This window comes from Bradyrhizobium sp. NAS96.2 (assembly GCF_001908235.1).
In the GTDB taxonomy this organism is placed as follows: Bacteria; Pseudomonadota; Alphaproteobacteria; order Rhizobiales; family Xanthobacteraceae; genus Bradyrhizobium.
Genome location: NZ_LGHK01000038.1, coordinates 1 through 46,278 on the forward strand (window position 1 = coordinate 1; position 46,278 = coordinate 46,278).

At 63.7% G+C, this 46,278-nt stretch carries 51 protein-coding genes and 2 pseudogenes; 29 read left to right on the top strand and 24 right to left on the bottom strand.

From position 1 onward, the window contains the following. Window positions 1-77 precede the first annotated feature (77 nt). The 6 genes from AC628_RS10310 (at window position 78) to AC628_RS10335 (ending at window position 8,439) form a co-directional block, all read left to right on the top strand. Complete coding sequence (locus AC628_RS10310) at window positions 78-1,307, top strand: ABC transporter substrate-binding protein (protein WP_074126745.1); 1,230 nt, start codon at window positions 78-80, stop codon at window positions 1,305-1,307. A gap of 118 nt (window positions 1,308-1,425) precedes the next feature. Continuing rightward, window positions 1,426-2,652, top strand: coding sequence for an ABC transporter substrate-binding protein (locus AC628_RS10315; protein WP_074126746.1), 1,227 nt, complete (start codon window positions 1,426-1,428; stop codon window positions 2,650-2,652). Between the two features lie 241 nt (window positions 2,653-2,893). Continuing rightward, complete coding sequence (locus AC628_RS10320; RefSeq protein ID WP_074126747.1) at window positions 2,894-4,120, top strand: ABC transporter substrate-binding protein; 1,227 nt, start codon at window positions 2,894-2,896, stop codon at window positions 4,118-4,120. Window positions 4,121-4,280: 160 nt separating this feature from the next. Then, on the top strand, window positions 4,281-5,507 hold the full coding sequence (locus AC628_RS10325) for an ABC transporter substrate-binding protein (protein WP_074126748.1): 1,227 nt from the start codon (window positions 4,281-4,283) through the stop codon (window positions 5,505-5,507). Window positions 5,508-5,709: 202 nt separating this feature from the next. Continuing rightward, window positions 5,710-6,942: an ABC transporter substrate-binding protein gene (locus tag AC628_RS10330; protein ID WP_074126749.1), complete on the top strand. Its 1,233-nt coding sequence runs from the start codon at window positions 5,710-5,712 to the stop codon at window positions 6,940-6,942. A 213-nt stretch (window positions 6,943-7,155) separates the two neighbouring features. Further along, window positions 7,156-8,439 (top strand): glycerate kinase type-2 family protein, encoded by a 1,284-nt coding sequence (locus tag AC628_RS10335; protein ID WP_074126750.1) that lies wholly within the window; start codon window positions 7,156-7,158, stop codon window positions 8,437-8,439. On the opposite strand, the gene AC628_RS10340 is transcribed toward AC628_RS10335, so the two are convergent. After that, window positions 8,436-9,626 (bottom strand): GNAT family N-acetyltransferase, encoded by a 1,191-nt coding sequence (locus AC628_RS10340; protein WP_074126784.1) that lies wholly within the window; start codon window positions 9,624-9,626, stop codon window positions 8,436-8,438. The genes AC628_RS10335 and AC628_RS10340 overlap by 4 nt on opposite strands. Window positions 9,627-9,915: 289 nt before the next feature. On the opposite strand from AC628_RS10340, the gene AC628_RS10345 reads away from it, so the two are divergent. Then, window positions 9,916-10,641: a phosphorylase family protein gene (locus AC628_RS10345; RefSeq protein ID WP_074126751.1), complete on the top strand. Its 726-nt coding sequence runs from the start codon at window positions 9,916-9,918 to the stop codon at window positions 10,639-10,641. 45 nt (window positions 10,642-10,686) lie between these two features. On the opposite strand, the pseudogene AC628_RS10350 reads toward AC628_RS10345, so the two are convergent. Continuing rightward, a pseudogene (locus AC628_RS10350) lies at window positions 10,687-11,857 on the bottom strand (saccharopine dehydrogenase family protein). Window positions 11,858-12,206: 349 nt separating this feature from the next. On the opposite strand from AC628_RS10350, the gene AC628_RS10355 reads away from it, so the two are divergent. After that, window positions 12,207-12,692, top strand: a complete 486-nt coding sequence (locus tag AC628_RS10355; RefSeq protein ID WP_074126752.1) for an adenosine-specific kinase — start codon at window positions 12,207-12,209, stop codon at window positions 12,690-12,692. Between the two features lie 108 nt (window positions 12,693-12,800). Here the strand turns inward: AC628_RS10355 and AC628_RS10360 are convergent, their stop codons facing one another. Next, a complete protein-coding gene (locus tag AC628_RS10360) occupies window positions 12,801-13,319 on the bottom strand; it encodes a MarR family winged helix-turn-helix transcriptional regulator (RefSeq protein WP_050425473.1) in 519 nt (172 codons plus the stop codon). 179 nt (window positions 13,320-13,498) lie between these two features. Here AC628_RS10360 and AC628_RS10365 point away from each other — a divergent pair, with 179 nt between their 5' ends. The 4 genes from AC628_RS10365 (at window position 13,499) to AC628_RS10380 (ending at window position 17,705) form a co-directional block, all read left to right on the top strand. After that, window positions 13,499-14,539, top strand: coding sequence for a branched-chain amino acid ABC transporter permease (locus tag AC628_RS10365; protein ID WP_050425474.1), 1,041 nt, complete (start codon window positions 13,499-13,501; stop codon window positions 14,537-14,539). Window positions 14,540-14,544: 5 nt separating this feature from the next. Continuing rightward, window positions 14,545-16,314, top strand: coding sequence for a branched-chain amino acid ABC transporter ATP-binding protein/permease (locus tag AC628_RS10370; RefSeq protein ID WP_074126753.1), 1,770 nt, complete (start codon window positions 14,545-14,547; stop codon window positions 16,312-16,314). After that, window positions 16,311-17,042 (top strand): ABC transporter ATP-binding protein, encoded by a 732-nt coding sequence (locus AC628_RS10375; protein WP_074126754.1) that lies wholly within the window; start codon window positions 16,311-16,313, stop codon window positions 17,040-17,042. The genes AC628_RS10370 and AC628_RS10375 overlap by 4 nt, the downstream gene beginning before the upstream one ends. 267 nt (window positions 17,043-17,309) lie before the next feature. After that, window positions 17,310-17,705, top strand: coding sequence for an endonuclease domain-containing protein (locus tag AC628_RS10380; RefSeq protein WP_074126755.1), 396 nt, complete (start codon window positions 17,310-17,312; stop codon window positions 17,703-17,705). Between the two features lie 127 nt (window positions 17,706-17,832). Here AC628_RS10380 and AC628_RS10385 read toward each other — a convergent pair whose 3' ends face one another. The 9 genes and pseudogenes from AC628_RS10385 to AC628_RS10425 form a co-directional block, all read right to left on the bottom strand. After that, window positions 17,833-18,984: an ABC transporter substrate-binding protein gene (locus AC628_RS10385; RefSeq protein ID WP_074126756.1), complete on the bottom strand. Its 1,152-nt coding sequence runs from the start codon at window positions 18,982-18,984 to the stop codon at window positions 17,833-17,835. 192 nt (window positions 18,985-19,176) lie between these two features. Further along, entirely contained in the window at window positions 19,177-19,596 is a 420-nt protein-coding gene (locus AC628_RS10390; RefSeq protein ID WP_074126757.1) for an acyl-CoA thioesterase, read from the bottom strand. A gap of 63 nt (window positions 19,597-19,659) precedes the next feature. Next, window positions 19,660-20,421: an SDR family NAD(P)-dependent oxidoreductase gene (locus AC628_RS10395; RefSeq protein WP_074126758.1), complete on the bottom strand. Its 762-nt coding sequence runs from the start codon at window positions 20,419-20,421 to the stop codon at window positions 19,660-19,662. 20 nt (window positions 20,422-20,441) lie between these two features. After that, window positions 20,442-22,313 carry a feruloyl-CoA synthase gene (locus AC628_RS10400; RefSeq protein WP_074126759.1) on the bottom strand — a complete coding sequence of 624 codons (1,872 nt, stop codon included), beginning with the start codon at window positions 22,311-22,313 and terminating at the stop codon, window positions 20,442-20,444. Further along, window positions 22,310-23,105, bottom strand: a pseudogene (locus AC628_RS10405) (crotonase/enoyl-CoA hydratase family protein). The gene AC628_RS10400 and the pseudogene AC628_RS10405 overlap by 4 nt, the downstream one beginning before the upstream one ends. 255 nt (window positions 23,106-23,360) lie before the next feature. Continuing rightward, entirely contained in the window at window positions 23,361-23,822 is a 462-nt protein-coding gene (locus tag AC628_RS10410) for a DUF3237 domain-containing protein (protein ID WP_074126760.1), read from the bottom strand. 3 nt (window positions 23,823-23,825) lie between these two features. Beyond that, complete coding sequence (locus AC628_RS10415) at window positions 23,826-25,130, bottom strand: TRAP transporter large permease (protein WP_074126786.1); 1,305 nt, start codon at window positions 25,128-25,130, stop codon at window positions 23,826-23,828. 18 nt (window positions 25,131-25,148) lie between these two features. Next, window positions 25,149-25,658: a TRAP transporter small permease gene (locus tag AC628_RS10420; protein ID WP_050425513.1), complete on the bottom strand. Its 510-nt coding sequence runs from the start codon at window positions 25,656-25,658 to the stop codon at window positions 25,149-25,151. Between the two features lie 221 nt (window positions 25,659-25,879). Further along, window positions 25,880-26,914 (bottom strand): TRAP transporter substrate-binding protein, encoded by a 1,035-nt coding sequence (locus AC628_RS10425; RefSeq protein WP_074126761.1) that lies wholly within the window; start codon window positions 26,912-26,914, stop codon window positions 25,880-25,882. Between the two features lie 270 nt (window positions 26,915-27,184). Between AC628_RS10425 and pobA the strand changes: the two genes are divergently transcribed. From pobA to AC628_RS10435, 3 genes are all read left to right on the top strand, one after another. Then, the gene (gene pobA / locus AC628_RS10430) at window positions 27,185-28,354 is read left to right on the top strand and encodes a 4-hydroxybenzoate 3-monooxygenase (protein WP_074126762.1); all 1,170 of its coding nucleotides are present in this window, start codon (window positions 27,185-27,187) and stop codon (window positions 28,352-28,354) included. Window positions 28,355-28,516: 162 nt separating this feature from the next. After that, complete coding sequence (locus AC628_RS46100) at window positions 28,517-28,621, top strand: thioredoxin domain-containing protein (RefSeq protein ID WP_502689640.1); 105 nt, start codon at window positions 28,517-28,519, stop codon at window positions 28,619-28,621. Window positions 28,622-28,742: 121 nt separating this feature from the next. Continuing rightward, window positions 28,743-29,198, top strand: coding sequence for a PaaI family thioesterase (locus tag AC628_RS10435; protein ID WP_074126787.1), 456 nt, complete (start codon window positions 28,743-28,745; stop codon window positions 29,196-29,198). Between the two features lie 16 nt (window positions 29,199-29,214). On the opposite strand, the gene AC628_RS10440 is transcribed toward AC628_RS10435, so the two are convergent. After that, the gene (locus AC628_RS10440) at window positions 29,215-30,108 is read right to left on the bottom strand and encodes a LysR family transcriptional regulator (protein ID WP_074126763.1); all 894 of its coding nucleotides are present in this window, start codon (window positions 30,106-30,108) and stop codon (window positions 29,215-29,217) included. Window positions 30,109-30,214: 106 nt separating this feature from the next. Between AC628_RS10440 and AC628_RS10445 the strand changes: the two genes are divergently transcribed. Continuing rightward, window positions 30,215-30,838 carry a pyridoxamine 5'-phosphate oxidase family protein gene (locus tag AC628_RS10445; RefSeq protein WP_074126764.1) on the top strand — a complete coding sequence of 208 codons (624 nt, stop codon included), beginning with the start codon at window positions 30,215-30,217 and terminating at the stop codon, window positions 30,836-30,838. Window positions 30,839-30,935: 97 nt separating this feature from the next. Here AC628_RS10445 and AC628_RS10450 read toward each other — a convergent pair whose 3' ends face one another. Both AC628_RS10450 and AC628_RS10455 read right to left on the bottom strand, forming a co-directional pair. Continuing rightward, the gene (locus AC628_RS10450) at window positions 30,936-31,667 is read right to left on the bottom strand and encodes a glutathione S-transferase family protein (RefSeq protein WP_074126765.1); all 732 of its coding nucleotides are present in this window, start codon (window positions 31,665-31,667) and stop codon (window positions 30,936-30,938) included. Between the two features lie 64 nt (window positions 31,668-31,731). Beyond that, window positions 31,732-31,965 carry a hypothetical protein gene (locus AC628_RS10455; RefSeq protein ID WP_074126766.1) on the bottom strand — a complete coding sequence of 78 codons (234 nt, stop codon included), beginning with the start codon at window positions 31,963-31,965 and terminating at the stop codon, window positions 31,732-31,734. A gap of 170 nt (window positions 31,966-32,135) precedes the next feature. Here AC628_RS10455 and AC628_RS10460 point away from each other — a divergent pair, with 170 nt between their 5' ends. Together AC628_RS10460 and AC628_RS10465 are read left to right on the top strand one after the other, a co-directional pair. Next, window positions 32,136-32,834: a helix-turn-helix transcriptional regulator gene (locus tag AC628_RS10460; RefSeq protein ID WP_028336549.1), complete on the top strand. Its 699-nt coding sequence runs from the start codon at window positions 32,136-32,138 to the stop codon at window positions 32,832-32,834. Beyond that, a complete protein-coding gene (locus AC628_RS10465; protein ID WP_074126767.1) occupies window positions 32,834-33,169 on the top strand; it encodes a YkgJ family cysteine cluster protein in 336 nt (111 codons plus the stop codon). The genes AC628_RS10460 and AC628_RS10465 overlap by 1 nt, the downstream gene beginning before the upstream one ends. A gap of 7 nt (window positions 33,170-33,176) precedes the next feature. Here the strand turns inward: AC628_RS10465 and AC628_RS10470 are convergent, their stop codons facing one another. Both AC628_RS10470 and AC628_RS10475 read right to left on the bottom strand, forming a co-directional pair. Then, entirely contained in the window at window positions 33,177-33,584 is a 408-nt protein-coding gene (locus AC628_RS10470) for a hypothetical protein (RefSeq protein ID WP_074126768.1), read from the bottom strand. A 168-nt stretch (window positions 33,585-33,752) separates the two neighbouring features. Beyond that, complete coding sequence (locus AC628_RS10475; protein WP_083632762.1) at window positions 33,753-34,106, bottom strand: DUF3307 domain-containing protein; 354 nt, start codon at window positions 34,104-34,106, stop codon at window positions 33,753-33,755. A 37-nt stretch (window positions 34,107-34,143) separates the two neighbouring features. On the opposite strand from AC628_RS10475, the gene AC628_RS42750 reads away from it, so the two are divergent. From AC628_RS42750 to AC628_RS10490, 4 genes are all read left to right on the top strand, one after another. After that, entirely contained in the window at window positions 34,144-34,443 is a 300-nt protein-coding gene (locus tag AC628_RS42750) for a hypothetical protein (RefSeq protein ID WP_143201533.1), read from the top strand. An 81-nt stretch (window positions 34,444-34,524) separates the two neighbouring features. Further along, window positions 34,525-35,925 carry a TAXI family TRAP transporter solute-binding subunit gene (locus AC628_RS10480; protein WP_245321125.1) on the top strand — a complete coding sequence of 467 codons (1,401 nt, stop codon included), beginning with the start codon at window positions 34,525-34,527 and terminating at the stop codon, window positions 35,923-35,925. A gap of 528 nt (window positions 35,926-36,453) precedes the next feature. Next, window positions 36,454-37,140, top strand: a complete 687-nt coding sequence (locus tag AC628_RS10485; RefSeq protein ID WP_074126771.1) for a Crp/Fnr family transcriptional regulator — start codon at window positions 36,454-36,456, stop codon at window positions 37,138-37,140. 141 nt (window positions 37,141-37,281) lie between these two features. Further along, on the top strand, window positions 37,282-37,482 hold the full coding sequence (locus AC628_RS10490) for a hypothetical protein (RefSeq protein ID WP_074126772.1): 201 nt from the start codon (window positions 37,282-37,284) through the stop codon (window positions 37,480-37,482). A 54-nt stretch (window positions 37,483-37,536) separates the two neighbouring features. Here AC628_RS10490 and AC628_RS42050 read toward each other — a convergent pair whose 3' ends face one another. Further along, the gene (locus AC628_RS42050; protein ID WP_083632760.1) at window positions 37,537-37,953 is read right to left on the bottom strand and encodes a hypothetical protein; all 417 of its coding nucleotides are present in this window, start codon (window positions 37,951-37,953) and stop codon (window positions 37,537-37,539) included. A 253-nt stretch (window positions 37,954-38,206) separates the two neighbouring features. Here AC628_RS42050 and AC628_RS10500 point away from each other — a divergent pair, with 253 nt between their 5' ends. Together AC628_RS10500 and AC628_RS10505 are read left to right on the top strand one after the other, a co-directional pair. Then, window positions 38,207-38,395, top strand: coding sequence for a hypothetical protein (locus AC628_RS10500; protein WP_074126774.1), 189 nt, complete (start codon window positions 38,207-38,209; stop codon window positions 38,393-38,395). 71 nt (window positions 38,396-38,466) lie between these two features. Further along, window positions 38,467-38,655: a hypothetical protein gene (locus tag AC628_RS10505; RefSeq protein WP_074126775.1), complete on the top strand. Its 189-nt coding sequence runs from the start codon at window positions 38,467-38,469 to the stop codon at window positions 38,653-38,655. A 305-nt stretch (window positions 38,656-38,960) separates the two neighbouring features. Here AC628_RS10505 and AC628_RS45950 read toward each other — a convergent pair whose 3' ends face one another. The 4 genes from AC628_RS45950 to AC628_RS10525 form a co-directional block, all read right to left on the bottom strand. After that, window positions 38,961-39,332, bottom strand: a complete 372-nt coding sequence (locus AC628_RS45950) for a DUF6894 family protein (RefSeq protein ID WP_349510109.1) — start codon at window positions 39,330-39,332, stop codon at window positions 38,961-38,963. 33 nt (window positions 39,333-39,365) lie between these two features. Beyond that, window positions 39,366-40,127, bottom strand: coding sequence for a Crp/Fnr family transcriptional regulator (locus tag AC628_RS10515; RefSeq protein ID WP_074126789.1), 762 nt, complete (start codon window positions 40,125-40,127; stop codon window positions 39,366-39,368). A 203-nt stretch (window positions 40,128-40,330) separates the two neighbouring features. After that, window positions 40,331-40,693, bottom strand: a complete 363-nt coding sequence (locus tag AC628_RS10520; protein ID WP_143201534.1) for a PRC-barrel domain-containing protein — start codon at window positions 40,691-40,693, stop codon at window positions 40,331-40,333. A 92-nt stretch (window positions 40,694-40,785) separates the two neighbouring features. Further along, entirely contained in the window at window positions 40,786-40,992 is a 207-nt protein-coding gene (locus AC628_RS10525; protein ID WP_074126777.1) for a hypothetical protein, read from the bottom strand. 272 nt (window positions 40,993-41,264) lie between these two features. Between AC628_RS10525 and AC628_RS10530 the strand changes: the two genes are divergently transcribed. The 3 genes from AC628_RS10530 (at window position 41,265) to AC628_RS10540 (ending at window position 41,994) form a co-directional block, all read left to right on the top strand. Next, entirely contained in the window at window positions 41,265-41,456 is a 192-nt protein-coding gene (locus tag AC628_RS10530; RefSeq protein ID WP_074126778.1) for a hypothetical protein, read from the top strand. 38 nt (window positions 41,457-41,494) lie between these two features. After that, window positions 41,495-41,710, top strand: a complete 216-nt coding sequence (locus AC628_RS10535; protein WP_074126779.1) for a hypothetical protein — start codon at window positions 41,495-41,497, stop codon at window positions 41,708-41,710. Between the two features lie 65 nt (window positions 41,711-41,775). Next, window positions 41,776-41,994: a hypothetical protein gene (locus tag AC628_RS10540; protein WP_074126780.1), complete on the top strand. Its 219-nt coding sequence runs from the start codon at window positions 41,776-41,778 to the stop codon at window positions 41,992-41,994. A 247-nt stretch (window positions 41,995-42,241) separates the two neighbouring features. On the opposite strand, the gene AC628_RS10545 is transcribed toward AC628_RS10540, so the two are convergent. Both AC628_RS10545 and AC628_RS10550 read right to left on the bottom strand, forming a co-directional pair. Beyond that, on the bottom strand, window positions 42,242-43,117 hold the full coding sequence (locus AC628_RS10545) for a DUF6537 domain-containing protein (RefSeq protein ID WP_074126781.1): 876 nt from the start codon (window positions 43,115-43,117) through the stop codon (window positions 42,242-42,244). 29 nt (window positions 43,118-43,146) lie between these two features. Next, window positions 43,147-43,815 carry a Crp/Fnr family transcriptional regulator gene (locus tag AC628_RS10550; RefSeq protein ID WP_074126782.1) on the bottom strand — a complete coding sequence of 223 codons (669 nt, stop codon included), beginning with the start codon at window positions 43,813-43,815 and terminating at the stop codon, window positions 43,147-43,149. A 326-nt stretch (window positions 43,816-44,141) separates the two neighbouring features. Here AC628_RS10550 and AC628_RS10555 point away from each other — a divergent pair, with 326 nt between their 5' ends. Together AC628_RS10555 and AC628_RS10560 are read left to right on the top strand one after the other, a co-directional pair. After that, window positions 44,142-45,254: a cyclic nucleotide-gated ion channel gene (locus AC628_RS10555; RefSeq protein ID WP_074126783.1), complete on the top strand. Its 1,113-nt coding sequence runs from the start codon at window positions 44,142-44,144 to the stop codon at window positions 45,252-45,254. Between the two features lie 11 nt (window positions 45,255-45,265). Continuing rightward, entirely contained in the window at window positions 45,266-46,051 is a 786-nt protein-coding gene (locus AC628_RS10560; RefSeq protein WP_074126790.1) for an enoyl-CoA hydratase/isomerase family protein, read from the top strand. The last annotated feature ends 227 nt before the right edge of the window (window positions 46,052-46,278 follow it).

Sequence of the window (46,278 nt, forward strand, 5' to 3'; positions counted from 1 at the left end):
AAAAGTGCGAAGCGGTTTTCCGAAGGAGATCATGCTCAAACCAGTTAAGCGCCTATAGAACCAAACCAGGAGACATTATGCTTTCTACGTTAAGGATCGCCGCGATTTCCGCGGCGATCGTCGCTGTTGCCGCGACGTCAACCGCCGCATTCGCCCAAAAGAAATACGACACCGGCGCGAACGATACCGAGATCAAGGTCGGCAACATCATTCCCTATTCGGGACCAGCCTCCGCCTACGGCGTGATCGGCAAGACCGAAGAAGCCTATTTCAAGATGATCAACGACCGCGGCGGCATCAACGGCCGCAAGGTCAGTTTCGTCAGCTATGACGACGCCTATTCGCCGCCGAAGGCCGTCGAGCAGGTACGCAAGCTGGTCGAGAGCGACGAAGTGCTGCTGGTCTTCAACCCGCTCGGCACGCCGTCCAACACCGCGATCCAGAAATACCTGAACTCCAAGAAGATTCCGCAGCTGTTCGTCGCCACCGGCGCCACCAAGTGGAACGATCCGAAGAACTTCCCATGGACCATGGGCTGGCAGCCGAGCTACCAGAGCGAAGCCCAGATCTATGCCAAATGGCTGATGAAGGAGAAGCCCGACGCCAAGGTCGCGATCCTCTATCAGAACGACGACTTCGGCAAAGACTACCTCAAGGGCACCAAGGACGGCTTTGGCGCCAAGGCCGCCACGAGCATCATCATGGAGGAGAGCTACGAGATCTCCGAGCCGTCGATCGACAGCCATATCGTCAAGATCAAGGCCGCCAATCCGGACGTTCTGCTGATCTACACGACGCCGAAATTCGGCGCGCAGACCATCAAGAAGACCGCCGAACTCGGCTGGAAGCCGCTGCAGATCATCACCAACGTGTCGGCCTCGGTCGGCAGCGTGATGCAGCCGGCCGGCTTCGACAACGCCCAGGGCGTGCTGTCGGCGGCCTATGCCAAGGACGGTGCCGATCCGCAGTGGGCCAACGATCCCAACATGAAGAAGTGGGCCGAGTTTCTCGACAAGTACATGCCGGGCGCCGACAAGACCGATGGCGGGTACGTCTACGGCTATGGCGCCGCCCAGACGCTCGCCAAGGTGCTGGAAATGTGCGGCGACGATCTCACCCGCGCCAACGTCATGAAGCAGGCGGCGAGCCTGAAGGACTTCACGCCCGACACCCTGCTGCCCGGCGTCAAGATCAACACCTCGGCCACCGACTTCGCCCCGATCGCCCAGCTGCAGATGCAGCGCTTCAAGGGCCAGAAGTGGGAGCTGTTCGGTGACATCATTTCCGGCGATGTCCCCTCGGAGTGACGTTGCACTGCGGGAATAAAACAACAGCCTCCGCGATACCAGTCGCGGGGGCTTTTTGTTGACGCCTCGCGCCGATGGTATTGAATACCCGAAACGAAGAACCCGAGGTGGGGAAACCATGACTGCCGCACGTCCGTCCCTGACGGCGCTGTTGTCCGCATTCGCTCTGATCCTGACGAGCTGCAATGTCGCGCTGGCGCAGAAGAACTACGACACCGGGGCCAGCGACACCGAGATCAAGATCGGCAACACCGTGCCCTACAGCGGCCCCGCCTCAGCCTATGGCGTGATCGGCCGGACCGAGGCGGCCTACTTCAAGATGATCAACGAGTCCGGCGGCATCCACGGCCGCAAGATCACGTTCATCAGCTATGACGACAGCTACTCGCCGGCCAAGACCGTGGAGCAGACCCGCAAGCTGGTCGAGGACGACGGGGTGCTGCTGGTGTTCGGCTCGGTCGGTACCTCGACCAACGCTGCGATCCGAAAGTACATGAACGAGAAGCAGGTGCCGCAGCTGTTCGTCGGTTCCGGCGGCTCCAAGTGGAACGACCCCAAGAACTATCCGTGGACCATGGGCTGGCAGCCGTCCTACCAGGACGAGGCGCGGGTCTACGCAAAATACATCATGAAGCACAAGCCCGACGCCAAGGTCGCCGTGCTCTACCAGAATGACGACTTCGGCAAGGACTACCTCAAGGGCTTGAAGGACGCTTTCGGCGACAAGGCGTCGATGATCGTCGCCGAGGAGGCTTATGAAACCTCCGAACCCGCGATCGACAGTCACATCGTCAAGCTGAAGGCCGCCGGCGCCGATACGTTCATCAGCGTCACGTCACCGAAATTTGCGGCGCAGGCGATCAAGAAGGCGGCCGAAATCGCCTGGACACCGCTGCAGATCGTCGCCAACGTCTCGGCCTCGGTCGGCGGCGTGATGCAGCCGGCCGGCTTCGAAAATTCGCAGGGCATCCTGTCGGCGTCCTACCTCAAGGACGGCGCCGATCCGCAATGGAATCAGGATCCCGGCATGCAGAAATTCCTCGCCTTCCTCAAGAAGGATTATCCCGACGCCAACAAGCTCGACGGCGCCACCTCCTACGGTTACGCCGCCGCACAGACCATGGTGCACGTGCTCGAGATGTGCGGCGACGATCTCACCCGCGCCAACATCATGAAGCAGGCGGCGAGCCTGAAGGACTATGTCCCCGACACGCTGCTGCCGGGCATCAGCATCAACACCTCGGCGACCGACTTCGCGCCGATCAAGCAACTGCGCTTGATGCGCTTCAAGGGCGAGAAGTGGGAGCTGTTCGGCGACATCATTTCGAGCAATCTGAGCAACTGATCTTCGCGGACTGCCGCTGGCATCCGCGCGCTCAACTCAACAGCGTCGCCAGCACTCACCGCAATCTCCGCGGTTGGCGCGGGCAGATCGGCGAGCGCGACTAAAGACGCAGCCCCTTCGGCCATGCCGCGGGGGCTTTTCGTTGAGACGCCCCAGGTAAGATGATAGCTTTTGCTGACAACAATGAGCCCTCGAAACAGGGGGCCGCGACACATCATCTGCCATCAGGGAGAGAAACCGTATGTCTGCAATACGACATCTGGCGGCAATTGCCGTTGCGCTCGCGCTCGTCTCCGCATCCTGCAGCGCGGCACTTGCCCAGAAGAAGTACGACACCGGCGCCAGCGATACCGAGATCAAGATCGGCAACATCATGCCCTATAGCGGAGCGGCCTCCGCCTATGGCGTGATCGGCAAGACCGAGGACGCCTATTTCCGCAAGATCAACGCCGAGGGCGGCATCAACGGCCGCAAGATCACCTTCATCAGCTACGACGACGCCTACACGCCGCCGAAGACCGTCGAGCAGGCGCGCAAGCTGGTCGAGAGCGACGAGGTGCTGCTGATCTTCAATTCGCTCGGCACGCCGCCGAACTCGGCGATCCAGAAATACATGAACCAGAAGAAGGTGCCGCAACTGTTCGTCGCCACCGGCGCCACCAAGTGGAATGACCCGAAGGAATTCCCCTGGACCATGGGCTGGCAGCCCAACTACCAGAGCGAGTCGATCATCTATGCGAAGTACATCCTGAAGAACAAGCCGAACGCGAAGATCGCGGTGCTCTACCAGAACGACGACTACGGCAAGGACTACCTGAAGGGCTTCAAGGACGGGCTCGGCAGCAAGGCAGCGTCGATGATCGTCGCCGAGGACAGCTACGAGGTCACGGAGCCGACCATCGATTCCCACATCGTCAGGCTCAAGGCCTCCGGCGCCGACGTGTTCTTCAACATCACGACGCCGAAATTCGCGGCGCAGGCGATCAAGAAGAACGCCGAGGTCGACTGGCATCCGCTGCACTTCCTCAACAACGTCTCGTCCTCGATCGGCAGCGTGATCAAGCCGGCGGGCTTCGAGGCCGCCCAGGGCATCATCTCGTCGCAATACCTGATGGATCCGACCGATCCGCAGTGGAAGACCGACAAGTCCATGATCGCCTGGAACGAATTCCTCGATAAGTATTATCCAGAAGCGAACCGCGCCGATGCCTCCGTGATGTACGCCTACATCGTCTCGCAGGGCCTGGTGCATGTGCTCAAGGCCTGCGGCGACAATCTGACTCGCGAGAACATCATGAAGCAGGCCGCCAGCCTGCGCGACCTCGAACTCGGCGGCTTGTTGCCGGGCATCAAGGTCAACACCTCGGCGACAGATTTCGCGCCGCTTTCGCAACTGCAACTGATGCGCTTCAAGGGCGAGACCTGGGACCGCTTTGGCGACATCTTGAGCGGCGACGTCGGCGGTTAACCCTTAAATTGTCGACTAAAGACGCGGCCCCTGCGGCGTTGTCGCAGGGGCTTTTCATTGAGACGGGCCGCCTGAAATGGTAGTCATTGCAGCCAAATAACAGAGCCCTCGAAACAAGGGGCCGCGACACATTCGTCTGACAACAGGGAGAGAGACATCAATGTCCGTTACCACTAGACTTGCGGTCCTCGGGGCCGCGTTTGCGCTCGTCGCGACATCCGGCAGCGCTGCGCTGGCCCAGAAGAAATACGACACCGGCGCCACCGACACCGAGATCAAGATCGGCAACATCATGCCCTACAGCGGCCCCGCCTCCGCCTACGGCATCATCGGCCGCACCGAGGCCGCCTATTTCAAGAAGATCAACGACGCCGGCGGCATCAACGGCCGCAAGATCAACTTCATCTCCTACGACGACGCCTACTCGCCGCCGAAGGCCGTGGAGCAGGCCCGCAAGCTGGTCGAAAGCGACGAGGTGCTGCTGATCTTCAACTCGCTCGGCACGCCGTCGAACTCGGCGATCCAGAAATACATGAACTCCAAGAAGGTGCCGCAGCTGTTCGTCGCCACCGGCGCGACCAAGTGGAACGATCCGAAGGACTTTCCCTGGACCATGGGCTGGCAGCCCAATTACCAGAGCGAGACCCAGATCTACGCCAAGTACATCCTGAAGAACATGCCGAACGCCAAGATCGCGGTGCTTTACCAGAACGACGATTACGGCAAGGACTACCTGAAGGGCCTGAAGGACGGCCTCGGCCAGAAGGCCGCCAGCATGATCGTCGCCGAGGAGAGCTTCGAGACCTCCCAGCCGACCATCGACAGCAACATCGTCAAGCTGAAGGCGAGCAACGCCGACGTCTTCATCGACATCGCGACGCCGAAATTCGCGGCGCAGGCGATCAAGAAGGTCGCCGAGATCGGCTGGAAGCCGACCCACTTCCTCAACAACGTGTCGGCCTCGGTCGGCAGCGTGATCAAGCCGGCCGGTTTCGAGAACGCGCAGGACATCATCTCCGCCGCCTATCTGAAGGATGCCTCCGACAAGCAATGGGACAATGATCCCGGCATGAAGGAATTCTACGCCTTCATGGCCAAGGACTTCCCCGAGGGCGACAAGCTCGACGGCGGCACCGTGGTCGGCTTCGGCGTGGCGCAGACGCTGGTCCAGGTGCTCAAGCAGTGCGGCGACAACCTGACCCGCGAGAACATCATGAAGCAGGCGGCGAGCCTGCAGGATTTCCGCACCGAGGTGCTGTTGCCCGGCATCAAGATCAATACCGCCGCGAACGATTTCGCCCCGATCAGCCAGTTGCAGCTGATGAAGTTCAAGGGCGAGAAATGGGAACTGTTCGGCGAGGTCATCAGCGCCGACGTCGGCGGCTGATTGTCGCGCCGACGGTCGACTGACAATGGCCCCCTGCGATACCGTCGCAGGGGGCTTTTTCATTGGCCTTTTCATTGGTCATGGCGGCGGCTCGCCGGCCGGCCCCGCGAGATGCCTGCTTACGCTTTGCCTGGCAATGCGCTAGGAAACCCGGCAAGAAACCGTCGCCCCTGCGGCGGCAACAACAAGGAGTTTTCGGGAAATGCCGAAGCCGATCCGTCACCGTGTCGCAACCGCCCTGCTTGGCCTTGCCGTCGCCGCCGCGACCGGCAATGCCGCCTGGGCGCAGAAGAAATACGACACCGGCGCGAGCGACACCGAGATCAAGGTCGGCAATATCGTGCCCTATAGCGGCCCGGCGTCGGCCTATGGCGTGGTCGGCAAGGCGATGACCGCGGTGTTCAAGAAGGTCAACGACGACGGCGGCATCAACGGCCGCAAGATCAATTTCATCTCCTATGACGATGCCTATTCGCCGCCGAAGGCCGTCGAGCAGGCGCGCAAGCTGGTCGAGAGCGACGAGGTGCTGTTCCTGTTCGGCACGCTCGGCACCGCCTCCAACACCGCGATCCAGAAATATCTCAACGCCAAGAAGGTGCCGCAGCTGTTCGTCGCGACCGGCGCCACCAAGTGGAACGATCCGAAGGCGTTTCCGTGGACCATGGGCTGGCTGCCGAGCTACCAGAGCGAGTCGCGAATCTACGCGAAATATCTGCTCAAGGAGAAGCCCACCGCCAAGGTCGCGGTGCTCTACCAGAACGACGACATGGGCAAGGACTACCTGAAAGGCCTGGAAGACGGCTTCGCCGGCGACCCCGCGCGGATCGCCGCTAAGGAGAGTTACGAAGTTGCCGAACCCACCATCGATTCCCATGTGGTGCGGCTGAAATCCTCCAATCCCGACGTCATCATCTTCTTCACCACACCGAAGTTCGGCGCCCAGGCGATCAAGAAGCTCGGCGAGATGAACTGGAAGCCGGTGACCATCGTCTCCAACGTCTCGGCCTCCACCGCAACCGTGATGCGCCCGGCCGGGCTCGACAATGCGCAGGGCGTGATCTCGGCAGCCTACGCCAAGGACGCCAGCGATCCGCAGTGGAAGGACGACGCCGGCATGAAGGCGTTCGACGAGCTGCTCGCCAAGTACATGCCCGACACCAACCGGGTCGATGCCTCGGCGATGACCGGCTACAACATGGCGACCACCATGGTCGAGGTGCTGCGCCGATGCGGCGACGACCTCACCCGCGCCAATGTGATGAAGCAGGCGGCGAGCCTGAAGCAGTTTGCGCAAGGCGGCCTGCTGCCCGGCGTGACGCTCTCGACCGGTCCGAACGACTTCCAGCCGATCGAGCAGCTGCAGCTGATGCAGTTCAAGGGCGAGCGCTGGCAATTGTTCGGCGACGTCATCAGCGGCGAAATTGGCGGCAACTAAACTCGATACGACGTCATTGGTTGCGCCACGGCCTCCGCGGTTTCATTTCACCTCTCCCGCTTGCGGGGGAGGTCGGATCGCATCAAAGATACGAACCGGGTGGGGGCTCTCTCCACGATGTGACCAGCGGCGATACCCCCACCCTGGCCCTCCCCCGCAAGCGGGAGGGGGAACGGAAACCAACGGCGCCTCCCGTCTGAAGAAAGCACGGCCATGACCGACCGACGTCCCTTCCTGCGTTCGATCTTCGATGCCGCGGTGGCGGCTGCGCATCCCGATGTGGTGCTGGCGTCGCGGTTGCGGCCGGTGCCGAAGGGCCGCGTGATCTGCCTCGCCGCAGGCAAGGGCGCCGGCGCCATGGCCGCGGCGGCGGAGCGGCACTATCTCGATACGCTCGGCCTCGAGCCGTCACGGCTGGTTGGTATCGCGACCACCCGCCACGGCCATGGCGTGCCGACCCGCCGCATCAAGGTGGTCGAGGCCGGGCACCCCGTACCCGATGAAGCCGGCCTGCGCGCCGCCGACGATACGCTGCGGCTGGCAGCGGAAGCCACGCCCGACGATCTGCTGCTGGTGCTGCTGACCGGCGGCGGTTCGGCGAACTGGATCGCGCCCGTCGAGGGCGTGAGCTTTGCCCAGAAGCAGCAGGTCAACCGCGCCCTGTTGCGCTCCGGCGCGCCGATCGGCGAGATGAACACCGTCCGCAAGCATCTGTCGCGGATCAAGGGCGGACGGCTGGCGCGCGCCGGCCAGCACGCTGCCGAGATCGTCACGCTGGCGATCTCGGACGTGCCGCACGACGATCCCTCCGCGATCGCCTCGGGGCCGACGGTGCCGGATCCGACCACGCTGGCGGATGCCCGCGCGCTGGTCGCCAAGTACAATCTCTCGGTCGATGATGCGGTCCGCCGCGCACTCGACGATCCCAGGAACGAGAGCTGCAAGCCCGGCGATCCAGCCTTTGCGCGGGCGACGTTCGAGCTGCTGGCGAGGCCGAAGGCGTCGATCGACGCCGCGGTGAAGGTCGCGCAGGACTCAGGATACGAGACCATCGCACTCGGCGCCGATCTCGAAGGCGAGGCCCGCGAGGTCGCGGCCGAACACGCGCGGCTTGCGCTGAAGGCGCGCAGCGAGGGCAAGCGCGTTGCGATCATTTCCGGCGGCGAGCTCACCGTGACCGTGCGCGGCAGCGGCCGCGGCGGCCCCAACCAGGAATACGCGCTGGCGCTGGTCGACCTGCTGAAGGATACGCCTGACATCGCAGCGCTCGCCGCCGACACCGACGGCGCCGATGGCGGCGCCGGCAGCGCCACCGACCCCGCAGGCGCGGTGATCGATCAGGCGACGTTCGCGAAGATGAAATCGATCGGCCTCGATCCCAGGGCCTATCTCGAGAACAACGATGCCACGGGCTTCTTCGCACAGACCGGGGATTTGCTGCTGACCGGGCCGACGCTGACCAATGTCAACGATGTCCGGGTGATTTTGGTGGATTAGGCCGTATCCTCGACGGACCCAGGGCCAGTCTCGGGCTGCGCCCAAAGCTCCTGATAGTTACGAAACTTCGCAAGCGTCTCGTCATATCGCGTCGGCTCGAGCACCGGCAAAATGCGCTTCAACACGGCGTTGATCGGCGTGGAGGTGTGCCGAACGTATAAGTCGATCGGGTCAAGCAAGTGCCTCAGGTGCAGCTTCGGATCATAATTCAGCCCGCCGCTGCGAAACCATTGGTACCCGTTGGCGATTGCCCAGCTCACCATGTCGCGAAACACGTAATGATAGAGATGCAGGTCTAAGGCGACATCGTAATCGAGGCCTATGTACTCCGCATAAATCGCGTCACCGTGTACCATGCACGCAGCAAACGCGACGATCCGCTCGTTCTGACGCCAGAGGAAGAAGCGGACCTTGTCCCCCATCCGCCGCCCCAAGTCGCAGAAGTATTGTTCCGTCAGCTTTTCGAAGTGCAATTTCGAACGCTGATAGACTTGGAAATACAATGGATAGATCTGCGAGATCACCGGCGTCGCGTCGTTGATGACGCTCATCTCGATGGGTGGGAAGGCCCGCGCTGTCGCCTCAAATTTCTTGCGAAGCTTCTTGCGGGTTGCGCTGTTGAGCGCGTGATCCATATACTCATCGAAATTGGCGTAATCGATGCAAAGCCTGGTCATGGGCAGGCTGGGGATGCGGGTGAACCCGTGAGCAATCAGGCAGTCGAGGATTGATCGGTATCGCGCCGGAAACTCCTTGAATACGATCAGCCGCGCCCCGAGCCTGCGAGCATGTACTGCAATCGTTGAGGCCAGCAGTTCCATGCGGCCCCGATGGCAGGCCTCGTCCCCGTCAAGATGACCTTCCCCGGCGACGCACCCCACCATGAGCGCACGGGCGCGCATCAGACCTGGCCACATCCGGCGAACGGCGTCGATCAGCACGCCAAACCGCGGGCTCGCACCGGCTAGCAAATCCAGGTCCATCAGGAAAAATGGCTGTACAGCATAGGCCTGGTCAACCGCATCCCTAATGACGAAATACCCGTAGTCGAACTCGGGATGAAGGGTATCCTCGACCAACTCATAGTATCGATGATCCTTGCGCTCGTTCGCGAAGGCGAACTGCCAGCGCGGACAATGCTTCAAATCGTTCCGCACAATGACTTGGAGACGCCACGGATATTGCATCAGTTCGCGCCCCGAGAGGTCGCCGATTTGGCTCGTCGAGTGCGCTGTTCCAGCCTCCGGCACGATCTCACGCTCGCCACCGATCCCGGCCCGTAGGGCAGCATTTATCACGACGGCAAAACAAAGCAGCTGACATATCCGTCAGAAACTAACTCATTAGTCATTTGCGATCGGGTGCTGGAGCAGAACACTCCTGACACGGCCCACACGCATTGGCGCCAATGATACAAGTGCGTGCCTTGCGGTGGGCGGGCACCCGTCGTCCAGCGCGGCATCAGGGAGAGGACTCATGGCAGCGGTGATTGGAGTCACGGGACTTGCATTTGAGGCACGGATCGCTGCAGACCTGCATGCGCAGGCGATCTGCGGAGGCGATGGCAGCACGCTCGCGGAGTCTCTCGCGTCGGCAATTGCTGAGGATTGCGACGGTCTCATCAGCTTTGGCATCGCGGGCGGCCTTTCGCCCGATCTCCCGGCAGGCGCATGCATCGTAGGATCGACGATCGTTTCGGAAACGATTCAGCTCTCCACTGATCGGAACTGGTCGCAAGCCTTGCTTCGACTCATCCCCGGTTCGATCTATGGCCCTATCGCTGGCGTGACAACCATCGCCATGCATCCAGAGGCGAAGCGCTCGCTGCATATGAGCACAGGCGCACTGGCGGTCGACAACGAATCCCACGTGGCGGCGAGTGTCGCTGCAGCGCGCGGCCTGCCTATGACTGCCCTCCGCGTTATCATGGATCCGGCCGGCCGGCAGCTTCCTGCCGCTGCATTGGCTGCAGTGCGTGCAAACGGAACGATCGATCTCGCCGCGCTGACCCGTGCGATAATGAGACAGCCGAGCGAGTTGCCGATGCTGCTTCGGACCGGTCTCGACGCACTGTTCGGATTCGCAGCGCTGCTTCGCTGCCGTCAATTGCTTGGCCCTGGATTAGGGCTGCCTTCGTTGCAAGCAGATGAGTCGGAGCCGAACTCAGGCATCGTAGCGGAAGACCGTATGATCGCGCTCTAGTCGCTCTTTACCGAACGGGCTGCTGTACCTGCCGACTGCGTGACCTCAACGCGCACTGAAAGTGAGGCCGGCGCGCTCCTTCAGACGCTTGCGCAAGGCCGGCCCCATGAGCGCGCCCGGCGTCCAGATGCCGCCCTCGCCCTGCACCTCGCGCACGAGGCAGAGAGCGCTTTCGGTGATCATCTTGCTGGTCGAGCCATAGCCCGGATCGCCGTCACCCGTGACGACCGCCTCGACCCGTCGACCGTCCAGCAACTCGCCCACGAAGAGGATGTCATAGAAGCCCTTCTCGCGCTCGTCCCGGGTCGGACCTGCGCCGGGTTTGAGACCGCCGGTCCCGAACAAGGAAACCACCGTGGCGAACGTCTCCGTCGCGACGCGACCGAATTCCCCGAATCCCGGCGCGACCATCATCTCGTCATACGCAAAGTCGGTGCCGTAGGGATGACCCAACAGGAAATTCGTACGGTGCACGTTCTTGGTGTTGATCGGCGCCATCGGGAACGGCACGAGCCACGCGTTCATGCCCGGGTCGTATTCGGGGATAAGGCCCGACGGCTGAGACGGCCCGGTGAACCCCGGCGTCAACGCGAAGGGATCGGTCAGCAGCCGGATCAGAGTCGGGTCGCGCGCCGCAGCGGCTAACGTCGCCTGAGCGCTCGCGGCGGTGCCGCCAGACATGCCGCCCTTCACCTTGCGCAGGCGGGCTTTGACCCCGCCGCGCCGGGCGTCCGAATTTCTCGCGCGCCTTCTCCTGCAACGTGAGCACACCAAGATCGAACGGGATGGAATCGAAGCCACAGGAGAAGACGATGCGCGCGCCGGTTCGTTTCGCCTCCTCGTGATGGGCATCGATCATGCGCCGCATCCAGGCCGGTTCGCCGCACAGATCAACATAGGCCGTGCCCGTGGCCGCGCAGGCCGCCACGAGCTCGGAACCGTGGAGCTGATAAGGCCCGACCGCCGTGATGATCACGGCCGCACGCTCGCACATCGAACGGATGCTGGCTGGCTCGGCGGCATCCGCCTTCACCAACGGCAAATCATCTGGTGCGCCGATGTCGGCACGCACCTTCTGGAGCTTGTCGGTCGAGCGTCCTGCAATCGCCCAGGACGGAGCATCGTCACCGCGACAGGATGTCGCCAGGTATTCGGCGATGAGGCGGCCGGTGTAGCCCGTCGCGCCATGGACGATGAGGTCGAAGTCCCGCTTCACGGCGTTGATCCTCCTCGAAGTCCGGGAGCGCGGCGTTCGCATCCTTGTGCAATCGCTCGGTACGCTTCGCGGCCATTATCGCCGGTGGGCGTGCAACGTCCGGGCCCCCCATCGTGCGCTTGACAGAGAATATCACAGTTCCCGTCTGTGGGCGCGCACCGTCCAGCGAGGGTCATTCGCGTCGTTTTGGCCGCTCCACTTTCTTCCTGCCGGGTCGGCCATGGGAAGCTGAGCTGCAACGCCGGCCGGGAGCTTGCTGGCAGGCCGGCAACGGACGCCCGTGGCGGCTTGCAATCACCTTCCGACGGCCTACCATGGATCACGTAGCTCACTGTGCAGGAGCGAAGCCATGGAACTCACCGTGGTGCCGATTGCGAAGCCGGACGAGACCAACTTCATCTTCGGCCAGTCGCATTTCATCAAGACCGTGGAAGACCTCCACGAGGCGGTGGTGGGCGCGGTTCCGCGCATCCGCTTCGGGCTGGCCTTCTGCGAGGCCTCCGGTAAGCGGCTGGTACGCTGCTCGGGCAACGACGAAGCCTCACTCACCCTCGCACGCGATAACGCATTGGCCATTGGCGCCGGCCACACCTTCCTGATCTTCCTGGGTGACGGGTTCTTCCCCGTCAACGTGCTCGCTGCGGTCCGCGCAGTGCCGGAGATCTGCCGCGTCTATTGTGCGACGGCCAATCCCACACAGGTGATCGTCGCGCAAACGGAGCTCGGTCGCGGCGTGCTCGGCGTGATAGATGGCGCCTCTCCGCTGGGTGTCGAAACCGACGCCGACATTGCGTGGCGGAAGGACCTGCTGCGAAAGATCGGCTACAAGCTCTAGCGGCTGGATGGGAGTGGCGAAGCGATCCATTTTCCGCCACGTGGCGAGATGGGTTGCTTCCGCTTCGCGCGAGCCGGCGGCTCGCAATGACGCCTGAGGGGTCCCCGCTCAAAACTCCTGCGCGAGTTTCGCCAGCATCTCCAGCAGCGCGGCGTGGTTGGCCGGGCCGAGCACCTCGATCAGCCGCGCCTCGTGCTTGTTGGCGACCAGCTTCTTGGCGCGCGCCAGCACGGCGCGGCCCCGGTCGGTCAGCACCAGGATGTGGGAGCGGCGGTCGTTGGTCGAGCGCATCCGCGCGCAAAGGTCGCGGCTTTCCAGCGCGTCCAGCATGGCGACGAAATTCGGCCTGAGGATGCCGAGCGTATTGGCGATCTCGGTCTGGTTGCGGCCCGGATTCTTGTCGAGCAGCAGCAGCACCGAGAACTGCGCCGGCGTCAGTTGCAGCGGCGCGACGCAGCGCAGGAAGTCCTCGAATACCTTGAGCTGCGCGCGTTTCAGCGAATAGCCGAGCAATCCGGACAGTTCGCCCAGTTGCAGCATGCTGTCGTCCCCGGCAGGATCGACCGGTTCCCTGCGCAGGGCGCGCGACGATCTGGCGGCATCGGAGGCGGTCTTTGAAACAGTCATCGCTCCAGGCTCGCAATCCCGGTACAAAATCCCCGCGGGACGCTCGGGGACCTTGAGATTATATTTAATAATTGTTATCGGGTATATCAAATATCGGCTGCTTTCAACAGCCGATATCGGCCGACCCAACCGGCACAGCCGGCTGCGGCGGTCCGACGCTTAAGGGGGAGCGCTCGGCCTTGAACACGACGATCATGCTGTTCCTGCTGCAGGACGGCATCACCAATGGCGCGATCTACGCACTGCTGGGGCTGGCCCTGGTGCTGGTGTTCGCGGTGACGCGGGTGATCCTGATCCCGCAGGGCGAATTCGTCACCTACGGCGCGCTGAGCTACGCCATGCTGGCGACCGGCCAGGTGCCCGGCACGGCGCGACTTGCCGTCGCGATGGGCCTCGTCGCCTTCGCGCTCGACCTGTTCTTCGCCCGCAAGGCGCTGCACGCGCGGCTGGTGATCCGCTCGGTCGCGCTCAACATCGTCTTCCCTGTGGCGCTGCTCGGCCTCGTCTATGCGCTGGTTGGCCCACACACGCCGATCGCCGTCAACATTGCGCTCGCGCTCTTGATCGTGGCGGCGATCGGGCTGTTCCTCTACCGCATCGCGTTCCAGCCGATCGCGCACACCTCCGTGCTGGTGCTGCTGATCGCATCGGTCGGCTGCCATCTGGCGCTGCAGGGCCTCGGCCTCGTGTTCTTCGGCGCCGAAGGCCTGCGCGGCCCGGCGCTGTCGAGCGCCGCGGTGACCGCGGGTCCGCTGCGCTTCACAGGCCAGAGCCTTGCCGTCTATGGCCTGACGGTCGGCTTCATCGTCGCACTGTGGCTGTTCTTCGGCTACACCAAGACCGGCAAGGCGCTGCGCGCCACCGCGGTCAATCGGCTCGGTGCCCGCCTGGTCGGCATCCGCACCACGTTGTCGGGCCAGATCGCGTTCCTGCTCGCCTCGGTCATCGGCGCGATTTCCGGCATCCTGATCGTGCCGATCACAACGCTCTATTACGACACCGGCTTCCTGATCGGCCTGAAGGGCTTCATCGCCGCCATCATCGGCGGGCTGGTCAGCTATCCGCTGACCGCGGTCGCGGCCATCGTGGTCGGCATCGTCGAGGCCTTCTCGTCGTTCTACGCCAGCAATTTCAAGGAAGTCATCGTATTCACGCTGATCCTTCCGGTCCTGGTGCTGCGCTCGCTTGCGGCGCCCCAGGTCGAAGAAGAGAAGGATTGAGCGCGATGACGCAGCGGCTTCCTCTCATCATCTTCGCGCTCGTGATGGCGGTGATCCCGCTTGTCCCAGGCATCCCGCCGTTCTGGATCGTGCTGCTCGACAATATCGGCCTCGCCGCGCTGGTCGCGATGGGCCTCGTGCTGCTGACCGGTGTCGGCGGCCTCACCTCGTTCGGGCAGGCCGCATTCTGCGGCTTCGGCGCCTACACCACGGCGGTGCTGACCACCGCCTACGGCGTCTCGCCGTGGCTGACGCTGCCGGCTTCGCTGCTGGTCAGCGGCATTGCGGCGGTGCTGCTCGGCCTCGTCACGGTGCGGCTGTCGGGCCACTATCTGCCGCTCGGCACCATCGCCTGGGGCATCGGCCTGTTCTATCTGTTCAGCAAGCTGGAATTCCTCGGCCGCAACGACGGCATTTCCGGCATTCCGCCGCTGTCGATCGGCGCGTTCAAGATGCTGAGCCCGGATACGATCTACTACGCGATCTGGGTCGCGGTGCTACTCTCCGCGCTATTGACCATGAACCTGCTGGATTCCCGCACCGGGCGCGCCATCCGCGCGTTGCGGCGCGGCCATGTCGCGGCCGAAGCTTTCGGCGTGCAGACACCGCGCGCCAAGCTGCTGGTGTTCATCTATGCCGCGGTGCTGGCCGGCCTGTCCGGCTGGCTCTATGCGCATTTCCAGCGCGCCGCCAACCCGACGCCGTTCGGTGCCCAGGCCGGCATCGAGTATCTGTTCATCGCGGTCGTCGGCGGCGCCGGATATGTCTGGGGCGGCGTGCTCGGCGCCGCCATCGTCGTGATCCTGAAAGAGGTGCTGCAGAGCTACCTGCCCTACATCTTCGGCGGTCAGAGCCAGCTCGAGACCATCGTGTTCGGTATCATGCTGGTGCTGCTGTTGCAGCTGGCGCCGCAGGGCGTTTGGCCCTGGCTGATGTCAAAGCTGCCGTTCAAGCCCACCCGCAAGACACCGGACACGTCGGTGAAGCTGGAACACCGTGAACGTGCCCCGGGAACGTCACCGGTGCTGCTGCATATCGAGAAAGCACGAAAACAGTTCGGCGGTGTGCTCGCCGTGAACGATGTCTCGTTCGACGTCAACGCACGCGAGATCGTCGCGCTGATCGGCCCCAACGGCGCCGGCAAGAGCACAACCTTCAACCTGATCACTGGCGTGCTGGCTGCGACCGGCGGCAAGATCTTCGTGCAAGGCAAGGAGGTCGAGAACGCGCCGCCGCAGGAGGTGGTCAAGCTCGGCGTCAGCAGGACGTTCCAGCACGTCAAGCTGGTGCCCGACATGACCGTGCTGGAGAACGTCGCGATCGGCGCGCATCTGCGCGGCAATTCCGGCGCGATCGCCAGCATGCTGCGGCTCGACCGCGCGGATGAGGCGAAACTGCTGGCGGAAGCCGCGCGGCAGATCGCGCGCGTCGGCCTGTCCGACCAGATCGACCAGCTCGCGGGTTCGCTGTCGCTCGGGCAGCAGCGTATCGTCGAGATCGCCCGTGCGCTGTGCGTCGATCCGATGCTGCTGTTGCTGGACGAGCCGGCCGCCGGGCTACGCCACATGGAGAAGCAGCGGCTCGCCGCACTGCTCCGACAGCTGCGCGACGGCGGCATGTCGGTGCTCTTGGTCGAGCATGACATGGGGTTCGTGATGGATCTCGCCGATCGCATCGTGGTGCTCGATTTCGGCACCAAGATCGCCGAGGGCACGCCGGCCGCGATCAAGCGCAACCCCGACGTGATCAAGGCCTATCTCGGAGCTGCCGCATGAACGCGCTGCTATCGGTGATCGACGTCCACATCTCCTACGGCAAGGTCGAGGCCGTGCGCGGCGTCTCGCTCGACGTCGCGGGCAACGAGATCGTCACCATCATCGGCGCCAACGGAGCCGGCAAGACCACCTTGCTCAATGCCATCATGGGCGTGCTGCCGCTGAGGGGCCGCACCGCCTTCGCCGGCACCGACATGGCGCCGCTGGATATCGAGGACCGCGTCGCCACCGGCCTCAGCCTCGTGCCCGAGCATCGCGAATTGTTCGGCAGCATGAATGTCGAGGACAATCTCGAGCTCGGCGCCTTCCGTATCGCGAAGGCGGTCGCGGCCACCTCGCTGGAGCGGGTCTACGCGCTGTTCCCGCGGCTCAAGGAGCGGCGCAAGCAGCTCGCCGGCACACTCTCCGGCGGCGAGCAGCAAATGCTGGCGATGGGCCGCGCGCTGATGGGCGCGCCGAAACTCCTGATGCTGGACGAACCGAGCCTCGGCCTTGCCCCGATCATCGTCGCCGACATCTTCCGCATCGTCGGCGAGCTCCGCTCGGCCGGCGTCTCGGTGCTCTTGGTCGAGCAGAACGCCCAGGCCGCGCTGCAGATCGCCGATCGCGCCTATGTGATGGAGCTCGGCGAGTTCGTGCTGTCAGGTTCAGCCAAGGACATCGCCGCCAACAAGGGCGTCGCCGCGAGCTATCTCGGCTTCCAGCACGAGGGCGATAGCGCGATTTGAGCGCTGACGTGCGACGACTGCGGCGGTTCAAGCACCACCAGCGCGGAGAGACTGTCACCCCACCTCGCCGCGCATTACATGCGCGTCGATCCTCCCCCTCCAGGGGAGGATGAAGGAAGGCGCGTCCTCAGAGATACATTTCTGGCCACGCTTGCATTCGCGCAGGGATTGCGCTCCACTTCACCCTCCCCTGGAGGGGGAGGGTCGAGCGCACGCGGCGATGCGCAGCATCGTCGGGTGCGATCGGGGTGGGGTGAAGCCGCACAAATGGTCTCGACATCAATCCGCAGAGCGACCGCGAAGAAGCTGCGGGCGAATACGACTCCACATGAACGAATCCTGTGGCGAGCGTTGAGGGAGCTGCCGGCTGATGGCTCCCACTTCCGACGTCAGGCTCCGATTGGTCCTTACGTTGTCGACTTTTTCTGTCCGGCCAAGCGCTTGATCATCGAGCTGGATGGCGGACATCACAACGAAGATGAAATGGCAAAGCGCGATCGCGAGCGTCAGCAATGGCTCGAGCGGGAAGGATATCGCGTCGTCAGGTTCTGGAATTCGGAGGTCGGCGGCGACCTAAACGCGGTTCTGGAGCGGATCTATGTCGAGCTCTACGGTGCTCGCGAAGCGGAAGCCGTTCCACTGACGCACCACCGACGACGATAGAGCGTCACCCCACCCCGCTTCACATCGCTGGCGCGATGCGAAGCGACCCTACCCCTCCAGGGGAGGGTAAGAAAAAGCCGGCCTCCTTTCGAAGACCGGCTCATTCGCCTGGAAAGCAGCGATCAAATCACATCGCCGGGACGTACTTGCCGTCCTTGACCGTCAGCAGGATGCGCGAGCGGTCGTCGAGGCCGTAGCGGTCTTTTTCGGTCCAGTTGTAGACGCCCTGGCTCGCGACGATCTCCTTCTCGGAGATGAACGCCTGGCGGATCGCCTCGCGGAATTCCGGCGTGCCGGGCTTGGCGGTCTTCAGCGCGGTCGGGATGATGCGCTTCAGCACCTCGAAGGCATCGAAGGAGTGGCCGGCGAACTGGCTGCGGCTGTTGGCGCCGTACTTGGCTTCATAGGCCGCGTTCAGCGTGAGGCCGGGCTTCTTGGTCAGCGCGCTGTCGGCCTGGGTTTCCGGTGACATGATCGGACCGGCCGACATGATGACGCCTTCCGCCGACGCGCCCGCGATGCGGATGAAGTCCATCGTGGCGGCACCGTGGGTCTGGTAGATCAGGCCCTTGTAGCCGCGCTCGCGCAGCGCGGTCTGCGGCAGCGCCGCGGCGGTGCCGGAGGCACCGACCAGGATCGCGTCGGGATTGGCGGCGACGAGCTTCAGCACCTGGCCCGCGACCGACGTATCCGGACGCGCGAAGCGCTCCTCATCGGTCATGGTGAGGCCCATCGGCACGGCCTGCGCCTTGAAGTCGTTGACCCAGAGGTCGCCGTAGGAATCCGAATAGCCGATATAGCCGACGGTCTTGATGTTGTGCGCTTTCATGTGCTCGTAGAGCACCTTGCCCATGATCGGAATCGACTGCGGCAGGTCGACCGACCACTTTGCGCGAGCGTCGTTGATCGGGAACGGCGCGAGGCCGAGATGCGGGATGCCGGCCTCGTTGGCGACCGTCGACACCGCGATCGTGGTCGGCGTGATGCAGGAGCCCATGATGATGTCGGCCTTGGACTCGGTGACGAAGCGCCGCGTATTGGTGGTTGCCGCCGTCGGATCGCCGGCATCGTCGAGCACGATCAGCTTCAGCGGCACGCCGGCGATCTCCTTCGGCACGAAATCGAGCGCGTTGCGCTCGGGGATGCCGAGTGCCGCGGCCGGGCCGGTGGTCGAGATCGAGATGCCGATGGTGATTTCATTGGTCTGCGCCAGTGCGGGCGCGCCCGGCAGCGCGAAAACAGCTGCGAGCGCCGCTGCGGCGAGAGTGGCCTTCCTCATTCATTCCTCCCTGCGGATAAGTTTTTTGGATTTAAACCAGTTTTGCGGGCCAATTCAGCCCCTTCTTTAGAGCATGATCCGGAAAAGTGGAAACCGGTTTTCCGTCACGACAAACGCGGAACGCGTTTGCGCGGGGAGCATGCTCCAAAAGTCGAGTCATGAGGAGCCGCGGGTCAGCCCTTCACGCGCACCTCAGCCGTTCATGAAGCGGTCGATGATCTCCTGCGGAAACGGCGCCGATTTCAGCTTGGCGGGATCGTCCGGGTGCCGGCCGACCAGCACCCGCGTCTCGAACGCCTCGATCGCCAGCGCCTCGCCCTTGAACACTCGGTGCACCACCTCGAAGCTCGAACGCTTGATGCTCTCGATCCGGCTCTCGATGGTAATCCAGTCGCCATGGGTCGACGGGATGTGGAATTTCGCCCGGGTGTCGACCATGGGAATGCCGACCAGGCCGTATTTGTGGACGAGGTCCTGCTTCGAGCAGCCGGCAGCTTCGAACATGATCGAGGTCGAATCGTCGAACATCGCGAAGTAGCGCGGGTAATAAACGATGTTGGCGGGGTCGCAATCGCCCCATTGGATCTGCACGTCACGCCGGTTGACGAGCATGGTTTATCCTCGATTGAGCATGGGCGATCCGGAGGCGCGCGTCATGCGCCTCCGGATCATGCGTCAGCGCGGCGCCATCCGGAGCGCGGCATCGAGCCGGACCACTTCGCCGTTCAGATAGGGATTGTCGATCATGTGCAGCGCCAGCGAGGCGAACTCGTCGGCCTGGCCCAGGCGACGCGGGAACGGGATCGCGGCGGCGAGCGAATCCTGTGCTTCCTGCGGCAGGCCGGCCAGCAAGGGCGTCATGAACAGGCCGGGCGCGATGGTCAGCACGCGGATGCCGAATTGCGCGAGCTCGCGCGCGATCGGCAGGGTCATCGCGACGATGCCGCCCTTCGAGGCCGAATACGCCGCCTGCCCGATCTGGCCGTCATAGGCCGCGACCGAGGCCGTCGAGATCACGACGCCGCGTTCGCCGGTCGCGAGCGGCTCGAGCTTCGACATGTCGGAGGTCGCGAGCCGCAGCATGTTGAACGAGCCGAGCAGGTTGACCCTGATCACCTTGTCGAAGTCGGCGAGCGCCATCGGCCCGTCGCGGCCGATCACGCGTTTTGCCACCCCGATGCCGGCGCAGTTCACCAGCAGGCGCGCCGGGCCATGCGCCTTGGCGGCGGCAGCGACCGCAGCTTCGGCTGCCGCTGCATCAGCGACGTCGCAGACCACGGCAATGCCACCGATCTCTGCCGCGACGCTTTCGGCAAGCTTGGCGTTGAGATCGCAAACCGCGACCTTGGCGCCCTGCGCGGCCAGACGGCGCGCGGTCGCAGCGCCCAATCCCGATGCGCCGCCGGTGACGATGGCGGCCTGGTCCTTCAACTGCATGACATTCTCCTCTTCAATACTCAGACGAGTGTGATGACCGATGCCGGCGGCACCGGCGCATAGAGCGCTTCGATGATGTCGGTGCGATGCTCCAGCACCGCGCGCTGGTTGATCGAGCCCTTGTCGGTCACCTCGCCGCGATCGATCGACAGCGGCGTGTCGAGCAGGATCGCCCGCGCGATCCGGTTCGACGAGCCGGTGGCACTCGCAAGCACACGCGCGAAGCGTTCGCGAAAGGCGGCTCGCACAACGGGATCATTGGCCGCCGCCGCGATGTCGCCAGCGGCAAGCGCCGGATTGATCAGGCGGCAACCATCGAGATCGAGGATCACGATCGCCGCCAGCTCGTCGCGATTGATCCCCGCGATCACGACGTCGCGCACCAGCGGCGCGCAGGTGCCGACGAAGCGCGCTCGCAACGGTCCGACGCTGACCCAGGTGCCGCTCGCCAGCTTGAAATCCTCGGCGATGCGGCCGTCGAAATCGAATCCGGCATCGAGATCACCGGGGTTGGCGGGCTTCAGCGCATCGCCGAACTTGTAGAAGCCTTCCTCGTCGAACGCTTTCGCCGTCAGCTCCGGCTGACGCCAGTAACCGGGCGTCACGTTCGGGCCCTTGGCGCGCACCTCGAGCTTGCCGTTGTTCGGCACCAGCTTCGCATCATTGCCCGACACCGGAAGCCCGACATGGCCGGAGCGGCTGGTATCGGGCCGCACCGACATGAAGAACGGCGAGGTCTCGGTGGCGCCGAGCCCGGTCAGCATGGGCACGCGATAGCCCTTCTCCTGCACCGCGAGCGCATCGAGGCTGTTCCAGATGAACGGCGACAGCGCTGCGCCGGAGAAGAACATCGCATGCAGCCGGTCGAAGAATTTCGCGCGCAGGACGGCGTCGTCGCGCAGATAGGGCAGCAGCGATTCATAACCCTTGGGCACGTTGAAATAGACCGTCGGCGAGATCTCGCGCAGGTTTCGCACGGTCTCCTCGATGCCGCCGGGCATCGGCTTGCCCTCGTCGAGATACATCGAGCCGCCGTTGAACAGCGTCAGCCCGACATTGTGGTTGCCGCCGAAGGTGTGATTCCACGGCAGCCAGTCGACGATCACAGGCGGCTCGTCCTTCAGGAAGGCCAGCGTCTCGCGCAGCATCACCTGGTTGGCGCAGATCATGCGCTGGGTGTTGATGACGGCCTTGGGATTGCCGGTCGAGCCCGAGGTCAGCAGGAATTTCGCGATGGTGTCCGGGCCGACTGCCGCATGGATCGCGTCGAGACTCCCGTCTTCCGGCGTCGCCATCAGATTGGCGAGCCGGGTGACGCCACGGCCGGGAACTGCTCCGCGACTCGCCGCAATCTCGACATCGGGTCCGACATTGGCGCGCAGCGCATCGGCAAATTTGTCGGCGTCGTCGACGAAGACGAGGCCTGGCGTCAGCAGCTTGATGACGAAGCTGAGCTTGCCGTAGTCGCGCGACACCAGCGAATAGGCCGGCGACACTGGACAGAACGGAATGCCGGCATAGAGCGCGCCGAGTGCGATCAGCGCGTGATCGATCGAGTTGCCCGACAGGATCACGATCGGCCGCTCCGCCGACAATCCACGCGCGATCAACGCCGAGGCGATCCGCCTGATAGCCTCGAGCAATTGCGCGTAGCTGATCTGGCGCCAGCCGCCGCCGGCCGCACGCTCGGCCATGAACACGCGGCTCGGCTCGGCCGTCGCCCAGTGATGCAGGCGGTCGGTGAGGCGCACGGGAAAATCGGCGAGCTTGAGCTTGGGACGAAGATAGATGGTGCCGTCGTCGCGCCGCTCGACGGTGACGTCGGGATTGCCGAACGAGATCGGGCGCAGCGGATGCGCACTCGCAGTAGACGCAGGTGACGTAGTGCTCATGTCGGCTTCACCTTGGCGGTCTTGCGATCCAGGAAGGCGCGGATCCGCTTCTTGGCTTCCTTGTCGCTCTGCGCCACCGTCGCCATCAGCGATTCCATCAGGAGGCCGGTCTGCGGATTGGCTTCCGCGATCATCGGCAACGCCTGCAGTACGGCAAAGTTGGTCAGCGGCGCGTTGGCGGCGACGCGCTCGGCGAGCTCCAGCGCCTTCGGCAGCGCGCCGTCGGCTTCGGTGAGATATTGCGAGAAGCCGTAGGCTGCGCCTTCGGTCGCCGAATAGACCCGGCCGGTCAGCATCATGTCCGCCATCCGCGGCACGCCGATCAGGCGCGGCAGCCGCACCGATCCGCCGCCGCCGACGAAGATGCCGCGCTGGCCTTCTGGCAGCGCGAAATAGGCCGACGGTTCGGCAACCCGGATATGCGCGGCGCAGGCCAGCTCCAGCCCGCCGCCGATGACAGCGCCCTTCAACGCCGCGATCACGGGCACGCGGCAATACTGGATGCGGTCGAACACGCGGTGCCACATCTGGGAATGCACCAGCCCCTCGGTGGCGTCGCGCTCGGTCAGCTCGGAGAGATCGAGGCCCGACGAGAAATGATCGCCGACGCCGTGGATGACCACCGCGCCGATTTCTTCAGGGATGGCAGAAAAGCAGTCCCGCAGCGCCAGGATGATGCCGTCGTTCAGCGCATTGCGCTTGGCGGGCCGGTTCAGCCCGACCGTCAGCACCGCCCCCCCGCGTCTCGATCCTGAGCAGCGAGGCGTCACCCGCGTCGGCAGCGTTTCCCATGGTGTTATTGTTTCCTGGTTAGAATAGTTATGTTTTATAACTATCATCGCAGGAGTCAATACGGGTGCGGGCGGTGCCGACTTCACCCTCCCCTGGAGGGGGGGGGCGGCTCACATGGAGCGTAGCGGAATGTGAGACGGGGTGGGGTGATCTCTCAACACGGGTAGCACTCGAGTGGAGAGACTGCCACCCCACCTCGCCGCGCATTTCATGCGCGTCGATCCTCCCCCTCCAGGGGAGGATGGCAGCCGGGCCTCACAACACCTGATGCACGTCGATCACGACGCGGTCGGCGTGGCGGGCGGCGGAGCCGATGAAGATGTGCTCCATCAACCAGCGGTATTTTTCAGCACCGGTTTCGAATTTCGGCACGGTGCGGAAATAGATCAGCTTCGGATCGACCGGCTCGCCGCGCTTGAGCTTCTGCAACAGCTCGACCGGCCCGAAGCGGATGCCCTTATTCTCGACATAGACGACGGCGCCGTCGTCGGTCTCGAAGGCATATTTTGCCTCCAGCTCGATCAGCTCATTGGGCCGGATGATCTGGAAGTCGGCGCCGAAGGGAAGCACCTTGCCGTTGATCCCCTCGCCTTTCACCTCGCCGCCGGTGATCGGAATGATGCGGCGGACGCCGGTGCCGATGTTGCCGGCGGACGTTACGTCCGCGATCCTTGCGGTGATGGTGAAGACGTACCTGGTCTGAAGCTCGGGATTCATAGCCTAGCCTATCATGCGCTGCGGCAACCAGGTCGCAAGCAGCGGGAACAGGATCAGGATCACCAGCCGGATCAGGTCGGTGATCACGAAGGGCAGCACGCCGACAAAGATCGTCGACATGTTGACGTCCTTGATCACGCTCTTGATCACGAACACGTTCATGCCGACCGGCGGATGGATCAACCCGAGCTCGACCGTCATGACGATGATAATGCCGAACCAGATCGGGTCGAAGCCGAGCGCGGTGACCACCGGAAACACGATCGGCACGGTGAGAATCACCATCGCCATCGCATCCATCAGGCAGCCGAGCACCAGATACATCATCAGGATCAGCGCCAGCACGCCATAGGGACCGATGCCGAGCCCGGTGAGGAATTCGGTGACGTTCTGCGGCGTCTGGGTGATGGTGAGGAAATAGCCGAAGCATAGCGCGCCGATCAGCACGGTGAACACGGCAGCCGCGGTGCGCGTCGCCTGCAGCAGCGATTGCAGGATGCCGTCCTTGGTGAGCTTGCCTCTGACAATGCCGATGATGAAGGCGCCGACCGCGCCGACCGCGCCCGCTTCGGTCGGGACGAAGAAGCCGCCATAGAGACCGCCGATCACGAACAGGAACAGCAGCAGCGGCGACCAGACGTCGCGCAGCGCCAAGAAGCGCTCGTGCCACGACGCTTTCTTTCCCGCCGGCAGGAAACCCGGCCGCGTCACGCCGATGATGCCGATCGTGATCATGTGCATCAGGATCGCGAGCAGGCCTGGCACCACGCCGGCGATGAACAGCTTGCCGATGTCCTGCTGGGTGATGATGCCGTAGACCGCGAGCACGGTGGATGGCGGCAACATCGCCCCGAGCGTGCCGCCGACCGCGATCACGCCGGTGGCGAACGACTGCGGATAACCGAAGCGGCGCATCTCGGGATAGGCCACTGCGGAGAAGGTCGCCGCGGTCGCAACCGACGAGCCCGAGATCGCAGCGAAGCCGCCGCAGGCCGCGATGGTCGCGATGCCGAGCCCGCCCTTCCAATGGCCGACAAAGGTGTTGGCGGCACGAAACAGCTCGCGGCTGATGCCCGAGACGGACACGAAGGCGCCCATCAACAGGAACATCGGGATCACACCGAAGGAGTAATCCGTCACCGTGCGCATCGTGGTCTGGCCGACCAGTTTCAGCGCCGGGGCAAAGCCGGTGAGATAGCCAAAGCCGGTAATGCCGACGAGGCCCATCGCCATGCCGACGGGCACGCGCAGCAGCATCAGCACGAACAGGCTGACGAAGCCGATGACGGCGACGGCCTCGGGACTCAAATCGAGACTCATGGCCGTCTACTCCGCGGTCTTGATCTTGGCATCATGGATATCTTCCGGGTGGAAGATCAGGCGGTAGGTGCGGATCGCGATCAGCAGCACTGCGGAGACGTCGCCGATCCACGACACCAGGAAGAACGGCCAGACCGGCACGCCGAGATCCATGGTGACGATGTGGCTGTTCCTGGTGTCGATCACCTTGTCGACCAGCGTGTAGGTCTGCACGCTCACCACGAACAGCAGCACCAGCGTGGCGAAGATGTCGATCCAGCGCTGATAGCGCGGCGTGGCGTTGGCCCAGACCAGATCCACGGTGATGTGGGTGCCGCGATAGCTGGTCGCCGCGATGCCCCAGAAGATCAGGATGCCGAGCAGGAACTGGCCGAAATTGTAATAGTCGGGAATCGTCACCGCGAAGAACTTGCGCATGAACACCGCGGTGAAGGTGTTGAGCGCGACGACGCCGACGAAGAACGCCGCCACCCATTCGATCGAATCGATGAAGCGGTCCATGAAATTCTTGCGCACCGGCTCAGGTGGACCGGTGATCGCGCCGTCTGGGGTGACTTCGGAAGCTTGCGTCATACGCTGCTCGATGGGCTCCCTCTCCCCGCCTGCGGGGAGAGGGTTGGGGTGAGGGGGCTATCCGCAAAACTGGTGTGAGGGTTGAGACCGGTACCCCCTCACCCGGATCGCCAAGGGCGATCCGACCTCTCCCCGCAAGCGGGGAGAGGTGAAGGGGAGCGGGATCAGATCCCCGCCTCGTACTTCTTCAGCGTGGCCTGCAGATCGGCCTCGATCTTCTCCGCATCGCCGCCGGCCTTCTTCACCGCCTCGGCCCAGCTGTCGCGCAGCGGCTTGACCGCCTTCTTCCATTCGGCGAGCTGATCAGGCGTCAGCGGATAGACCTCATGGCCTTGCAGCGCTTTCATCTTGGTACGGCCGTTGGCTTCGAAATCGGTCCAGGGATCGGTGACCTTGGAAGCCCATTCCGGCGTGCAGTGATCGTCGATCACCTTCTTCTGGGCATCCGACATCGCATTATATTTGGCGAGGTTCATGTTGTAGGTGAACACCGTCGTATAGAGCGGCACGTCCATGTGGTACTTCACCACCTTGTCGATGCCGAACAGGAAGATCGAGCCCCAGGGGAAGGTGATCTCGTCGGCCACGCCGCGCTCGATCGCGTCGCGCGATTCCGGCGCGGAGGCCTGCACGTTGGTGCCGCCGAACATCTTCACCATCTCGCCGATGGTGCTTTGCGCGGGCCGCACCTTGACGCCGGAAAGGTCGCTCGGCAGCACGATCTTCTTCTTGCCGTGCAGCGCGCCCGGATCGTGGATGAAGGCGAAGCAGAGCTTGGTGTCCTTCATCTCGGTCGGCGCGTATTTGTGGTACCACTCGTTCAGCGCCAGCGTGCCCTTCTTGCCGTCCGAGAACACGAACGGCAGCTGGCCGGCGGCCGCGATCGGGAAGCGGCCGGGCTGATAGCCGGGATTGACATAGGTGACGTCGGCGATGCCGTCGCGCGCCATGTCGTAATGGTCGAACGCCTTGCCGAGCTGCTCGGACGGAAACACGGTGACCTTGATGGTGCCGCCCGATGCCTTCTCGATGTCGGCGGCCCAGGCCTGCGTCGCGGGCACCAGCGGATGCGCCGGCGGGACCCAGAGCGACACTTTAAGATTGACGGTCTTGTCCTGCGCCACGGCAGGTCCAATGGCAGGGACTGCGGCCGGCACGATGGCGGCTGCCATCAGCAGCGCCAACAAACTGTTCCTCATCACGTCTCCTCCTCTCCAGGACGGCGGGCTTTGTGCCCGGTCTCATTACTTAACATGTTATCTAATTCGCACGGATATTCAAGACGAAATCCGCCGGGCGGACGCCTCGTCGCACCCGGCCCCTCCGGCATCTTGCGCTGCGGCGAAAGCAGTCCGCGGCAAATCGGCCTTGCCAAACCTGTTATATGATATAGTTGCCATGGCAAGTTGACGGTGGCCGCCCCGGCGCGGGCGCCCGGCTCAAGCCTATCTGATCGGGAGGAGCAGGTATTGCGGACAAAAGTAGCAATCATAGGCGCAGGTCCGGCTGGACTGTTGCTTGGGCAACTACTTCATACTTTCGGCGTAGACAACGTCATTCTCGAGCGGCAGACCCCCGAATATGTGTTGGGGCGGATTCGCGCCGGCCTGCTCGAGGAAGGCACGGTGTCGCTGCTCGAAAGCGTCGGCGCTGCCGCCCGCCTGCACCAGGAGGGCCTGGTCCATCATGGCGTCGAGCTGGCGTTCGGCGGCGCGCGGCATCGTATCGACATGCATGCGGCGACCGGCAAGACTGTGACCATCTACGGCCAGACCGAAGTCACGCTCGATCTGATGAACGCCCGCAAGGCGGCCGGCCTGACCTCGATCTACTCCGCCGCGGACGTCAAGCCGCATGATTTCGACACCGATCATCCGCGCGTCAGCTACGTCAAGGACGGCGTCACCCACGAAATCGCCTGCGATTTCATCGCCGGCTGCGACGGCTTCCACGGCATCAGCCGGGCCAGCGTGCCGGCCTCGGCGATCACCAGCTATGAGCGGGTGTATCCGTTCGGCTGGCTCGGCATCCTCTCGGAGACACCACCTGTCTCGCCGGAGCTGATCTACAACAACCACGAACGTGGCTTTGCGCTCTGCACCATGCGCTCAACCCATCGCAGCCGCTACTACGTGCAATGCCCGCTCGACGATCATGTCGATCAATGGTCGGACGAGCGGTTCTGGGATGAATTGAAGCGGCGGCTCGACCAGAAGGCCGCCGACGAGATCGTCACCGGCCCCTCGATCGAAAAGAGCATCGCGCCGCTGCGCAGCTTCGTCGCCGAGCCGATGCGGTTCGGCCGGATGTTCCTGGCCGGCGACGCCTCACACATCGTGCCGCCGACCGGCGCAAAGGGTCTGAACCTTGCGGCCAGCGACGTGCATTACCTGTCGCAGGCGCTGCGCGAATATTACGACGAGAAATCCTCTGCCGGCCTCGACGGTTATTCGGCCAGGGCGCTGGCGCGGGTCTGGAAGGCGGTGCGCTTCTCCTGGTGGATGACCTCGATGCTGCACAAATTCCCCGACGAGGGCGAATTCGCCGCGCGCATCCAGATCGCCGAGCTCGACTACCTCGTCAGCTCGAAGGCGGCATCGACCTCGCTGTCGGAGAACTATGTGGGGCTGCCGTTCTAGGTGCGGATGCCGCCCTCGTCATTGCGAGGAGCGATAGCGACGAAGCAATCCATCTTGCCGCTTGCGGCCGCATGGATTGCTTCGCTACGCTCGCAATGACGGAAGCAAGAACCGCATAGACCTGCCATGCTGACATTGTACTTAGCACCAGGCGCGAGCTCGATGGCCGTCCACATCGCTTTGCACGAGATCGGTATCGGCTTCGAAGCCCGGCCGATGTCGTTCGGGCGCAACGACATGCAGGTCGGCTACGAATTGCCGGCGTGACCGGCCGGCGTCGGCGCTTTCAAACATCCGCGCAAATCCCGTTTAAAACTTTGTAGGCGGTGAAACCGTCATGGACATCGCGTTCAATGGCGTCAACGAAAACGCCATATGCGAGCCAGAGATGACCACCGAAACGCAAGTCGCACCCGACATTCCCCAAGATACCCCGCAAGGCTTCGAGCCGCTGTTCCGCAAGAGCCCGCTCACCGAGCCGTGGGAGCCGCTTTACCAGAAGAAGACCGAGCGCTCCGTCATCATCGGCCTGCGCCTCGCGAGGCCGCACACCAACGGCCGCGGCCTGATCCATGGCGGGCTGATCGCAGCGCTTGCCGACAACGCGATGGGCTATAGCTGCGGCCAGGCCACCGGCTGGACCACCTCGTATGTGACGATCTCGCTCACGGTCGATTTCGTCGGCTCGGCCAATGTCGGGCAATGGCTCGCGATCGAGAGCGATGTGATCAAGACCGGCAGCACGATCTGCTTCGCGCAGAGCCTGATCAAGGCCGATGGCGTGACGATCGCGCGCGCCAGCGGCACGTTCCGCGTGGTGCCGAAGAAGCCGCCGGTGAGCTAAGCGCCTTCGAGCGAAGCTAACCGAAATGCCAGTCGGTGATCTCGGTGACGAGATCGATGAAGGTCCGCACCTTCGCCGACAACAGCCGGGATGTCGGGTAGACGACATGGATCGGCACCGGCGGCTGTTCGAAGGCGGCGAGCACGATTCGGAGCCGCTTCGCTTTCAGCGATTCGGCGGCCTGGTAGGCCATCACCCGGGTCAGTCCGCCGTCCTGCTCGGCGTACTGGATGGCGGCGTCCGAGCTGTTGCTGGTGAAGCGCGGCGTCGGGATGATGCGGATTTCCTGGCCGTCTTCCATGAAGCGCCAGTCCGGCGTCGCGGTCATGGCACCGAACTGGATCGTGTCATGGGAGGTCAAGTCCGCCGGCCGCTTCGGCTCGCCGCGGAGTTTGAGATAGCCATGCGAGGCCACCACGATGCGGCGCATCTGGCCGACATGCCGCGCCACCAGGGTCGAATCCGGCAGGTGCCCGAGCCTGACCGCGAGGTCGACGCCGTCTTCGACGAGGTTGATCCGGCGATCCGACAGCCGCAGGTCGACCCCGACATCGGGATAGCGCTTCAGGTAGGCGGAGACGACCGGACTGACGTGCAGCCGCCCGAAGCCGAACGGGGCCGAGATCACGAGGCGGCCTTCGGGACGGGTGCGCTCGCTCTCCACCGCATCCTCGGCCTCCTCGACGTCGGCGAGGATCCGTCGCGCCCGCTCTAGATAACGCGAGCCGGCATCGGTCAGCGTCACCTGGCGCGTGGTTCGTTGCAGCAGGCGCGCGCCGAGCCGCTCCTCCAGCGCCGCGATCAGCCGGGTGATGGCGGAGGGCGACAGGCCGAGCTTGCGGGCGGCGGGGGCAAACCCCTCGAGGTCCGCCACCGCGACGAAGGCCTGCATGGCATCGATCCGGTCCATGGAACTATTGCATAATCGGCAATAGTGAAGTGTCAATTCACAAGATTGCTTGCGAACCGGAAACGTCCATCTTGTCGTGGCAGGAGGCCCGTTTCGGGAGGCCCAGATGTCCGATACCCACACCTATCCGAGCGACGTCGCCTTCACCCCGGCGGTCAAGGCGATTCAGACCCGCAAGGGTTCGCGCGACACGTATGCCGAGGTCGAGGCGCACGGCGGCTGGCGCACCGAGATCGACGAGAGCCTCGCAGGCTTCCTCGGCGAGGTGAACAGCTTCTATTTCGCGACCGCCTCGGCGGACGGACAGCCCTATATCCAGCATCGTGGCGGGCCGAAGGGCTTCATCAAGGTGCTCGACAAGCACACGCTCGCGTTCACCGATTACAGCGGCAACCGGCAGTTCATCACGCAAGGAAATCTCTCGGAGAATGCGAAGGCGTATATCTTCGTGATGGACTATGCGCACCGCCGCCGCGTCAAGCTGTGGGGCGAGGCGCGGGTCGTGGAGGACGATCCGGCGCTGACACGCGCGCTGATGCCGCAAGGCTACCGCGCGCGGCCAGAGCAGGTGATCCTGTTCAAGGTCGCGGCATGGGACACCAACTGCCCGCAACACATCCCGCAGAAGTTCGACGCGGCCGACGTCGCACAAGCCCTCGCCTCACGCGACCAGCGCATCGCCGAGCTCGAGGCGGAGCTCGCCGTATTGCAGGGCGAGCCCGCTCCCTAGGCATGATCCGGAAAAGTGTGAAGCGGTTTTCCCTCGCGACAAACGCGGAACGCGTTTGCGCGGAGATCATGCCCAAACAGGAAAGCGCGATCGCGCTTTAAGCTGCCTGCTGCTGCAGCGGAGCCCAGGCGAACTCCGGATAATATTGCTGCATCATCCGGCCGACATAGGCGGTGAGATTGTCGAACTTCTCGGTGCGCTCGCGCAGCGGCGAATCGAAGAACGGCGTCAGGATCCCGGCCAGCGCGCCGAACGCGGTGGCATCCGTGCCGCAAGGTGCGTTGCCCATCAGATAAGGCTTGTCGCCGAGCTGCACCGACAGTGCAAACAGCGAGCGCATGGCGACATCGACGTCCTCGTCGGGCCCATGGCGGCCAAGTCCGCTGAGCAGATAGTTCTCGGCGACGCGGAACTGGGCGTCCTCGCGCATCTTGTCGCGCAGATGATCGGGCGCGCCGTCGAAGAAATGCGCGGGTCCCTTGGCGAAATTGGTATCGTCGACCCAGCGCGCGCCGACCAGCGCCCAGTAGACGTGATGTTCGATCATGCGCTCGAAGGCCCAGGCCTGCGCGCGCGCCTGCAGGCTCAGCGGCGCATCGAAATCGAAGCCGTATTTGCCCTCGATATGGGCGCGGATGAAGGTCGAATCGGCGATCGTCTCGCCGTCATCGGAAATGAACGGCAGCTGGCCCTTGGGAGAGGCCGGCGGCATCGCCTTCTCCTTCACATAGGCAAGCCCGGCCATCTTGAGCTGGACCTCGGTCTTGGTCACGAAGGGGCTGATTTCCGGTAGACCGAAGCCCGTGCCAAAGCCAAAAAGCGTAATCATATGAAGCTCCCGATCGCCTGTGGTCGTGAATTGAAGCTACCTGTCCCCTGCTGCCAGCATGGTGTCAGCAGTAGTGGCATTCACTGCCGAGCGGGGTTGCGGGTGCGAGGCGGCGAACCGCCTCGCGAACCCGCTTGACCAGCCGTGCCCGCCCATAGGACCAGGCGGCGCCGATCGACTGTGCGACCAGCGCGACCAGGGCCCAGCGCAGGTCTCCGGAGGTGGAGTAGACCGTGATCATTTGTTCCAGCGCGAAGCTCTGCGCCTGCCTGAAACCGAGTTCATCAAGATTCGTCATGGACAAATTCCCTTCACTTGAGGTGTTGTCCTGATATAGCCCCCACCTGCTGCCAACATGCTGTCAGCAGCGGTGACAGGGGGCGCGAAAAGCCGACGCGTCGAGACACCGCGAGATCCGTCAAGACAGTCGTCAAGACAGCTGCAAGAGAGCGACCAAAGAGAACTGCCATGAGACGCGCCGACCGGCTGTTTCAGATCATCCAGGTGCTCCGCCGCACCCGTAAGCCTTTGACCGCCGATGCGATCGCAGCCGAGCTCGAGACATCGAAGCGGACGATCTATCGCGACATCGCCAGCCTGATCGAGCAGCGGGTGCCGATCCGCGGCGAGGCCGGCATGGGCTACATCCTGGAGAAGGGTTTTGACCTGCCGCCCTTGATGCTGACACCCGACGAGATCGAGGCCTGCGTGCTCGGCGCGCAATGGGTGGTCGGCCACGCCGATCCGGCATTGGCGCGCGCGGCCGAGGACCTGATGGCCAAGATCGCCGAGACCGTGCCCGACCGCTTACGTCCATTCGTGCTGGAGCCGGCAAGCCGCGCCCGCTCCGCCTGGAACCGGGAGCCCGACCGCATCGACATGGTCAGGACCCGCAGCCAGATCCACGAGGGCAAGAAGATCACGCTCAACTATCGCGACGAGCACGGCCGCGACTCTGAGCGCACGATCTGGCCGATCGCGGTCGGCTATCACGAGGCGGTGCGGCTGCTCGCCGCCTGGTGCGAGCTGCGCAAGGATTTCCGCAGCTTCCGCACCGACCGCGTGGTCACCGCTGTTTACCACGACGAGAAGTATCCGGAGCGGCGCGACCTGCTCAGGGCGCGCTGGCGGCGCAGCCTGGTCTGGGAAGCACCGAGGGATACCTGATGGCCGGCAACGCGATCGACACGGCGGAAGCGAGCCCTTGCCAGTCCTGTGGCGCCTGCTGCAGCTATTCGGCGAACTGGCCGCGCTTCACGATCGAGGACGACGCGCAGCTCGACCTGATCCCGGTGCAATTCGTCAACGCGCGGCAATCGGGAATGCGCTGCGAAGGCGACCGCTGCTCGGCGCTGTCAGGGCGGGTCGGAGAGGCAACGCGCTGCGAGGTCTATGCGGCGCGGCCGGAAGTGTGCCGAACCTGTCTGCCGGGCGATGCGGAATGTGCGATGGCGCGGCGCCGGCATGGGCTGCCGCTCATCCCGAGCGCGCAGCCGGATTGAACCCGGCTTAAGCCGTCACAGTCACCGTCTCGCTGACGTCCTCGTCGTCGAGCTCGTCATCGACAACGGGCGCGAAGGTCGACAGCGGCTTGGTCGACAGTGTGATGGGCTTGCGGCCACCATGCGACACGGTCGTCGCGCGAGCCGGCTCACGCGACAGCGCGTAGAGCGTCGACCCGACACGGCCGCCGGAATTGACCAGCTCCCATTCGCTGCAGCTCGACGCGATCGCCACCGCGAGCGCGTGCAGATGGCTGCGCCGATAGCAGAACAGCGCCAGCCTCGCCCGGACATCGGGCGCGACATTGGCGACCAGCAGTGAAAGCCCGTTGGGATTGGCGCGGTACATCTGGCCGAGCAGGTCGTCCGCAACTGGGCAGGCATCGTTCTCGAAGGCGTCGCGGCTTGAAAACATTTGCAAATCCCCCTCGATCGGGAAGATGCCGCGCAATCCTCTAACGAAAGGTTAACCACGGCCTCCGGTCGTTGCCGGAGAGGCTTGCCCGTTGCACGCGAATCACATCCGCCCACGGCCGGCGGATGGTCGATTGCCTGAAATGAAGCAAGAGGCGTCGCGTGCCGCTCAGTTCGCGGCCATGTAGATCGACAGCGCAAAGCCGGTGAGGTGGTGCAGCGCCTGGTCGACCCCGATCAGGGTCCAGAACCAGGGATGGTGCGCTTCCAGCGTCACGCCGAAATGCGAGGCGCAGTATCCCTTGCAGCGGTCGACGATGATGTGGATCACGAAGTCGATGAAGGCGACGTACCAGAACCGCGGCGCCACCACCAGGATCAGCGCCAGCGCGACCGCGAGATGGACCAGGCAATGCGCGAGCAGCGGCATGGCCCAGCCGGTCTTCTGATCCTTGCCGATCGCCATCCAGGCGTTCTGCAGCATGAAGTCGGCGATGATGTGCTTTGCGGTGAGAAGCAACATCCATCCCACCAGGGCACCAACCGACACCGACGATGACATGGCAGGAAACAACAAGCTGACGCCCTTTACTTCGATGAATGTGATTGCAAGAAATCCGGGTCAGGCCGTCAGCACAATTCCGCAAACCGAAGCGTGTCTCATTTATGACATCTCCGGCGGCGGAATGCACCTGCGGCTCGTCGAAAATCACATTTGGGTTCGGCCGTCGACAGTGGCGATGGTCATGTCGCAGCGCGGCGCCGGCGAGCCGGGATTAAGGTTACGGCCGGCGGCCGGTTTGCATTCCGCCCGGGGAAGTATATCGTCGCCCGCACAGGAAATTTTCTTTCTTTTATAGTCATTTACGGATTCACCGGGCAGCGCGGCGCCGTTCCGGCAACCGGCCGTCCCGGACGGGTGATGAGCCAGGTGATCAGCCATGAGTGCCGAAGCCCCCACGCCTTCGCCGATGCCGCCGCGGCCGCGCGCTCCGGTCGCCAAGAGCAACCGTGCGCAGATCATCATCTTCACCCTGCTGACACTGCTGCTCAGCGCCGTCACCGTGATCGGCGGCCGGGTCTGGCTGCGCAATTCCGAAACGCTGGTGTTCGCGGTCGGCGATGCCAACGGCCCGGAGGCGAAGTTCGCCGCCCGCCTTGCGACCGTGCTGAAGAACAATTCGTCGCGGCTGCGGCTGAAAATCGCGCCGAACCCCGACAACGCCAAGGCGCTGGCGCAGTTCGATCGCCGCGACGCCTCGCTTGCCATCCTGCGCACCGACGCCAAGGTGCCGCCGCGCGCCCGCGCCATCGCGATCCTCGAGCATGACGTGGTGCTGGTGCTCAGCCCCGGCGGCAAGAAGATCAAGTCGCTGCCCGAGCTCAAGCGGAAGAAGATCGCCGTCGTCGGCGACGGCGAGAACAGCGTCAATTTCGTCCGCAGCGCGCTCGAGATTTCCGACAGCCCGGATGCGGCGCAGCGGGTGCAGCAGGCGCCGCCGAACACACCGCTGGACAAGCTGTTCGCCTCGGGCTTTGCCGCCGTGGTTGTGATCGAGCATGCCTCGAAGATCATCAAGGACAAGACCTACGAGCAATACGCCAAGCGCTCCGGCGGCTTCACGTTGAACGCGATCGACGAGGCCAAGGCGCTGGCGCGCAAATATCCGGCGATCTCGGAGGAGACGGTCTCGACCGGCATGCTATCGTCCTCGCCGGCGATCCCCGATGACGAGGTCGACACCATCGGACTGGAATGGCTCCTGGTGGCGCAATCCTGGATGCCCACGACGACGGCCGCCGAGCTCGCGCGCATCGTCTATGAGAACAAGTCGGAGCTCGCGCTCGACAACGGCTTCGCCTCGAGGATCGAGCCGGCCGCGACCGACAAGGACGCCTTCATCGTCGCCCATCAGGGCGCTGCCGAATACATCAACGACGACACCAAGTCGTTCATGGATCGCTACAGCGACGTGATGTATCTCGGCGCCGCCGCGCTCAGCATCATCGGCTCGATCTTCGCCGCGATCTACACCAAGATCACCCGCGTCGCGCCCGCGCGGGCCAGCGAGCTGGCGGGCCGGATCCTCGACATCGGCGAGCGCGTCGAGCACACCACCTGCACCGAAGACCTCGACGAACTGCAAGACGAGCTCGAGGCGATCCTGCGCGGCGCGGTGATCGGCCTGCGCGACGGCACGGTCTCCGGCGACGGCCTCGATACCTTCAAGCTCGGCTACGAGCTGGTCCGCGACGAGATCGCCCTGCGCCGCGATCATCTCAAGCGCCATCCGGCAGCACCGGATGACAACCTCGTGGTGGTGAAGACCGCGAACGGGTGAAGACCAATTTGGTCTTGCGAGTTGGTCGCGCCACATTGATTGCTGTCGTCCTGGCGAAAGCCAGGACGACGATGAGGATGGGTTCTCGATTCAAGACGCCAAACACGCGGTGTCATCACCCGCGCATGCGGGTGATCCAGTATTCCAGAGGCGGCTGTGCTTGAGCCGAGGGGCCGCGGCGTACTGGATCGCCCGGTCGAGCCGGGCGATGACGGCTGAGGATGGGGACGCAGTGGCGGGGCAGCAGTTCGCCGCGCCTCCTGACGCCGACGGAACAACGAGCCCGAACCCTGATCACGCTGCCCCGTGTAGCCGGTCGATTTGAGCCAAGCCGTCCAGGACGCTTCGCGATGATCCCCGTGATGGGCGCGTTTCTGCGCGACCTATGGTCACCGCGTATGCCCCAAAATAATAGGAACGGATCGGTGCCAGCCTGATTTGGCCTTCATATCCCCAATCCGTGGAACGGCTTCGGAGCGTTACCTGCCCACTGCGGACCTGCCCGACCGATCGGGCGAAAGGTTGCGCATGATGGACAGCCCCCTTCGCAACGAACTCCTGGCGCTTCTTCCTCCTCGTGACTTGCAGTCACTGACGGCGAAGTCGAACGTCGTGGAATTCACTCAAGGCGACGTGGTCCAAAAGGAGCACGAGGAAGTCACGGATATCTACTTCCCGCTATCGGGCATGCTCTCGCTGCTCGTCGTTCTGAGAGATGGCCGAATGGCTGAGACTTCGGTCGTTGGCCGGGAAGGCTTGATCGGTGCCCGCGCGGGCCTTGGCTCACAGGCATCGCTGGTCCGCATTGTCGCTCAATTGCCGGTGCGCGCCTTGAAGATTTCGATGGAGGACTTCCGGGCGATCCTGGCAAGCAGCACCGCAATGGCGGAAATATGCCTCAAGAATGCTGACATATTGCTGGACCAAGCCCGGATCACGGCCGCCTGCAACTCGCTCCACCTTGTCGAGGAGCGCTTCTGCCGCTGGCTGCTTCACGCAGCGGATCGGGCTGAAAGCGACCAATTCGACCTCAAACAGGAATTGCTCGCCCAGATGCTGGGCGTGCGCCGCACCACCATCACGGATACCGCCAAGGATATTCAAAAGCGGGGAGCGATCACCTATTCGCGCGGGAAACTGCAGATCCTGAATCGCCGCCTTCTGCTGGCCAATTCGTGCGAGTGCTACGAGTTGCTGAAGCGAACCGGTTCCTAATTCTTTATCCCTCCCGGCGCAGAATTAAGTCGACAACCCGACATAAGGGGAGTCTACTGACCCGATCACTGCTCAGCCCTCGGCAACCATCAGTGATGAGAACGCCAGTTGCGCTCCCGCCCAACTCAGGGGAGCTGCGCCATGCAAAAGCGGCGTCGTTTCGAGCAAACGCAAACGCTTCGAGATCGCCTCGCCTCCTATGCACAGCAAGCGCGCGAGCTTGCTGCCGCCCTCCCGCCCTGCCCCAAGAAAGAGGATCTGCTCTGCAAGGCGCGGCAGGCCGACACGGCGTCGCATCTGAACGAATGGGTCAGCTCGCCTGGACTGCAGCCGCCGAGATAGTCATGAACGAGAGAAAATCCTCGGCCTTCACGGTTTCGGGCGCCGGGCTTTTCCTCAACGTAGGTCATCGTTCTCGATCTTACAGACGAGGAAACCGCACTCGACGTCGGCTGCCCGATTGCGGCCCTCGCTGGACGGACGCTCACCGTCCGGAATGATGAGGGCCTCTCGCAACCTTCGAGGGCGCGAGAAAAAATTAGGAACCTGTTTTGGTTCAAATGTTTTCTCGCTATGCCACGATTTTATTTCGACTTCCACGACGATGGCGGGATCTCGGTTGATGAGACCGGCGCGGAATTCCCGAGCCGGGAAGCCGCGCAGCGAGAGGCGCTGGAAACGCTTGGGCTCGTTGCCCGTGATCTTGGCTATCGACAAGCGCAAGGCCGTGTCGCAATCCATGTCCGGGACGGCGGCGCTCCGCCGTTTCTCGAAGTTGTCGTCACGTTTGAAGCCAGGTCTCTTTGAAGCCAAGCCTCTTGGCAAATAAGGATATCTGGTTCGCAGCCAGCTTTCCGCGAGGGACTCGCTTGCGACGTCAGGGCCGGAGGAAAGATAGAGGCAATTCGATAGAGGCAGCAGAGGCTCGCGAGTCCGGTTTCCGACTTATAGCAACCTTCCCTCAGCCAAGTCGTTTGCCCACATCACCGGCCAAGGCTTGGCCTGTAGGCGTCGGTGGCTGAGAGACCAACCGCGCTCCCGCCTGCAAAAACAAGGGAGCAGCGTTATGACTAAACGTCGGCGTCGCGTGCGCCAAACCGAACCGTTGGAAGAACGTCTCGCCCAGGAGGCAAACGATCTGCGCGAGGCGGCGAAGGCCCTTCCTCTCGGCCCCAGGCGCGATGCGCTGCTTCGCAAGGCGCGCCAGGACGAGACGGCCGCAGAGATGACCGAGTGGCTGACTTCGCCGACCTAAGGCCACCGATCTGGGAAAGCTTTGGATCAGCAGAACGCGTACCGACCGATTGAAGATGGGCGAGCCCGAAAATGCCAGTCGACGAGATCGAATATCAGGGCCATCGACTAACCATCGTCGAGCAACGCGGCGGCGGCTATCTGGTCGAAATCACACCCCTTGCCGGCGGGCCAACGATCCGAACGCAGACCTTCCAAAGCACCCAGGAGGCGATCGCCAGGGCCAAGGCGACCCTTGCGAAGCATCCCGGCACGCGATGAACTGCGTTGGCGCATCTGATACAGATCGAAAACTTGCACCCAACGAACAGAACGCTGTTGACGCGTACCGAGACCCGTCAGCTATTCCGGTTGGACCACCGGCGAACAGAAATTAGGAGGCCCCGTTTGGAACCAAGCGGAACACCGGGAGTCGATTCGAAGCTCCCGACTTCAGCCCCCAAGCCCATCGGGAGTAGTGATCCCTGGCGCTGTGAAACCTCCGGCGCTGGGGGTCGCTGGTTGACCGGCCAGGACCCGGAATCCGGAACACCTATAAGCGATTTGCGCCCCGAACAGAGACAGCCTTATTGCCTTGGATGACGGGTTTCGAAAATGAAGGCAGCTTTGAACACGGCGCCGTCTTCCGTCCGCACCTCGATTGCAACGTCGTGCCGGTCGTCCAGCGCTGCAAAGTCCCTCGCCAGTTCGCCGAGGGTGCGGGCGGCTTCCATCTCGGCGGACCTTTGATCCGGGAATTCCAGGCCCTCTTCATCCGGATAGAGCCCGGTGCCATCTCTGATATCGAAGAAATAGCGCAGCATCCGATCGCCTCCGTCATGGTCGGCGGCCACGGTCAACAACTGGAAGCCCAGGGAAATCGTTCCCAGCTGGGTGGCAACCGCCTCTCGCTCATGGGAACTGCGGCGCGCCCGATCCCGCTTGCGCCCGTGGAGCACTGCGCGTTGCGCCTCCCCCGAAGGACGCGCCGGTCATCCCGCTACAACGTCTGACCGCGTCCCGACAGCGTCGAGCTGCCGCCCCTCATGATCCATATGCAGATAGTTCGGATTGAACAGGCCTGCGCGCATCAGCCGGTCGAGATTGGGGACGGACAGGGTCTTGCCCTTGAGCACGATCAGCCCCTCGGCGCGCAACTCCTGCAGGGTCCGGTTGACGTGGACCTTGGAAAGCCCGGTGGCGTCGGCGAGATCGCCCTGGGTCAGGGGGAAGTCGCAGCTGTCGCCCTGGGTCAGGCCGGCGAGGCGCAGCCGAAGCCAGATCTCGCAAAGCAGATGGGCGATCCGCTCCAGCGCGGTGCGCTGGCCGAGGCTCATGGTCCATTCGCGCTGGATCGCCGCATTGACCAGGGTTTCCCACCAGAACGCAGTGACGATGCGCGGATGCCCGGCTGCGACCTTGTCGAAGAACTCGCGCGAGAGATCGGCGATCGACACCGCGGTGATGGTGCCGATCGAATGATCCATCTCGCGCAGGATGAAGACATTCACGTCGCAGATGTCGCCGGGCAGGAAGAACGACACCACCTGACGCCGGCCGTCCTCGAGCTGCTTGTAGCGATAGGCCCAGCCGGACAGGATCAGATGCACATCCTTCGGCTTCTCGCCTTCACGGACGATATCGACGCGCGGCGCAAAATGGCGGACGCGCTCGGTCGACGCGCGATTGAGAATGATGTGGTCTACCGGCGAAAGCCGTACAAACTGCTCCAATTTCCGGACTAGCGACGCCAACGACATTGATCTCCCCGCATGTTTAATCGGGTAACTGCCGGGCCGTTTTCAATAACGTATGTTACATTGCACAGCTATTGACGTATGTGCACAAGTGTACAGACGCCAGAGGACGCGACGGTTATTGTCCTCATGCGCCGTACAGCTCAGTCATCAGCACCCCGTCGCTCTTGAGGCGCAGGCCTTCCGGGATTTGCCGCCGCTCAGACGAGCGGCACGCCATAGTAATCATTCACTGCACGTGTGGTGCCGATGTCGGCCCAATTCCAGTCCCGCTCGCTGCCGTATTTCGGCGCGCCGCGCAGCTGGCTCTCGGTCACGCCGGTGACATAACCACCGAGCCTCGTGTCGTATTTGAGCGATTGCCAGGGCAGCGGATAATGGTCGTTGCCGAGGCCGAGAATGCCGCCGAAGCCGAGCACGGCATAGGACACACGGCCGCTCTTCTTGTCGATCATCACGCGCTCGATCGAGCCGATCTTGCGCTCGTCCGAGCCATAGACCGCGGTGCCTTCGACCTTGTCGCTGCCGATCAGGTTTCCGAGCTCCCTCTCGTCCATCGCCATATCATTCTCCATTGATCTCCCGAGGGGCCAACGATGGAGCAGGGTCTTCGTTCCTGTCACGTTGCCGCAGTTGCTGCACAGCAAAACACGGTTCAGCCGGTCGGGGGATCTCCGCGATCGTCAGCCGTCATGCCGGATCCCGGGGTTTTGTCGGCGTCGTTCAACTTCGGATCCCGCGTCGCTTCGGGCTTTGCCGGTTTTCGCTGATCCGTCTTGTGGGCGGTCTGCGCGCGCGCCTTGTCGGCCGGCTGCTCCTGGCCCTTGTCGTCTTTCACGATGCCGTGGTTCGAATGTGCCATTGCTCGTTTCCCTTGGTTGGTTTCCCTCGGTTCGATTCCTTTGGCTCAATTGCCTTGAAGCTATGCGGGCCCCGGCGATGCAATTCGCCGAGGCCCGTCACCGGAGTGGTCCACTGCCTTCGGGGAGCAAGCAGCGAACGTGTGAGCGTTACGCATGGCGCCGAAGATCGTTCCTGCGGTGCTGACGGCGATTTCGTTTAAGCCGATGTCATGGGTTAACGACGCCCTCCGGGGAACATGCCTAGTATCCCTGGTTCCAGCGAGGAGGCGGCATGAACAAGAAGAAACGCAACAGGTCACGACCGCCCGGATCATTCGAGGAACGCCTGCAAAAATTCGCCGAGGATTCGCGCATTGCAGCACGCAAGCTGCCGCCGGGACGGGAGCGCGAAACGTTGATGAAGAAAGCGAGGCAGACCGAGACCGTGATGGAAGTCAGCGAGTCGCTGACACTCCGCAAATAGCCGCAAAGGCCGGAGCAAGCTGCGATGGGAGAGCCGCGATGATCGAGGAACGATTTGACTCACGGACGCTCGCCGCCATGAATTTTGCACTCGACCACGTCTGCGCCAGCGCGCTTCACGGCGAGGAACATGACACCCGCAGGCGCGTTGCCAGATACATCATCAAATGCGCCAAGAGCGGCAGGACGACGCTCTCCGAGCTGACCGAAGCCGGGCAGCAGGCGCTGGCCAAGGTCACCGCCACGGCGGGATAATCAGCACAACCTGCCTTGCCTGCAGCGTGCCCTGCTGCTCTGGCCTTCAGCAAAGGCAGATACCCATGCGCATTGCAATCAGCATCGGCCTGCTGGTCTTCCTGGCCGCCGTTGGCGTCTACGCCTATGAAGGGCTCACCGTAGACGCTCCGGTGCCGACCTACGGCATCGTCATGTTCACGATCGGAATTGCGGTTCTTGGCACGGTCTGCGTCGGCCTGATGGGCCTCTTGTTCTATTCCAGCCGCCGCGGCTACGACGAGCCGCCGCACGTGAAGCGGTAGCGCGGGACGAATAGTTGTTGCCCCGTCATCCTGAGGAGCGCGTAGCGCGTCTCGAAGGATCGACGGCCACCGGCCGCGCCGATTCATCCTTCGAGGCTCGCTCCGCTCGCGCCTCAGGATGACGGGTACACATTCCCTCCCCGCGTCATTGCGAGCGAAGCGAAGCAATCCATCGCGCCGCAAGCTGAGGCATGGATTGCTTCGTCGCTTCGCTCCTCGCAATGACGGCGGAGAGCATCTGCCCTCTTCAACGCGACTCGGCCGCCGGCACACGGGCGCGAATCTCCGCGATCTTGCGCTTGAGCGACGCCTGCCGCGGATCGGGCATGATGGCGGCGCGGGCCTCGGTGATGGCGGCGGCAAGGTCGGGAAGCGCGAGCACGCCGTCGAAGGTCGGCTTGACCAGCCCGTCGATGATCACGTGCCAATCCGCGATGCCCTGGCGATAGGGATCGCCGTAACCCTGGATCATGGTCGCGGTCTCGACGATGGCCGGGGCTGCGGCCGGCTGCTTGGTCAGGCTGCGGTCGATCATGTGCAGCCAGCGCTCGACCCAGACCCGCTCCTTGGCATAGCGCCCCGAGAACAGCCGCCAGCGTTTCAGCCCCGCCTCGATCCTGAGCCGGCGAACGCTGAAGCGGGTGTTGGCGCTGAAGCGGATCGAGACCCGGCGGCGGCGCCAGCCGAACTGATCGAGCACGGCAAGCACCGGATCGGCGACCATCTCCGGCAAGGCATCGATCAGCTCGTCGAGGCGGAGCTTCTTGACGTCGTCGGCGGAGCGCGCCGGAAGGCCGCCCGCCGCATTGACCTCGCCGAGCTTGAGCTGCGCGATGCGGATCGCATCCTCATAGGCCATGCGCTCCGCCATCAGCCGCGCGATCTCGGCGAGCAACGCGTCGTCGACGCCGCGGCGGCCGACGAAGCGCTTGAGCCGGTCGATATAGAGCTGGGCGTAGCTCGTGCTCTGATAGGCGATCAACAGATGGATGGCCTCGGTGACGGCCGGCCTGAGATGATCCGGGCAGGCGTCGGGCAGCACCGGCGGCCCTTCGTCCTCATCGCCGATGATATCGGCAAACAGGTAACGGAGCGAAGCCAGCAGACTGTCGTCATCCGGCACTGCGGCGCCTCCAGAACTGGTCGCGGGGCTCACGCAGGTTTTGGCTCCGCGACCTGTGGGGTGGCGTGCTGCGCGAGCCGCTGCTCGAGCGTCGCGATATTCTGGAACAGACGGGCGCTGAACAGACGCAGCAGGTAGAAGCCGAACGCCGGGTTCTGGACGTAAAGCTGCTCGACCTGGTCATAGGTCACCGACAGCACCATGCCGGTTTCGGCGCACTCCAGCGTCTGGGTTCGCGTGTTCGACGGCGACAGCATGCCGAACTCACCGACGAGGGCGCCGACCGGCAGCTCGATGCCGGATTCGACCAGGCGGAAGCGGCCGCTGACGATGTAGAAGATGCTGTCGGCCTTCTCGTCCTTGTAGAACAGGACCTCGCCCGCGGTGCATTTGCGCTCCGTCGTGAACGGCCGGAGCCAATCCATCGACAGATCGCTGTTGACCGATTTCTTCACGCTGCGGACCAGTTGCAACATCTGGTGCAGACGATAGGTGTTCACCGGCAGCAGCACGGCATGCAGGATCAGCGTCGCGTAATTGTGGGTCGGGACCGCGGTCGCGATCAGGATGATGTTGGTCAGGATGGCGAAGACGCGCAACGGGATCATGGTCCGCATCGACAGCGTCGCGACCACGAAGATCGATGCGAAGAAACTGCCGGCGGCGCCGGCGTGCTCCGCGAGATGTGAGGTATCCATCGGAAACCAGCCAATGCTCAAGAAGTGAACAAGATCGCCTTATTAGTCGTTTCATTCCTGCCGAGGTTGCCTGTCCTCGCGTCGGCGGCCAGCATCCCTGATATACGGGGGAAAAGCGACGATTTGTCTGATTTCTCACATTCGCGGGCGCAAAAACGGGCCAACATGGTTAGGCCATTCGTCCAACATATGGGACTTTCGCCGCGATCACGCCGCCGCGGCCTGCGCGTTGACGGCCTCAACCGGGAGAGGCACGTTGTGACAAAGGCTCCGCCGCTCGCAGGGCCTTGATTCCAGCAGTTCAGCGACAGGCAAGCTCCGTTCCGATGTCCAAGCCGCTCGTCCTTCCGGCCTTGACGCGCTTCGTTTCCGCCACCGCCGGCCGCAACATGACCACGGCGGCCTATGTCGCGGTCACGGTCGGCGTCGCCATGATGACGCTGCTGACGGTCACGCCGGCCTATGACGCGGTGCCGCACTGGGTCGATGCGCTGCTGTGGGTCTGCCTTGCCTATTTCGTGTTCGAATGGCTGGTGCGGCTGCGTCACATGCGGCGGCAGGACAAGTTCTGGTTCTACCAGCTGTCCAGCGCCGGCATCGTCGATGCGATCGGCGCGCTGGCGGTGCCGCTGGCGCTGCTCGCCGGCCTCGAGCCGAAGACCGCATGGCTGCTCGGCGTGCTCTGGGTGCTCAAGGTGGTGCCGGGCATTCCCGGCCTGCGCCAGCTCCGCCGCGTGCTGGTGGTCGAATCCGGCCCGCTGCTCAGCGTGCTCGTGATCTTCCTGATGGTGGTGTTCCTGGCCTCGGTCGCCGAATACTTCCTGGAGCGGGACGTCCAGCCGCAAACCTTCGGCAGCGTGCCGGCGGCGCTGTGGTGGGCGGTGGTGACGCTGACCACGACCGGCTATGGCGATGTGGTGCCGATCACCCCGCTCGGCCGCATGGTCGCCGCCATGGTGATGATCTCGGGCCTCGGCGTGTTCGGGTTGTGGACCGGTATTCTGGCGACCGGCTTTGCCGCGGAGACCCGCCGCGACAATTTCCTGAGAACCTGGGAGACCGTCAGCAAGGTGCCGTTCTTCGCGCATCTCGGCCCCGCCGCGATCGCCGACGTCACCCAGGTGCTGCGGACCATCGACCTGCCGCCGCGCACCATGATCATCCGCAAGGACACCAACGGCGACTGCATGTATTTCGTCGCCGCCGGCGAGGTCGAGGTCGACCTGCCCGGACGCAAGGTCAAGCTCGGCGAGGGCGCGTTCTTCGGCGAGATGGCGCTGCTCGGCAACGCCAAACGCGGCGCCAGCGTCGCGACCAGCAAGGTGACCCGCCTGTTGGTGCTTGACCTGGTCGATTTCCGCTTGTTGATGGCAAGGCATCCCGATCTCGCCGAGACCATCGACGCCGAGGCGAAGCGGCGCGAACGTGAGAACCAATGATGGAGACCAAGATGGCTGACGCGGCCGACACCGCCAGCGGACCCGTGCTCGAAATTGCGGGCGCGCGCGCCACGATCCGCCTCAACCGGCCGAAGCACCTCAACCGCCTGCAGGCCGAGGACCTCGGCGAGCTCGTCCGCCTGTTCGACCGGATCGAGGCCGATCCCGCGATCCGGGTGCTGGTGCTGACCGGAACCGGCCGGGCATTCTCGGCGGGCTACGATCTCAACTCGGTGGCCGAGCGCGCGGTGAGCGCCAACGAGCAGCAGAGCGCGGGCTCGGCGTTCGAGGTCGTGGTCAACCGCCTCGAGGATTTGAGCGTGCCGACGATCTGCCGGCTCAATGGCGGCGTCTATGGCGGCTCGACCGACCTTGCGCTCGCCTGCGACTTCCGCATCGGCGTCGATACCGCCGAGATGTTCATGCCGGCGGCGCGGCTCGGCCTGCACTATTACAAGAGCGGCATCCAGCGCTACGTCACGCGGCTCGGCGTCGACAACGCCAAGATGCTGTTCCTGACCGCGCAGAAGATCACCGCGCCGGAGATGCTGCGGATCGGCTACCTCACCGCGATGGTGTCGCTCGACCTGCTCGACGAGGAGGTCGACAGGCTGGCGACGATCCTGGCCGGCAACGCACCGAAGGCGATGGCCGGCATGAAGCGCGCGATCAACGAGTTCGCCCGCGGCGAGCTGGATGAGGCCGCCGCCGACGCCCGCCACCGCGACAGCATGCGCGGCGACGAGATCAAGGAAGGCATCAAGGCCTTCGCCGAGAAGCGGGCGCCAAGGTTTTAGGGCACCGCCCCACACTATCAGCACCGTCACCCTGAGGAGCGCGCATCGCGCGCGTCTCGAAGGGTCAACGGCCCGGCTGCTGGCCGTGCATCCTTCGAGACACGCTACGCGCTCCTCAGAGTCTGACTCATAAATCATCGCCCCCTATCTGCAGCGGCAAGTCTGCGGGTCAGGAGTCTGATGTGTGCAATCAGCAGCCAGGCAGCTTCGGTTGCCACCGTCGCCTC

What these genes read in the sequence shown, in the direction of transcription:
- AC628_RS10310 (WP_074126745.1), top strand. Translation starts at nt 78, where the DNA reads ATGCTTTCTACGTTAAGGATCGCCGCGATTTCCGCGGCGATCGTCGCT.
- AC628_RS10315 (WP_074126746.1), top strand. Translation starts at nt 1,426, where the DNA reads ATGACTGCCGCACGTCCGTCCCTGACGGCGCTGTTGTCCGCATTCGCT.
- AC628_RS10320 (WP_074126747.1), top strand. Translation starts at nt 2,894, where the DNA reads ATGTCTGCAATACGACATCTGGCGGCAATTGCCGTTGCGCTCGCGCTC.
- AC628_RS10325 (WP_074126748.1), top strand. Translation starts at nt 4,281, where the DNA reads ATGTCCGTTACCACTAGACTTGCGGTCCTCGGGGCCGCGTTTGCGCTC.
- AC628_RS10330 (WP_074126749.1), top strand. Translation starts at nt 5,710, where the DNA reads ATGCCGAAGCCGATCCGTCACCGTGTCGCAACCGCCCTGCTTGGCCTT.
- AC628_RS10335 (WP_074126750.1), top strand. Translation starts at nt 7,156, where the DNA reads ATGACCGACCGACGTCCCTTCCTGCGTTCGATCTTCGATGCCGCGGTG.
- AC628_RS10340 (WP_074126784.1), bottom strand. Translation starts at nt 9,626, where the DNA reads ATGCAATATCCGTGGCGTCTCCAAGTCATTGTGCGGAACGATTTGAAG.
- AC628_RS10345 (WP_074126751.1), top strand. Translation starts at nt 9,916, where the DNA reads ATGGCAGCGGTGATTGGAGTCACGGGACTTGCATTTGAGGCACGGATC.
- AC628_RS10355 (WP_074126752.1), top strand. Translation starts at nt 12,207, where the DNA reads ATGGAACTCACCGTGGTGCCGATTGCGAAGCCGGACGAGACCAACTTC.
- AC628_RS10360 (WP_050425473.1), bottom strand. Translation starts at nt 13,319, where the DNA reads ATGACTGTTTCAAAGACCGCCTCCGATGCCGCCAGATCGTCGCGCGCC.
- AC628_RS10370 (WP_074126753.1), top strand. Translation starts at nt 14,545, where the DNA reads ATGACGCAGCGGCTTCCTCTCATCATCTTCGCGCTCGTGATGGCGGTG.
- AC628_RS10375 (WP_074126754.1), top strand. Translation starts at nt 16,311, where the DNA reads ATGAACGCGCTGCTATCGGTGATCGACGTCCACATCTCCTACGGCAAG.
- AC628_RS10380 (WP_074126755.1), top strand. Translation starts at nt 17,310, where the DNA reads ATGGTCTCGACATCAATCCGCAGAGCGACCGCGAAGAAGCTGCGGGCG.
- AC628_RS10385 (WP_074126756.1), bottom strand. Translation starts at nt 18,984, where the DNA reads ATGAGGAAGGCCACTCTCGCCGCAGCGGCGCTCGCAGCTGTTTTCGCG.
- AC628_RS10390 (WP_074126757.1), bottom strand. Translation starts at nt 19,596, where the DNA reads ATGCTCGTCAACCGGCGTGACGTGCAGATCCAATGGGGCGATTGCGAC.
- AC628_RS10395 (WP_074126758.1), bottom strand. Translation starts at nt 20,421, where the DNA reads ATGCAGTTGAAGGACCAGGCCGCCATCGTCACCGGCGGCGCATCGGGA.
- AC628_RS10400 (WP_074126759.1), bottom strand. Translation starts at nt 22,313, where the DNA reads ATGAGCACTACGTCACCTGCGTCTACTGCGAGTGCGCATCCGCTGCGC.
- AC628_RS10410 (WP_074126760.1), bottom strand. Translation starts at nt 23,822, where the DNA reads ATGAATCCCGAGCTTCAGACCAGGTACGTCTTCACCATCACCGCAAGG.
- AC628_RS10425 (WP_074126761.1), bottom strand. Translation starts at nt 26,914, where the DNA reads ATGAGGAACAGTTTGTTGGCGCTGCTGATGGCAGCCGCCATCGTGCCG.
- AC628_RS46100 (WP_502689640.1), top strand. Translation starts at nt 28,517, where the DNA reads ATGGCCGTCCACATCGCTTTGCACGAGATCGGTATCGGCTTCGAAGCC.
- AC628_RS10435 (WP_074126787.1), top strand. Translation starts at nt 28,743, where the DNA reads ATGACCACCGAAACGCAAGTCGCACCCGACATTCCCCAAGATACCCCG.
- AC628_RS10440 (WP_074126763.1), bottom strand. Translation starts at nt 30,108, where the DNA reads ATGGACCGGATCGATGCCATGCAGGCCTTCGTCGCGGTGGCGGACCTC.
- AC628_RS10445 (WP_074126764.1), top strand. Translation starts at nt 30,215, where the DNA reads ATGTCCGATACCCACACCTATCCGAGCGACGTCGCCTTCACCCCGGCG.
- AC628_RS10450 (WP_074126765.1), bottom strand. Translation starts at nt 31,667, where the DNA reads ATGATTACGCTTTTTGGCTTTGGCACGGGCTTCGGTCTACCGGAAATC.
- AC628_RS10455 (WP_074126766.1), bottom strand. Translation starts at nt 31,965, where the DNA reads ATGACGAATCTTGATGAACTCGGTTTCAGGCAGGCGCAGAGCTTCGCG.
- AC628_RS10460 (WP_028336549.1), top strand. Translation starts at nt 32,136, where the DNA reads ATGAGACGCGCCGACCGGCTGTTTCAGATCATCCAGGTGCTCCGCCGC.
- AC628_RS10465 (WP_074126767.1), top strand. Translation starts at nt 32,834, where the DNA reads ATGGCCGGCAACGCGATCGACACGGCGGAAGCGAGCCCTTGCCAGTCC.
- AC628_RS10470 (WP_074126768.1), bottom strand. Translation starts at nt 33,584, where the DNA reads ATGTTTTCAAGCCGCGACGCCTTCGAGAACGATGCCTGCCCAGTTGCG.
- AC628_RS10475 (WP_083632762.1), bottom strand. Translation starts at nt 34,106, where the DNA reads ATGTTGCTTCTCACCGCAAAGCACATCATCGCCGACTTCATGCTGCAG.
- AC628_RS42750 (WP_143201533.1), top strand. Translation starts at nt 34,144, where the DNA reads ATGGCAGGAAACAACAAGCTGACGCCCTTTACTTCGATGAATGTGATT.
- AC628_RS10480 (WP_245321125.1), top strand. Translation starts at nt 34,525, where the DNA reads ATGAGTGCCGAAGCCCCCACGCCTTCGCCGATGCCGCCGCGGCCGCGC.
- AC628_RS10485 (WP_074126771.1), top strand. Translation starts at nt 36,454, where the DNA reads ATGATGGACAGCCCCCTTCGCAACGAACTCCTGGCGCTTCTTCCTCCT.
- AC628_RS10490 (WP_074126772.1), top strand. Translation starts at nt 37,282, where the DNA reads ATGCAAAAGCGGCGTCGTTTCGAGCAAACGCAAACGCTTCGAGATCGC.
- AC628_RS10500 (WP_074126774.1), top strand. Translation starts at nt 38,207, where the DNA reads ATGACTAAACGTCGGCGTCGCGTGCGCCAAACCGAACCGTTGGAAGAA.
- AC628_RS10505 (WP_074126775.1), top strand. Translation starts at nt 38,467, where the DNA reads ATGCCAGTCGACGAGATCGAATATCAGGGCCATCGACTAACCATCGTC.
- AC628_RS10520 (WP_143201534.1), bottom strand. Translation starts at nt 40,693, where the DNA reads ATGGCGATGGACGAGAGGGAGCTCGGAAACCTGATCGGCAGCGACAAG.
- AC628_RS10525 (WP_074126777.1), bottom strand. Translation starts at nt 40,992, where the DNA reads ATGGCACATTCGAACCACGGCATCGTGAAAGACGACAAGGGCCAGGAG.
- AC628_RS10530 (WP_074126778.1), top strand. Translation starts at nt 41,265, where the DNA reads ATGAACAAGAAGAAACGCAACAGGTCACGACCGCCCGGATCATTCGAG.
- AC628_RS10535 (WP_074126779.1), top strand. Translation starts at nt 41,495, where the DNA reads ATGATCGAGGAACGATTTGACTCACGGACGCTCGCCGCCATGAATTTT.
- AC628_RS10540 (WP_074126780.1), top strand. Translation starts at nt 41,776, where the DNA reads ATGCGCATTGCAATCAGCATCGGCCTGCTGGTCTTCCTGGCCGCCGTT.
- AC628_RS10550 (WP_074126782.1), bottom strand. Translation starts at nt 43,815, where the DNA reads ATGGATACCTCACATCTCGCGGAGCACGCCGGCGCCGCCGGCAGTTTC.
- AC628_RS10555 (WP_074126783.1), top strand. Translation starts at nt 44,142, where the DNA reads ATGTCCAAGCCGCTCGTCCTTCCGGCCTTGACGCGCTTCGTTTCCGCC.
- AC628_RS10560 (WP_074126790.1), top strand. Translation starts at nt 45,266, where the DNA reads ATGGCTGACGCGGCCGACACCGCCAGCGGACCCGTGCTCGAAATTGCG.